Origin of the sequence: Algoriphagus lutimaris (genome assembly GCF_017051705.1) — a bacterium.
GTDB classification, from domain to species: domain Bacteria; phylum Bacteroidota; class Bacteroidia; order Cytophagales; family Cyclobacteriaceae; genus Algoriphagus; species Algoriphagus lutimaris.
Map to the genome: position 1 here is coordinate 1,380,800 of NZ_JAFIDJ010000001.1, position 57,671 is coordinate 1,438,470.

General features: G+C 37.5%; 51 protein-coding genes (2 of these 51 running past the window's edge). 36 read left to right on the forward strand and 15 right to left on the reverse strand.

Going from position 1 to position 57,671, the window contains the following annotated elements:
* The 8 genes from nudK to JYB62_RS05625 all read left to right on the forward strand — a co-directional run.
* Positions 1 to 17, forward strand: the end of a protein-coding gene (nudK, locus tag JYB62_RS05590; RefSeq protein WP_205644429.1) for a GDP-mannose pyrophosphatase NudK. It extends 565 nt beyond the left edge of the window; 17 of the gene's 582 nt are visible here — the last part of the coding sequence; its start codon lies off the left edge, out of view; the stop codon is at positions 15 to 17.
* A 69-nt stretch (positions 18 to 86) separates the two neighbouring features.
* Positions 87 to 581, forward strand: coding sequence for an SRPBCC family protein (locus JYB62_RS05595; protein ID WP_205644430.1), 495 nt, complete (start codon positions 87 to 89; stop codon positions 579 to 581).
* A gap of 21 nt (positions 582 to 602) precedes the next feature.
* On the forward strand, positions 603 to 1,184 hold the full coding sequence (locus JYB62_RS05600) for an alpha-ketoglutarate-dependent dioxygenase AlkB (RefSeq protein WP_205644431.1): 582 nt from the start codon (positions 603 to 605) through the stop codon (positions 1,182 to 1,184).
* Between the two features lie 74 nt (positions 1,185 to 1,258).
* Positions 1,259 to 1,879, forward strand: coding sequence for a DUF2306 domain-containing protein (locus tag JYB62_RS05605; RefSeq protein ID WP_205644432.1), 621 nt, complete (start codon positions 1,259 to 1,261; stop codon positions 1,877 to 1,879).
* Between the two features lie 224 nt (positions 1,880 to 2,103).
* Positions 2,104 to 2,532, forward strand: coding sequence for a DUF6197 family protein (locus JYB62_RS05610; protein WP_205644433.1), 429 nt, complete (start codon positions 2,104 to 2,106; stop codon positions 2,530 to 2,532).
* A 764-nt stretch (positions 2,533 to 3,296) separates the two neighbouring features.
* A complete protein-coding gene (locus JYB62_RS05615; protein WP_205644434.1) occupies positions 3,297 to 4,454 on the forward strand; it encodes an esterase in 1,158 nt (385 codons plus the stop codon).
* Positions 4,455 to 4,639: 185 nt separating this feature from the next.
* Positions 4,640 to 5,521: an MBL fold metallo-hydrolase gene (locus tag JYB62_RS05620; RefSeq protein ID WP_205644435.1), complete on the forward strand. Its 882-nt coding sequence runs from the start codon at positions 4,640 to 4,642 to the stop codon at positions 5,519 to 5,521.
* A gap of 659 nt (positions 5,522 to 6,180) precedes the next feature.
* Positions 6,181 to 6,654, forward strand: a complete 474-nt coding sequence (locus JYB62_RS05625) for a DinB family protein (RefSeq protein WP_205644436.1) — start codon at positions 6,181 to 6,183, stop codon at positions 6,652 to 6,654.
* 358 nt (positions 6,655 to 7,012) lie between these two features.
* Here JYB62_RS05625 and JYB62_RS05630 read toward each other — a convergent pair whose 3' ends face one another.
* Positions 7,013 to 9,091 carry a S9 family peptidase gene (locus tag JYB62_RS05630; protein ID WP_205644437.1) on the reverse strand — a complete coding sequence of 693 codons (2,079 nt, stop codon included), beginning with the start codon at positions 9,089 to 9,091 and terminating at the stop codon, positions 7,013 to 7,015.
* Between the two features lie 305 nt (positions 9,092 to 9,396).
* Here JYB62_RS05630 and JYB62_RS05635 point away from each other — a divergent pair, with 305 nt between their 5' ends.
* The 6 genes from JYB62_RS05635 (at position 9,397) to JYB62_RS05660 (ending at position 16,043) form a co-directional block, all read left to right on the forward strand.
* On the forward strand, positions 9,397 to 10,590 hold the full coding sequence (locus tag JYB62_RS05635; RefSeq protein ID WP_205644438.1) for a DUF418 domain-containing protein: 1,194 nt from the start codon (positions 9,397 to 9,399) through the stop codon (positions 10,588 to 10,590).
* A gap of 250 nt (positions 10,591 to 10,840) precedes the next feature.
* Positions 10,841 to 11,053, forward strand: coding sequence for a hypothetical protein (locus JYB62_RS05640; RefSeq protein ID WP_205644439.1), 213 nt, complete (start codon positions 10,841 to 10,843; stop codon positions 11,051 to 11,053).
* Complete coding sequence (locus JYB62_RS05645; protein ID WP_205644440.1) at positions 11,050 to 12,450, forward strand: sodium:solute symporter family protein; 1,401 nt, start codon at positions 11,050 to 11,052, stop codon at positions 12,448 to 12,450. Before JYB62_RS05640 ends, JYB62_RS05645 begins: the two co-directional genes overlap by 4 nt.
* A gap of 1 nt (position 12,451) precedes the next feature.
* Positions 12,452 to 13,834 carry a glycoside hydrolase family 88 protein gene (locus JYB62_RS05650; protein ID WP_205644441.1) on the forward strand — a complete coding sequence of 461 codons (1,383 nt, stop codon included), beginning with the start codon at positions 12,452 to 12,454 and terminating at the stop codon, positions 13,832 to 13,834.
* Entirely contained in the window at positions 13,831 to 15,276 is a 1,446-nt protein-coding gene (locus JYB62_RS05655; protein ID WP_205644442.1) for an oxidoreductase, read from the forward strand. Before JYB62_RS05650 ends, JYB62_RS05655 begins: the two co-directional genes overlap by 4 nt.
* Positions 15,273 to 16,043: a 3-ketoacyl-ACP reductase gene (locus JYB62_RS05660; protein WP_205644443.1), complete on the forward strand. Its 771-nt coding sequence runs from the start codon at positions 15,273 to 15,275 to the stop codon at positions 16,041 to 16,043. The genes JYB62_RS05655 and JYB62_RS05660 overlap by 4 nt, the downstream gene beginning before the upstream one ends.
* Here the strand turns inward: JYB62_RS05660 and JYB62_RS05665 are convergent, their stop codons facing one another.
* From JYB62_RS05665 to JYB62_RS05680, 4 genes are all read right to left on the reverse strand, one after another.
* Complete coding sequence (locus tag JYB62_RS05665; protein WP_205644444.1) at positions 16,044 to 18,818, reverse strand: carboxypeptidase-like regulatory domain-containing protein; 2,775 nt, start codon at positions 18,816 to 18,818, stop codon at positions 16,044 to 16,046. It lies immediately after the preceding gene.
* 90 nt (positions 18,819 to 18,908) lie between these two features.
* Positions 18,909 to 20,297 carry an arginine decarboxylase gene (locus JYB62_RS05670; protein ID WP_205644445.1) on the reverse strand — a complete coding sequence of 463 codons (1,389 nt, stop codon included), beginning with the start codon at positions 20,295 to 20,297 and terminating at the stop codon, positions 18,909 to 18,911.
* Positions 20,298 to 20,424: 127 nt separating this feature from the next.
* Positions 20,425 to 20,859: a hypothetical protein gene (locus JYB62_RS05675; RefSeq protein WP_205644446.1), complete on the reverse strand. Its 435-nt coding sequence runs from the start codon at positions 20,857 to 20,859 to the stop codon at positions 20,425 to 20,427.
* A gap of 130 nt (positions 20,860 to 20,989) precedes the next feature.
* On the reverse strand, positions 20,990 to 22,141 hold the full coding sequence (locus tag JYB62_RS05680) for a methionine aminotransferase (RefSeq protein ID WP_205644447.1): 1,152 nt from the start codon (positions 22,139 to 22,141) through the stop codon (positions 20,990 to 20,992).
* Positions 22,142 to 22,341: 200 nt separating this feature from the next.
* Here JYB62_RS05680 and JYB62_RS05685 point away from each other — a divergent pair, with 200 nt between their 5' ends.
* The 11 genes from JYB62_RS05685 (at position 22,342) to JYB62_RS05735 (ending at position 33,880) form a co-directional block, all read left to right on the forward strand.
* Positions 22,342 to 23,292: an arginase gene (locus tag JYB62_RS05685; RefSeq protein ID WP_205644448.1), complete on the forward strand. Its 951-nt coding sequence runs from the start codon at positions 22,342 to 22,344 to the stop codon at positions 23,290 to 23,292.
* Between the two features lie 125 nt (positions 23,293 to 23,417).
* A complete protein-coding gene (gene argS / locus JYB62_RS05690) occupies positions 23,418 to 25,208 on the forward strand; it encodes an arginine--tRNA ligase (RefSeq protein ID WP_205644449.1) in 1,791 nt (596 codons plus the stop codon).
* 1 nt (position 25,209) lies between these two features.
* Positions 25,210 to 25,800 carry a glutathione peroxidase gene (locus JYB62_RS05695; RefSeq protein ID WP_205644450.1) on the forward strand — a complete coding sequence of 197 codons (591 nt, stop codon included), beginning with the start codon at positions 25,210 to 25,212 and terminating at the stop codon, positions 25,798 to 25,800.
* Between the two features lie 15 nt (positions 25,801 to 25,815).
* Complete coding sequence (locus JYB62_RS05700) at positions 25,816 to 26,727, forward strand: 1,4-dihydroxy-2-naphthoate polyprenyltransferase (protein WP_205644451.1); 912 nt, start codon at positions 25,816 to 25,818, stop codon at positions 26,725 to 26,727.
* A gap of 70 nt (positions 26,728 to 26,797) precedes the next feature.
* The gene (locus tag JYB62_RS05705) at positions 26,798 to 27,649 is read left to right on the forward strand and encodes a universal stress protein (RefSeq protein ID WP_205644452.1); all 852 of its coding nucleotides are present in this window, start codon (positions 26,798 to 26,800) and stop codon (positions 27,647 to 27,649) included.
* Between the two features lie 55 nt (positions 27,650 to 27,704).
* Positions 27,705 to 28,058, forward strand: a complete 354-nt coding sequence (locus tag JYB62_RS05710) for a translation initiation factor (protein ID WP_205644453.1) — start codon at positions 27,705 to 27,707, stop codon at positions 28,056 to 28,058.
* A gap of 563 nt (positions 28,059 to 28,621) precedes the next feature.
* The gene (hisG, locus tag JYB62_RS05715) at positions 28,622 to 29,482 is read left to right on the forward strand and encodes an ATP phosphoribosyltransferase (protein WP_205644454.1); all 861 of its coding nucleotides are present in this window, start codon (positions 28,622 to 28,624) and stop codon (positions 29,480 to 29,482) included.
* A 37-nt stretch (positions 29,483 to 29,519) separates the two neighbouring features.
* On the forward strand, positions 29,520 to 30,815 hold the full coding sequence (gene hisD / locus JYB62_RS05720; protein WP_205644455.1) for a histidinol dehydrogenase: 1,296 nt from the start codon (positions 29,520 to 29,522) through the stop codon (positions 30,813 to 30,815).
* A complete protein-coding gene (gene hisC, locus JYB62_RS05725; RefSeq protein ID WP_205644456.1) occupies positions 30,812 to 31,873 on the forward strand; it encodes a histidinol-phosphate transaminase in 1,062 nt (353 codons plus the stop codon). Before hisD ends, hisC begins: the two co-directional genes overlap by 4 nt.
* 17 nt (positions 31,874 to 31,890) lie before the next feature.
* On the forward strand, positions 31,891 to 32,988 hold the full coding sequence (gene hisB, locus JYB62_RS05730; protein ID WP_205644457.1) for a bifunctional histidinol-phosphatase/imidazoleglycerol-phosphate dehydratase HisB: 1,098 nt from the start codon (positions 31,891 to 31,893) through the stop codon (positions 32,986 to 32,988).
* Between the two features lie 94 nt (positions 32,989 to 33,082).
* Entirely contained in the window at positions 33,083 to 33,880 is a 798-nt protein-coding gene (locus JYB62_RS05735; protein WP_205644458.1) for a tetratricopeptide repeat protein, read from the forward strand.
* Here the strand turns inward: JYB62_RS05735 and JYB62_RS05740 are convergent.
* Positions 33,877 to 34,746, reverse strand: coding sequence for an ATP-grasp domain-containing protein (locus JYB62_RS05740; protein ID WP_205644459.1), 870 nt, complete (start codon positions 34,744 to 34,746; stop codon positions 33,877 to 33,879). The two genes, JYB62_RS05735 and JYB62_RS05740, sit on opposite strands and share 4 nt — an antisense overlap.
* A gap of 105 nt (positions 34,747 to 34,851) precedes the next feature.
* Between JYB62_RS05740 and JYB62_RS05745 the strand changes: the two genes are divergently transcribed.
* Positions 34,852 to 35,622, forward strand: coding sequence for a polyprenol monophosphomannose synthase (locus JYB62_RS05745; protein WP_205644460.1), 771 nt, complete (start codon positions 34,852 to 34,854; stop codon positions 35,620 to 35,622).
* Here JYB62_RS05745 and JYB62_RS05750 read toward each other — a convergent pair.
* On the reverse strand, positions 35,579 to 36,796 hold the full coding sequence (locus JYB62_RS05750) for an ABC transporter permease (protein ID WP_205644461.1): 1,218 nt from the start codon (positions 36,794 to 36,796) through the stop codon (positions 35,579 to 35,581). The two genes, JYB62_RS05745 and JYB62_RS05750, sit on opposite strands and share 44 nt — an antisense overlap.
* A gap of 39 nt (positions 36,797 to 36,835) precedes the next feature.
* On the opposite strand from JYB62_RS05750, the gene JYB62_RS05755 reads away from it, so the two are divergent.
* From JYB62_RS05755 to JYB62_RS05785, 7 genes are all read left to right on the forward strand, one after another.
* Complete coding sequence (locus JYB62_RS05755; RefSeq protein ID WP_205644462.1) at positions 36,836 to 38,026, forward strand: exo-beta-N-acetylmuramidase NamZ family protein; 1,191 nt, start codon at positions 36,836 to 36,838, stop codon at positions 38,024 to 38,026.
* A 65-nt stretch (positions 38,027 to 38,091) separates the two neighbouring features.
* Complete coding sequence (fmt, locus tag JYB62_RS05760) at positions 38,092 to 39,018, forward strand: methionyl-tRNA formyltransferase (protein ID WP_205644463.1); 927 nt, start codon at positions 38,092 to 38,094, stop codon at positions 39,016 to 39,018.
* An 88-nt stretch (positions 39,019 to 39,106) separates the two neighbouring features.
* Positions 39,107 to 40,042, forward strand: a complete 936-nt coding sequence (locus JYB62_RS05765) for a DUF4412 domain-containing protein (protein WP_205644464.1) — start codon at positions 39,107 to 39,109, stop codon at positions 40,040 to 40,042.
* Between the two features lie 71 nt (positions 40,043 to 40,113).
* Positions 40,114 to 40,620: a dihydrofolate reductase gene (locus JYB62_RS05770; protein WP_205644465.1), complete on the forward strand. Its 507-nt coding sequence runs from the start codon at positions 40,114 to 40,116 to the stop codon at positions 40,618 to 40,620.
* On the forward strand, positions 40,617 to 41,402 hold the full coding sequence (locus tag JYB62_RS05775; protein WP_205644466.1) for an SDR family oxidoreductase: 786 nt from the start codon (positions 40,617 to 40,619) through the stop codon (positions 41,400 to 41,402). Before JYB62_RS05770 ends, JYB62_RS05775 begins: the two co-directional genes overlap by 4 nt.
* Positions 41,403 to 41,421: 19 nt before the next feature.
* On the forward strand, positions 41,422 to 42,672 hold the full coding sequence (locus JYB62_RS05780) for a competence/damage-inducible protein A (protein WP_205644467.1): 1,251 nt from the start codon (positions 41,422 to 41,424) through the stop codon (positions 42,670 to 42,672).
* Positions 42,673 to 42,766: 94 nt separating this feature from the next.
* Positions 42,767 to 44,068 (forward strand): dihydrolipoamide acetyltransferase family protein, encoded by a 1,302-nt coding sequence (locus JYB62_RS05785; RefSeq protein WP_205644468.1) that lies wholly within the window; start codon positions 42,767 to 42,769, stop codon positions 44,066 to 44,068.
* A 32-nt stretch (positions 44,069 to 44,100) separates the two neighbouring features.
* On the opposite strand, the gene JYB62_RS05790 is transcribed toward JYB62_RS05785, so the two are convergent.
* The 5 genes from JYB62_RS05790 to JYB62_RS05810 all read right to left on the reverse strand — a co-directional run bounded on the left by JYB62_RS05790 (position 44,101) and on the right by JYB62_RS05810 (position 52,069).
* Complete coding sequence (locus JYB62_RS05790) at positions 44,101 to 46,953, reverse strand: PAS domain-containing hybrid sensor histidine kinase/response regulator (RefSeq protein ID WP_205644469.1); 2,853 nt, start codon at positions 46,951 to 46,953, stop codon at positions 44,101 to 44,103.
* Positions 46,954 to 47,874 carry a cache domain-containing protein gene (locus JYB62_RS05795; RefSeq protein WP_205644470.1) on the reverse strand — a complete coding sequence of 307 codons (921 nt, stop codon included), beginning with the start codon at positions 47,872 to 47,874 and terminating at the stop codon, positions 46,954 to 46,956.
* Between the two features lie 107 nt (positions 47,875 to 47,981).
* Positions 47,982 to 48,221 (reverse strand): hypothetical protein, encoded by a 240-nt coding sequence (locus tag JYB62_RS05800; RefSeq protein WP_205644471.1) that lies wholly within the window; start codon positions 48,219 to 48,221, stop codon positions 47,982 to 47,984.
* The gene (locus tag JYB62_RS05805; protein ID WP_205644472.1) at positions 48,218 to 48,634 is read right to left on the reverse strand and encodes an OsmC family protein; all 417 of its coding nucleotides are present in this window, start codon (positions 48,632 to 48,634) and stop codon (positions 48,218 to 48,220) included. The genes JYB62_RS05800 and JYB62_RS05805 overlap by 4 nt, the downstream gene beginning before the upstream one ends.
* 57 nt (positions 48,635 to 48,691) lie before the next feature.
* The gene (locus JYB62_RS05810; protein ID WP_205644473.1) at positions 48,692 to 52,069 is read right to left on the reverse strand and encodes a methylmalonyl-CoA mutase family protein; all 3,378 of its coding nucleotides are present in this window, start codon (positions 52,067 to 52,069) and stop codon (positions 48,692 to 48,694) included.
* Between the two features lie 234 nt (positions 52,070 to 52,303).
* Here JYB62_RS05810 and JYB62_RS05815 point away from each other — a divergent pair, with 234 nt between their 5' ends.
* The 3 genes from JYB62_RS05815 to JYB62_RS05825 all read left to right on the forward strand — a co-directional run bounded on the left by JYB62_RS05815 (position 52,304) and on the right by JYB62_RS05825 (position 55,878).
* Positions 52,304 to 53,599 (forward strand): acetyl-CoA hydrolase/transferase family protein, encoded by a 1,296-nt coding sequence (locus tag JYB62_RS05815; RefSeq protein ID WP_205644474.1) that lies wholly within the window; start codon positions 52,304 to 52,306, stop codon positions 53,597 to 53,599.
* Between the two features lie 71 nt (positions 53,600 to 53,670).
* The gene (locus JYB62_RS05820; RefSeq protein ID WP_205644475.1) at positions 53,671 to 55,002 is read left to right on the forward strand and encodes a sugar porter family MFS transporter; all 1,332 of its coding nucleotides are present in this window, start codon (positions 53,671 to 53,673) and stop codon (positions 55,000 to 55,002) included.
* A gap of 3 nt (positions 55,003 to 55,005) precedes the next feature.
* Positions 55,006 to 55,878, forward strand: a complete 873-nt coding sequence (locus JYB62_RS05825) for a carbohydrate kinase family protein (protein WP_205644476.1) — start codon at positions 55,006 to 55,008, stop codon at positions 55,876 to 55,878.
* Between the two features lie 68 nt (positions 55,879 to 55,946).
* Here the strand turns inward: JYB62_RS05825 and JYB62_RS05830 are convergent, their stop codons facing one another.
* The 3 genes from JYB62_RS05830 to JYB62_RS05840 form a co-directional block, all read right to left on the reverse strand.
* Positions 55,947 to 56,339 carry an HIT family protein gene (locus JYB62_RS05830; RefSeq protein ID WP_205644477.1) on the reverse strand — a complete coding sequence of 131 codons (393 nt, stop codon included), beginning with the start codon at positions 56,337 to 56,339 and terminating at the stop codon, positions 55,947 to 55,949.
* Between the two features lie 40 nt (positions 56,340 to 56,379).
* Entirely contained in the window at positions 56,380 to 56,853 is a 474-nt protein-coding gene (gene greA, locus JYB62_RS05835; protein ID WP_205644478.1) for a transcription elongation factor GreA, read from the reverse strand.
* A gap of 162 nt (positions 56,854 to 57,015) precedes the next feature.
* On the reverse strand, positions 57,016 to 57,671 hold the 3' portion of the coding sequence (locus JYB62_RS05840; RefSeq protein WP_205644479.1) for a 2-hydroxyacid dehydrogenase. It continues 274 nt past the right edge of the window; the window shows 656 of its 930 coding nt (coding positions 275–930); its start codon lies beyond the right edge, outside the window; it ends in the stop codon at positions 57,016 to 57,018.

Genomic DNA, 57,671 nt, shown 5'->3' on the forward strand with positions numbered 1-57,671 from the left:
ATCAGATCCTAAAATGAGAAAAAATCAAAAAAGTCGTGTTTGATTTTTTCATCCTATAACACAAAGAAAACTATGACCAAATAACTATGTACAAGCAACTGACCCTATCTAGGATGTTTCCTCATTCTATCGAAAAAGTATATGAAACCTTTACTTCTTCTGACAATTTAATGAAATGGTGGGGTCCATCCGGTTTTGAAATGGAAGTGAAAAAATTCGAATTTCATCCAGAAGGTATATTTCATTTTGCACTGAAAAGTGATGCCTTTGATATGTGGGCAAAATGGATCTTTTTAAACATTAAGGAACCTTATAAACTTCAGGTAATCAATTGTTTTTCAAATGAAGCAGGAGAAACTGTGAAGGCTCCCGAAATACCATTTGGACCGGACTGGCCTTTGGAAATGATTATGGATTTAGAATTCTATGAACAGGAAGGGAAAACCCGAATTGATTTAGTTTCCTTTCCACATAATGCTACTGATGCAGGAAATAAGATTTTTTCTGAAAGTATTTCCCAAATGGAAGAGGGCTTCAATGGCACCTTTGATCAGCTTGAAGATTATTTAAAAACTAGTTAAGCTTTAGAAATTAACCTACAAATGGATTTAGGCTTATCCTGTGAGGCAGCATATTACCCGAACTTTTTAAGTAAAGAAGAATCTGCTTCAATTTTCAAACATCTTACCCAAAACTTTGACCTAACAAACAGAATTGTAAAACTGGCAAATGGGGAATCTCACCCTGTGAATTTTGGGAAAGTAATGTTTATAGATCAGAACCTTTTTGACGAGAATAAACTTCCCTCTCATATTTGGGGAACTATTGCAGTATGGCCTAAAGAAATTCATGCAATAAAAGAGAAGGTAGAATTGTTTACAGGCCATCAGTTTCAGGTATGTGTTTGCATCTATTATCCTGATGGAAACTCAGGCGTGGATTTCCATTCAGATTATGTGGCATTTGGAGATACGAATTATATCCCTTCCTTGAGCCTAGGAGAAGAGCGTGAATTTATACTTCGAAATAAAATGAATGGCCAGAAAACAAGTATAGAATTAGGTGATGGAAGTTTGGTTATTATGGGGAATAACTGCCAAGAATTATATGAGCATGCCCTTCCTGAAAACCCTAAGTATAAAAATGCTCGAATCAATTTGACTTTTAGGAAATTTGGGACTTAAAAGCCTTACCATAGTCCATCTTTAATGACTACTATTTATTAATTTACATTCCTTACCTTATTCCTTTGTAAAGGATGAAATTATTCCTAAATAAATTTACCTGGTGGTTATTTGCCTTTCTTAGTATCGTAATTGGGCTTTACCCTATCCTTTATTTTATATTCGGCCATCAATTTGGAATATTAAACTCCAAAGCTCCTGAACAATTAAACAGCTTATTCTGGAATGGAAATTTCTATTCACATATTGTTTTTGGAGGGATAGCCCTTGCTATTGGATGGATTCAATTCAATCAAAAATTCAGAGATAAAAACCGAAAACTCCATAAAAGGATCGGAATGGTCTATGTCACCGCAGCTTTTATATCAAGTCTCAGCGGTATTTATGTAGCAACCTATACAGCTGGTGGAATGATAGCGAGTTGGGGCTTTATGGCTTTAGGAATAACTTGGTTAACAACCAGTCTGATGGGATGGAAAACTGCCAAAACCAAAAATTTTGACGCACATGAAGACTGGATGATTTTTAGCTATGCCGCCTGTTTCGCAGCTGTAACTTTACGTATTTATTTACCGATTTTAGAAAATATCTATGGAGAGTTTATCACAGCCTATAGAATTGTCGCGTGGCTTTGCTGGGTTCCTAATATGTTGATTGCTTTTTGGTTGGTAAGAAAAAGAAAGAACGTAGTTTAGCTTAATGCATATGCAAACCTCAATTCATTGCCATTCAAAAACTTATTTATTCTAATCTTAAGTGGCAATCTAAGGATAAGAAAAGAGCAAAAAGCAAGCAATTTCTAATCTGGTTCCTTTCGTAGAGATATTGAATGACACTTCATCTTCTCCTTAAATGCAGGAAGTCTCAGTTGATGCAAAGAACATTTCTTCGACGAAAGTACCAACCAAATTGATCTAAAATGAAAAAGGTCCTGTTCATCCTCCTACTCTTTACACCATCCATTTCTTTTTCACAAACTGAAAATAGAAACCTAACATTTGACTCCTTGGATTTAAAAATTATCCAACAAGCGAACTTGATTCTTCAGGATTCTTCCGTTTGGAATAAAAATGATGACCGGGAATGTGAGGATGATATTGAAAACAAAAGTTACAGTCTCTTTTGTGCCCTTTTCAAAGCATCAATGGACGTTACAGGAGAATATGTGCACCGAAGAGCAGCGATGCAGCAAGTCCGATTTACCTTAGAAAAGTACGAGGATGGAAGAGTAACTGCTCATCGATTAATGGATTGGAACAACCACCCAAATACTACATTTGAGGAAGTAAAAGTTGTTTTGGAAGAAGCATTGGATGTAGTAAAAACCCAATTGAAACAAAGTCAATAAAGCTTCCATCCATCCAAATTCATAGTTTATCTTTTTTAATAGTTCAATCCAAGCCTTTTCCTCTCATTACAACTATATACAAAGCCTATTTAAATAGTTTAAAAGGCTGTTTAAGAGAAATTTATGTTTCCTTCTTAGTATTTGTCATTGTGAAACAATAGATTTAACTCTTGATAATTAATTTGATTCAAACCCTTTTTATAACCTGAAACAATCTATTCACATGAAAAAAATTTGCATTGCGATTTTGATTACACTCAGAATTTGAATCCAGTCCTATGCACAGGAAATCTTATTTGGAGCTCAGAAGATTACTTCTCCAGAAATCCATGATGACGGATCCCTTACATTTAGATTCTTTGCCTCAGAAGCAGAGAAAATAAAGGTCGCTGAGGACTTTCTTCCTTAAGTCAAAGTCAAAATGCCGAAAGGCATGATGAATGCTCCCGGTAAAGCGGAATTGATAAAAGATGAAAAAGGCGTTTGGTATTTTACCTCACAATACCTTTCACCGGAGCCTTACAATTACTCTTTCTTCATAAAGAGATGGAGGACATACTAGGAAATACTGGCATTCTGCTCTGTATCTAACCTTGCCGTTCATAACCGACATTTTTATAGAAGCCAATAGTATAATCCAAAATGAATAGAAAAGACCGACTATCCAGTATCAGCGAAAAGCTTAACTAACATATTTAGCCCTTCTTGGAAACCAATTTATTCAACATTACAATACAACTCTTTCAACAATAAAAACTCAAACTATGAAACATCACTATTTTAAACCTATCCTAGCTTTTCTCCTCTTTCTGGGTAGTCTTTACAATACTAGAGCACAAGAAATCAGTGCAATGCAAGCCCCAAAGGTCATTTCTCCTGAAGTGGCTAAAGATAATTCGGTTAGTTTTCGTGTATATTCTCCCGAAGCCAATTCCGTTACAGTCTATGGAAGTTGGATGGGATTTGGAGAAAGATTACCCTTGACTAAAGAAGAAAATGGTGTGTGGTCAGTCACTATTGACCCTCTGGAGTCCACCATGTATCACTATAATTTCTTCGTTGATGGAGTTTCTGCTATAGACCCGACCAACCCTCATGCTTTAAGAGATGGAACCCGATATGCAAGTCTACTAATGGTGCCAGGTTCAGGAGCAGATGTTTTTGAATTAAATGATGTTCCGCATGGATCTTTATCAAAGGTATGGTACTCCTCTCCCACCTTGGAAAGCAATAGAAGAATGTACGTTTATACTCCTCCGGGATACGAATCTAGCAATGAAAGTTATCCAGTTCTTTATTTACTTCATGGTGCTGGTGGTGATGAAGATGCATGGTCAGCACTGGGAAGAGCTAATGAAATATTGGATAATTTAATTGCCGAAGGGAAAGCTAAACCCATGCTAATCGTCATGACAAATGGAAATGCTTGGCAAACAAGTACCCTAAGGAACAAGCCAGGAATTGAAACTGTAACTAGAGAAAACTACGCGCAGTTTCAAGGTAAATTTGAAAAAAGCTTGGTTGAAGATGTTGTTCCTTACGTTGAAAAGCACTTCAGAGTAATTAAAAATAAGGAAGGAAGAGCTTTGGCAGGATTATCCATGGGTGGTGGTCACACCATTACCGCTTCTATTGAATATCCAGGGACCTTTGGATACATTGGAGTATTTAGCAGTGGAATCTTTGATGCAAATGCCGATATGGAGGCGCTGGAGAAAAAATTCTTAGCCTTAAAGGAAAGCGGAGTATCGAAATATTGGGTTGGATGTGGAAAGACAGATTTTGTAATGGATTCCAACAAGAGATTGCTTTCCATCTTAGATAAAACTGGCTTTGAACATGAATATCATGAAAGTGAAGGTGGTCACACCTGGGCAAACTGGAGAGACTATCTAAGTATTTTTGCCCCCATGTTATTTTAATTGAAAGCTTAAGGTTTTTAGATGATATGAACTTTCAAATCATAACATCTTTCAAACATTCAAGTTGCTTTATCCTGAATGTCAATATCCTTATTTGTTATATTTAGTAATGGATTTGAATTATGTCATTTCAAGTATGAGTTTAAAACTCAACTCAACTTTTACAATTAAATAGAAACCGTCCTATGAAAAAATTAACCTTCATTATGCTGATATGCTCCTCCTTGTCCGGCATATTAAAAGCCCAATCAGGAATGGAGAATGTCAAAATCACCTCGGAACAATTGGCTCCTAATATTTATGTACTATTTGGTTCTGGTGGAAATATTGGACTGGCAGTAGGTGAAGATTTTGCCTATATGATCGATGATCAATTTGGGCAACTTTCAGAAAAAATTCTGACTGCCGTTAGAGGGATCACCGATAAACCGCTCAAATATGTGGTCAATACACATTGGCATGGAGATCATACCGGGGGCAATGAAAACATGGCCAATCAAGGAGCAATTGTAGTCGCAAATGATGCAGTTAGAAGGAGAATGAGTCAACCTAAAGCGGGAGAGACTGTTTCAACAACACCTTACAAGGCACTGCCTGAAATCACCTTTACGGATGAAATGACCATCCATCTTGATCAAAATAATACCATGATGGTATTTCACATGGAAAATGCGCACACTGATGGAGATTCCTTTATTTATTTTCCAGAAAGCAATGTTATCCACTTAGGAGATAATTTTCCAAATGGAGGATATCCTTTTATAGATATCAATTCTAATGGAGACATTGAAGGATTGATCACCAATCTAAATAGGGCTCTTTTCCTGGTAAACGATCGTACTAAAATCATTCCAGGTCATGGCAAAGTTTCGGATCGAGTTACCTTAAAAGCATTTAGAGATATGATTGATACGGTCAGAGAAAGAGTAAAAACTCAGAAAGATTCTGGTAAAAGTCTTGAGGAAATCCAACAAATGGGGCTTTCCAAGGAATGGGATGAGGATTTTGGGAAAGGATTTATTAACCCTGAACGGTTTATTGAATCCATATTTAAAACTGTAGATTAATAAAATAAAAACAGGTGGAAAATTTAATGCATTGTCAGTAGGCAATGCTTTTTTTGTAAAATCGTTTTTAATTTTTTTTAAACTTGAGTTGCTAAAAACTAATTTTAACTTTTACCTTTTTTTATGAGCTCTAACATAAACTCATTAAGCTCTTTTACTTAACGGGATTTTTATTGCTATATCACTTTTTCAAGATTCTGCTCAAGATTTAGGCAAAGAGTGGAAATATGGATGTCCATGATATGGTTTTAAAGGAAAACCCAATAATCCATTTGAAAACCAAACTCCCGATTGAGATCTCTTGAGCAATAAATTGGAAGAATTATTCCATTAACTAGAGAACTGAATCTAATTCAAGGAACTGCCCTACCGAATAGAAGCATGCCAAGGCCAGAGATGGAATCCAATGACCTTATGCCTATGAAGTATTAAGATTCAAATATCAATTATACATTATTGATCAATCCATTAAAAAAATCCTGGAAATGACTTCAACATTTAGGTTTAGACTGCTACATTAATCCCTACCTCTAGTTTGATTCTACCCCCCCCTTTCTACTAAGTGGGAAACCATTTTTTAAAATCTGGGTTAATTCCGTACCTAGAACATGGCTATTTCATGTTCATTTTGTATTTTAATGTCAAACCCATCGTGACCTATGAAAGAAACTTTGAGAATAAGGAGTCTTTTCGAAAAACAGTACGATGGAGATCCTTGGTTGGGAGTAAATTTCACAAAAAAACTTCAACAAGTAACTCCTGAAATGGCTGCCCATAAATTTTCTCCTGAATCCAATTCAATTTGGGAAATCCTGAATCATATCATAGGTTGGAGAGAAGTGGTACTTCAAGGTATTCCTCAAAATGGATATAAAAGTCCAGACCATAATTACCTTAACCCTATTCAAAATCCAACTGAATTGGAATGGGAACATACCTTGGTACGTTTGAAAGACTCGCAGGAAGATTGGTCGGAATTTTTAAAGAATCTTGAAAAAACAATTTTTGAAAAACCATTTGGAGATAAACAATATAACCACTATGAACTCATTATGGGAATTCTTCACCATGACATCTACCACTTAGGTCAAATTTCATTATTGATCCGCTTGGTAAATGAAACCAATAAATAATTTCCGATTAATTTTTTGTCAAGTTAAAATGAAACAATAAGCTTCACTCAAACTATTCAACAATCTGATTATATGAAACTTATAGTTCATTGATTATTCCAAAAATCAGGAATTTCAAAAACTTTAAAGGGCATTTATTTTGAATTCCTTATATACTCATTGGTCATCAAAATTGTATTGGTGGAGTCACTCTAAGATATCAGGCTGCTGAAAACACTTTGGCGTTGGACCAGGGAGTTTCTAAAATAAAAAACCAGGAAAAATAGTCTTTAACCTAGCTCAAAAATAAAAATTATTGCTCAAAAAAAGCCCTAACCAGAAAATCTTGATTAGGGCTTTTCAAAATTAGAAGAAACGATTACCTCACTACTTTTTGATAATCTGTCACTAGGTGCTTGATGAAAAACTCCATCATTCTATCCCGGTTTAGGGCAGTATGGCCACCATCTGGAGCAATCTGCACTTCAATACTTTTTCCGGCATTTTGGAATGCTTTAATTAGTTGGAGTGTATTAGACGGATGCACATTGTTGTCTGCTGTACCATAGAATAATAGCAACTCACCTTGTAGCTGATCTGCCATATCCATCAGACTAAATCTATTGTAACCTTCCAAGTTGGTCTCTAATGTACCCATGAAACGTTCTGTGTAGATGTTGTCATAATTTCTCCAATCCGTTACGGAAGAGTTTGCAACTGCAGCATGAATCAATTCAGGAAATCTGAGTAGCATGGTAGCTGAAGTTGTCCCTCCATAGGAAGTTCCATAAACCCCTACTCTATCTTTATCAAAATAAGGTCTATCATGGAGTGCTTTGATACCTTCCGCAAAATCATCCATTTCTACCAGACCCAAGTTGCCATATAATTGATCTAACAATTTCTTTCCTCTACCTCTAACGTTTCTTCCATCGATATTCAATACCAAGAAACCATATTCAGTCAATGGATCAGGGTAGACAAAAGTCTCTTTGAATGCATTGGTCGCAGGACCACCATAATTACTTAAAATGACCGGATACTTTTTGGAAGGATCAAAGTTTGAAGGGAAATGAATCATTCCGTGAAGCTCAGTTACTCCATCTGCGGAAGTAAAGGTATAAACCTCCACTTTTTTCAATCCCAATTCCTCAAACTTACTCATGTCACTTTTTGCCAATTCTGCTACCACTTTTCCTTTGGCATCTACCAAATTGGTAAATGGGGCAATATCATGTGCCTGAGCTACATCTACAAAATATTTTCCTCCAGGAGCAATGGATACAGAATGGTTAAGAGTTGGGTCTGTTAAGCGAACGTCTTTCGTCCCATCCAGCTTTACTCGATGCAATTGCATCAACATATGGTTCTCACCGGAGCGTGCCATGTAGTAAAGAAGTCCTTTTTCCTCATCTACCTTCACGATATTTGCTACCTCAAATGGATGTGAAGTGATCTCATTTACCAAGGTTCCGTCAAAATTGTACAGATAATAGTTTTTAAAACCTGATCTTTCGGAAGCCCAAATGAAATGTTTTCCATCTTCCAATACTTCCATTTCTGGTGTATTGACTACAAAACTTGGAAGCCACTCTTCTCGGATCACAGTTCTGCTTTTACCTGTTTCAGGATCCGCCGCACGGAGCTCCATGATATTTTGAAGCCTGTTGGTAGAATGGTAAAGCAACTCTTTCCCATCAGGAGTCCAAGACATTCCATAGATATAAGTTCCAAGATCACCATCATTGAAAGGCTTCCCATCCCTAATATCCAGTTCTGTGATTTCTTTTGTCTCCAAATCATAAACCATTAAATCCACTGGAAGATTTGGCTCACCCACTTTAGGATAGGCCTCTATTTCCAAAGAATCATAAAGACTTAATTGATCCAAGAGCACATAATACTTTTTCACATCCTTTTCTACAAATCTGTAGAAAGCGATTTTTTTGCTATCTGGAGACCACCACATGGCAGTATTCTGACCTAACTCTTCTCCATAAACCCAGGTAGCAATCCCATATTTTACCTGATTTTCTTCATTTCCATCAGTAGTTATTGCCATCACATTACTGCCATCAGGATTGCTGATGTACATGTTTCTGTCTTTGGTAAATGCTTTCAATTGACCATCAGGTGAGTCAGCTGAATCATATTGTCGACCTCTAGCAGGACCACTATTTCGTCTTCTTGGCGTAGGTGTCGCTTCTCCTAGTTCAGTTGAAGATTTAGATTTGATGGAATAAGAGTAGCGCTTGCCATCCAATGTATATTCAAATGCATTTCCTTCCTCATTCCAATCTGCATTTAAGGCTCCTGATTTTACAGAACTATAAATTTGGGGAGCAATTTTTTGGTATTGCTCATAGCCAGGCATGCTTTTCAATTTATCCTGTGCCTGTGTCATCGAAATAGTAGAAGCAATTGCTACTGCCATTCCCAGGAAGAACTTATTCTTCATAAACTAATTTGGGTTAAATATTTCAACCCCAATGTTACTATTTTTTATCCTAAAATAAGATTCAATAATGATTAGCGGAATCAGTTCCTGATCAAATAGACCTTTTCTAAAATAAAGTTTTGGGAGCAATTCTAACTTGGAATCATCATTCATTTAGTGGCAAAAATATTCTTTGATCATGAACCCTAAGAGATAATACTTCCTATCTAAGCGAATAAAAATCGAATTAGACAGTATTAAAATACATCATAAAAATTGGTTTAAAATAAAATCCCCATTTTTAGCTCTTGACACAAAGCCGAAAGATGGATCTTAAAAACCCAATAAATCAAAGAATTGAAATATTAGATATTTTTCGGGGTTTTGCTGTTTTTGGGATCTTTGTAGTCAATATTGAAATCATGAATTGTGCATTTCCGAATCAGGAAACATTCAGCGATCAATGGACCTCTCCTCTGGACGAATGGACAGTTAGATTACTTCAACTATTTTTTTATAGTAAATTCTTTCCAATTTTCTCTTTCCTTTTTGGCTTAGGCATCTCCATGCAAGCCATCAAACTTCAGAAAAACGACAACTTGAAATTCCTCTTTTTTGGAAAAAGGATGTTCTTTCTATTTCTGCTCGGAATTGCACATATTCTTTTCCTTTGGGACGGAGATGTAATTCATCTTTACGCCTTGCTAGGATTATTAATAGTGGGAGTCATTCCCTTGAAAAACTCTTGGATTTTGGCTTTGAGTATTCTGGTTTTGGTATTCCCCTATTATGATCCGATCTCCGTATGGCTCATGGATTTGACTCATTTTGAACCAAGAAGTTTTTTACAAGTATATACATCTGAAAAAATCACTTCAATCTTAAGAAATGGTCCTTATTCAGAAAGCATTTTATTCCGTATCCATAATTACCTAGCGAACCTACCCTTGCTATTTTCTTATTTGGGACCATTGGCATTTTCCATGTTTTTACTGGGAACTTATTTTGGGAAAAATAACCTTCAGAATTGGCTGGAGAACTTCATCAATCAATCTCATAAACCTGTTTTATGGGTTGTTGTGTTAAGTAACATCTATCGATTAACCTTCCTTTTCATCCTGCCTAATACAGAAATTTATAGGAATGAATTCGCTAGGCCTTTCTTTTTCAAAACCATGTACCTGTCCGATTTGGCCTTCGGACTATTTTACCTTTGGCTACTTGCCTATATCTGGTACAAAACACCTTGGAAAAAACTAATTAGCCCTTTAAAATACCCTGGGAAAATGGCTCTAACAAATTACCTGATGCAGAGTATTTATGGTTTAATGCTCTTTTCAAATATTGGATTAGGCTGGTATGAAAAATTGAGTCCATCACAAACTTTTTTGTTAGCTACCAGCCTATTCGTCACCCAACTTATTTACAGCAAAATATGGTTAACGTATTACCATTTTGGACCCTTGGAATGGCTTTGGAGGTGCTTTACTTATGGAAAAACCTTTCGTTTAAAAAAGTAATCCAATAGCAGCATATTGACTACTTTTTATAGATGTTATAAACATGTTCACGGGATAAGCACCAATGCTCTTTGTATCTTTTTGTGCTTTCATTTTTTACAGAAATCGATTCCGTGAATTCTTATTCCCAAGCAGACGATTGTCTGCCAGTTCAGGTTAGCTATTAAAACTATAATTGCTATTTTAAGCCTTCTTTGCACGAATAGTTTGTATAAGATCAATTAAACCAAATTACCATAAACCCAACAAGATGAAATCCAATTATTGGAACCTGCTAGTTATTGGGATTGTAGCTGTGACAGTTGCTTCCTATCTTCTTATATTTTCAGAACATCAAACCGAACCTAGTTTGGGATCAGTCCCTTATATTTTTTGGACTGGCTTGCTGGTAACTATTCTGATCGTTTTTGCCACCTTTTTAGGTTCGAAATTATTTCCATACGAAGACCCTAAGAAACCATGATAGGATGGTTAGTTTTCTTTTTTGGGATTTTCCTCGCCATGTTGGGATATGCTTCTTACAGATCATACAGGAAAAATAGAACCTCAGATGATTTCATATTTGCGGGATCTAATATTGGCACCATCTTAGGCTTTTTGACGTTTTCGGCAGCCTTATTTTCTGCATTTACTTTTATGGGAATGCCTGACTTCTTCCGAACCCACGGAGTGGGCGCTTGGATTTTTCTAGCCCTTTCGGATGCTTTAATGGTATTTTTCTTGATTTGGTTTGGCTATGCTTTGAGAAAAAGAGCTACCATTAGAGGGTACAAAGGAGTGGCGGGATTGATAAAATCCTGCTATGGAAATTCATTTGCTGGATATCTTGTTTTTGCTAGCGCATTCCTATTTCTGATCCCCTATGTATCTATCCAAATCAGAGGAATCTCAATATTTCTAGACGCTGCATTTCCAGATATGCTTCCCTATTGGTCTTGGTCCGCTGTCTTAGTTTTTATCATGTTGATATATTCAGAAATAGGAGGACTCAAAGCCATTGTTTACAGTGATGCAATCCAGGGTGTTATCATGTTGGCCGTAATCTGGATCATTGGCTTGACCTGTTTAAGTTTAGCTGGAGGTTTAGAAGATGGAATAGCAAAAGTGAGTGCAAGTAACAAAGACCTGTTATCCTTACCGGGACCCAAAGGCCTATTTTCAAGTCCATTTTTAATAGCCTCCGCTATAGCCATTGTTTTAATTCCAGTATCGCAACCTCAATTTACCACGAGATTGGTGGTAATGAAAAGTTTGAAATCTGTTCATAGAATGGCCTATGCCGTTGGAATTTTTGCCATTTTGGTGATCTTACCTACCGCATTTATCGGCCTCTACGGAGCCATTAAATATCCAGATGCAAGTACTGCTGATTTCCTAAGCCAGGCGTTGCTATTCGATCAGGAAGTACCCGTAGCAGCACTTGCTGTGGTAGGGCTATTCGCAGCTTGTCTTTCTACAACGAATGCGCAAATTTTTGCATTAGGTACGGAGTTGCGAAGCCTTTTAAAGGGAACCGATCAGGCCAACATGCGAATAACAAAATTGTCCATATTGGCTTTTTCCTTGATTGTGCTGGTATTTTCTACCTATATGAGTGACGAATTGGTTCTCTTGGCAAGAGTGAGTTTTGCTGGGACTTCCATGATCGCTCCGGTAGTATTGGGAGCCGTTATTTTCAGCAAACCTCCGAAAGCACTGATTGGACTTTCTACTATAGCTCTGATCTTTTTCATCATGTCCATTGTAGGAATTGTGCCGGATAAGTATTTCGGGTATCCGTTAGATTTTCTAATGTATATTATTCTGTTTGTGTTTACCACAATCTTGATGGTAAGTCACCAAAAAACCCAAAAACAATAAAATGAAGCTTGATTCAGAAATACAAATACGTGACTTAAAAGCTCCTTTAGAAAAATTTTGGAAGCTTTCTGGAGAAAAAATCGAATTGATTGAGCAATCCTTTGACCCCGCCAACGGAGCACCGGTCTTTACAGAAAAAGGGAAGTATGTCACAAGAGGTTGGACTGAATGGACCCAAGGATTTCAATATGGTTCTGCTATTTTACAATTCGATGCTACTGGAGATGAAAAGTTCCTAAAAATTGGAAGGGAGAATACCCTGCATAAAATGTCCCCACATTTGACTCACACCGGTGTTCATGATCATGGTTTCAATAATGTCAGTACCTATGGCAACTTATTGAGACTGATGAAAGAGGGAAAAATCCCACAAAATGATTGGGAGCAAAATTTCTATGAATTAGCGCTGAAAGCCAGTGGAGCAGTCCAAGCCATGCGCTGGACCAGTATTCCAAGCGGAGGTTTTATCTATTCATTTAATGGTCCTCATTCTTTATTTGTAGATACCATCCGTTCTTGTAGAGCATTGGTGGTTTCCCATGCTTTGGGACATGTATTGCAAGGAGAAAATGACCGGAGGATCTCACTGATTCAGCGTGCCATTCAACACATCCTGAGCACTGTCAAATTCTCTATCTTTTATGGAAAAGGAAGAGATTCATATGATTTTCCTGGCAGAACGGCCCATGAAATCATATTCAATACCAACGATGGAAATTACCGATGTCCCAACTCCCAGCAAGGATACACAGGGTTCAGTACATGGACCAGAGGGTTGGCCTGGGCTATTTGCGGACTTGGTGAAACACTAGAAATTCTGGATCAAATTGACGAAGGTGATTATGCAATTATTATTTCTAAGAAAGCGCTAATTGAAGAGTTATTAGAAGCGGCAAAAGTTACCTCGGAATTTTACATGAAGAATACCCCGACAGATGGAATTCCCTACTGGGATACTGGTGCTCCTGGTCTGGTTTACATGGGCGATTATTTAAATCAACCTTCCAATCCTTACAACGAATTTGAACCTATTGATAGCTCTGCTGCCTGCATTGCAGCTCAAGGTTTAATTCGTATTGGAAATTTCATAAAAGACTCAGAACCTGATCTATATGACAAATACACCAAAGCAGGACTTCAAGTAGCACAATCACTCTTTCAGTCTCCTTATTTGTCTGAAGACAAATCACATCAGGGATTGATATTGCATAGTATTTACCATCAACCTAACGGATGGGATTACAAGCCCGAAAAGAATAAGGCTCCCTATGGCGAATCTTGTATGTGGGGGGATTATCATGCTAGAGAACTTGCATTATTGATTCAAAGATCCATGAATAAGGAAACATATTATAGCTTTTTCAACTGTATTCAAACATTATGAGTGAAGGAAAATACAAACCAGAATATCCAAGAGTTGCTCAACTGAAAACAGCTGAAATTTTCCGGGATTACCTAAAAAAAGAAAATATAGACCTCGATTTTGTAGAGGAACTAAGTCAGGGAAGTAATTCGCCTTTTAACAATCCTCACCAAACAAAAGCAGGTAATTCCATAGGCAATTCATTCTGTATACTTCCCATGGAAGGTTGGGATGGTACAACTGATGGAAAGCCCTCTGAATTGACCAAGAGAAGATGGAAAAACTTTGCGATCAGTGGGGCTAAATTACTTTGGGGATTTGAAGCGGTAGCTGTGAGGCATGAAGGCAGGGCTAACCCTAACCAGTTACTTCTCAATGATCAAAACCTAAGCGAGTTTGAAGGTCTGTATCAGATGGTTGAAAAAGAGCATCAAGAGGCCTTTGGAAACACCAAGGATCTATTGACCGGTCTTCAATTAACTCACAGTGGAAGGTTTTGCAAACCGAACAGCAAAACCAAAATGGAACCAAAAATACTCTATCCACACCCTATTTTAAACAAGAAATTTGGGTTGCCGGATGATTATCCGGTGATGACAGACGATGATATCTCATCCTTAATCGACGATTATATTAGTGCCTCCGTAAGAGCACAAAAAGCTGGATTCAAGTTCGTGGATATCAAGCATTGCCATGGATATTTGGGACATGAGTTTTTGAGTGCCTATGACAGGGAAGGAAAGTATGGAAAATCTCTCGAAAACCGAAGTCGGTTTTTAAAGGAAATTGTTGCCGGAATAAGGGCTGAGGCCCCAGGGTTAGAGATTGGAGTTAGAATGAGCATTTTTGACTGGGTACCTTTTCAGGAAGGACCAGATGGAAAAGGTATTCCTTCCAGTCAAGGGAATTATACTTATGCCTTTGGAGGTGATTCTTCTGGGATACATGAAAATTTAAATGAGACATTTGAGTTTCTGGATGAATTAAAAAAATTGAGCATAGAGTTATTATGTACCACAGCCGGAAGCCCCTATTACAATCCCCATATTCAAAGGCCCGCGATTTTCCCTCCATCAGATGGGTACAATCCTCCAGAGGACCCATTACATGGAGTAGCAAGACAGATTAAAGCCACAGCTGCAATCAAAGAGGCCTACCCTGAATTTTATGTAGTTGGATCTGCTTATTCCTACCTTCAGGAATGGCTTCCTCATGTGGGAGAGTTTGTATTGAATGCGAAAATGGCTGATTCCATAGGATTAGGAAGAATGGTATTGAGTTACCCAGATTTACCGGCCGATATTTTGGCTGGAAATAACATGAAACGTCCTAAGATTTGTCGAACCTTCTCAGATTGTACGACAGCCCCCAGAAATGGAATCATTTCAGGCTGCTACCCACTAGATCCGTTTTACAAAAAGATGGAAGAACACGATCAACTTAAAGCTGCAAAAAACAAATGAAACCAGTTGCGTTAATTACAGGAGGTTCTCGAGGAATTGGATTAGGCATCGCCAAAAAACTGGCTGAAGCTGGATATGACTTGGGAATCAATGGTGTAAGACCTGAGTCTGACGCCAAAGAAAACTTAGATGCTTTAAAATCTCTGGGTTCAAATGTGGTCTATCTCCAAGGAAATATTGCAGGGAAATCTGACCGTGAGACCATTGTCCAAGGAATGAAAAATAATTTCGGTAAAATTGATGTGCTGGTCAACAATGCTGGAGTAGCCCCTAGAAACAGATGTGATGTCTTGGAGGTCACCGAGGAGGATTACGATCATTTAATGAACATCAATGAGAAAGGCACCTTTTTCTTGACACAGGAAATTGCTAAATGGATGTTGGAATTAAAAGGCTCTCATCCAGATTGGGAAGGTTATATCATCAATATCACCTCGGTCTCAGCTGAATTGGCATCCCCTACAAGAGCAGCATATTGCATGTCCAAAGCTAGTTTATCCATGTTTTCCAAAACTATGGCAGTTCGAATGGCTCCCCACGGGATTTCAGTTTATGAAATCCGACCTGGATTCGTGGATACAGACATGATTGAAAAAGTCCGTGCCACTTATTTGGAGTTGGTTAAGACCGGTGCGACCCTTGAACCTAGAATTGGCAAACCAGAAGATATAGGGAAGGTGGTAGCATCTTTGGTGAAAGGAGGACTCCCCTATTCAACAGGACAAATCATCAATGTTGATGGAGGCTTAACAATCGAAAGAATGTAATTAATTTAAATGGAGAGGGAAGGTTTTCCAAAATGGAATTCCTTCTTCAGTTACCCCTTCAATTCTTATATTGATTTTACTCACACCATTTGGAACATAGATTTTGAAACTTGAACTAGTACCTTCTAGTTTGAAATTAGGATTCCAATACAAAGATGGTTTGGGTACTACAGACCTATTTAATGAGGGCTCATTCAAAAATGAATTAACCTCAGCAAAACCACGTATTGGAAATTTCTGAAAACCTGTATCATTAAATTTCTTATCACTTGTCGCTGAAAACCTTTCTCCTCTTTTTGTTTCAATCATAATGACCCCCGCAAATCCAGCTAAACCAAAAGAATTGGCATTGAGCGTATAAACTGCCATGGATATTACTTCATCGGTGAGGATATTTTGAAGCACATCTTTAGCAGTTTCATCTTCATTGTAAGCATATCTTGCACCATCTAAAATTATAAGTGGCTCACCTTCCTCCAGTCCATAATTATAATTCCCCATAGCACCATTTCCGAACCGCATGCCAATTATTTGATCAAGAGAATTGCCAGGCCAATTGTCTAAATCCTCTCGAGAATAAACCTGGTCTGGCTCTCCATATCCATAGAATCGATCTGCAAGCGATTCGATTTTCTCATCCTCGGCAACAAACTCTTCAAGGAGAATATAGTCTTCGTAAGAATCATAATACATTTGACGATCATTGACCTGATAGATGCTATATCTCAATTTTGGGAAAGACCCTCGTACTAAAGGGCTAGTTTTTTCTTTCAGATTAATGCTTCCATACGCCTTACCCCTATTATCAAGAGCTGCGAATGAAAGAGTATCCATTTCAAAAAAATACAATCCAGTTGCTCTGAAAAAACCGGTAGAATCTGTTTTAACTACGCCATAATCTGCCAAATCACCTCTTACGATTGTAATGGGATTGATATCCGGCTGACGTTTTTTATCTTTTTCAAAATTCCCGGAAATTGAAACTCCATATTCTATATCGAATTTTGGAATCACTGAAAGCGGGTTCTTTTCCTCTTGATTCAGCCATTCATAGGCTTCAATGAAATTCGATTGTCCTTTCATATCTGAAACGAGTTCTGGGTTGGTTGCAGAAATCATCATTTCAGCATTCACTAGTTCATCAAGGGCATCTTTAATCGAAAGCTCCATCTCCAAAACTTGTTGATTCGACTCAAAATAGATGGAATCCTTCATTTGAAATTCCAAATCACCCAAAAAATCAAACTGCTCGACGTCTTGACTTTCAATGTTTAGACCTTTGCCTAAAACAGGAAAAGCCCTCAAATAAAAATCTCTCTCAGGGTAATTTCTCATCCATTCAGTATATGCCCTAATGAAATAATCTCCTTGTGGCAAGGAATCTGGTAAAGAAATTGAGCCTGAAAACCCACCATTTTCTATTGGATATTGATTTGATAAAACCACCTCAGATCCTTCGCTGATAAGATCTACATGTAAAACTCTGCTAAGGGTATCCTGATAAAACTGATTTTTATAAAGCATCTTGCCTCCAAACCAAACGGTTTCTCCCGGATAATAATAGGGTTTGTTGGTCATCAAATAAGGAGACTCTCTTAGATTTTCCCATTTGTTAATCAAGCCTTTAAGCAAATCCACTTCTGCGGCAAGGTTTTCAAAAGTTTCGGATGGGAAATAATCATGTGGCAGAGACCGGCCCATTCTAGGACGACCAATATAGCCCGACAGTACAACCTGAGTAGGATGAATTGGAACTCCATTCCTGTCAATATCAAAATACCCCAACGGGGCTTCTACCCAACCAACTGGATGATAGATGTCCAGATAATAATCGTTTCTATAATTCTTTTTCAAAAAATGAACCTCCACTCTTTGTGGCCAAATTATTCTGAAATTCCCATTACGAAGCGGAATTCTTCTTATGGAATCTTGGGAAATAGGCACAATGGATTCACCTAATTCTATGGTGTAAGTATTGGTACGTCGACGATTCATTTGCTCAGGAAAGGTTTCGTAAAGACTAAACCCTTGTTCGGGTACTTGCTGAAGCAAAATAGATCTCATCAAATGCTTAATCGATCCCAGATAACTGGTTTGTTTATTTAGAAGATATTCAGCTGATTGGGCACTATCTTTTGACATTTTGTTTTCAAAAAATGCTAGACCATAAAAACTGGACTTGAAATTGTAAAACTTATAATCCTGTAAATAGTAAGTCACCTTATAGCCCAACGCATCATTTTCCAAAATAAGAGGTTCCTGAGCGCTTGCCTGTATGTAATTTGGACCTTTGTCAGTTTTAACTTTTTCAAATTCTAAAACCCAAGGATTGGTTATCTCTAATTCCCCTGCAATAGGATCATCTGATACGGCTAAAAAGACATCTTGGAATCGCTTTAAATGTCTTTCCCAAGGTTTATCTCTTCGACTTTTAAGCTCAATTTCAGATAAAACTGACTCTAATGGAATCAATAAAAAATCCACACTTTTTGTTTCTCCTTCACCTATAGAAACCTCTATACTACTTGTGGAGTACCCGACAAATGAAGCAACCAATTGAAAAGTACCTGGCAAATCAGGTCTGCTTAGTGTATAACTCCCTTCCTCATTAGTCGTGGTACCAATGGTAGTATTATTGATAAAAACATTGGTGAACTGAAGTGGTTCTTTGGTCTTTGAATCAATTACTTTACCCCTTATTGTTTGAGCATTTACCTGCAGAATAAACTGGACTTGAAAAAACAGAAATATAACCTGTAAAGGCCTGAAAAACATGGGTATTTTGGGTTATAACTAAATCCAATATAGCATTTCAAATCTATTTTTAAGCATAAAAAAACCGCCTTAAAAAGGCGGTTTTGGTTTTTAGTATCCCAATGTTTTCAACATACTCTCCTCTGTTTGGTCCTCTCTAAAGAGTCGGTGGGTAACATTTCCTTCTTCATCTCGATCGATCAACACGTGTTTTGGAGCAGGAATCAAGCAATGTTGAATTCCCCCATAACCTCCTAAAGATTCCTGATAAGCACCAGTATGGAAAAAGCCTAGGAATTGTTTCTTACCATTCTCCGGTTTTGGAAGATAAATATTGAACTGATGTGCTTCAGAATTATAATAATCCATGCTATCACAAGTCAATCCTCCCAAGTTGATATTATGATAGGTCTCGTCCCAGTTATTGATCGCTAGCATGATATATTTTTGATTCAACCCCCAGCTGTCTGGCAATTGAGTAATAAAAGACCCATCGATCATGTACCAAAGTTCCTTATCATTTTGGAGTTTTTCATCCAAGACAGAATAGAGCACAGCTCCACTCTCTCCTACTGTATATGAACCAAATTCAGTAAAAATATTGGGCTCAGTGGTATTGTTTTTGGCACACATCCATTTGATGTTTTTGACAATTTGATCAGCCATATACTGGTAGTCATAATCGAAAAACACATTGGTCTTGATAGGCCATCCGCCTCCGATATCCATGGTATCCAAAGTTGGTGCTACTTTTTTCAAGTCCACATATTTTTGGATAAATCGAGTCAATTCAGACCAATAATAAGCTGTATCCTTGATCCCCGAGTTGATGAAAAAATGAAGCATTTTCAAGCTCACCAAAGGATGATCCTTGATCTTTTCTTCATATAAACGGATAATATCATTATACCTCACCCCCAATCTAGAAGTATAGAATCCGAACTTGGGTTCCTCGTCTGCGGCTATTCTAATCCCCACTTGGAACGGGACTTTGACATGCTCTAAGTAATAATCTATCTCACTTAAATTATCCAGGATTGGTACGCAATTCACAAAACCATCATTGAGTAATTCAGAAATATATTGTTTATACAACTCTCTCTTAAAGCCATTGCAAATGATATAGGTGTCTTTGGTAATTTTACCTTTTGCATATAGGCTTCTTACCAATGGGATATCAAAGGTCGAAGAAGTTTCAATGTGGATATCATTTTTTAATGCCTCATCCAGTACAAAACTAAAATGAGAGGACTTGGTACAATAGCAATAGGTATATTTCCCTTGGTAATCATGCGCCTTAATCGCATTGTTAAAATAGGTCTTCGCTTTCTGAATATTCTCAGAGATCTTCGGAAGATAAGTGAGCTTTAGAGGGGTACCATATTCATTGATGATATCCATCATATTTACCCCGTTAAAAAATAATTCATTGTTTTCAACATGGAACTCTTTGGTAGGAAAATCAAAAGTCTGTTGAATTAAATCAATGTATCTATTCATTCTTGACGTATTTAAACCGTGTTAGTCGAGTACAAAAATTGTTCTTTCTTGGAGATATTCAAATGATAAAGGGACAAATCCAGATGGAATTGTCCCTTAATTTTTTAAAAACTTGTTTTTAATGTATTTAATCTGCCAAAAGTGACGAATGAAGTAAGCTTTGCTCTGCTCTAAACCTTTGTCTATTTTCAATTATTTCTTTCAACACCTTTTTAAATCTTACTTCTTTTCTGAGCAAGGATAGTACTTTGGAAATAAACTTTTCTACCTCAACTTCTTTTCTTGAATCGAATGAGAAGAAAATAGACTTTTCTTCATTGGAATAAGAAATATCCAAACCATTTGGTTTTCCTAAACTGACCATTCCTTTGAAAAGTGGAAACAAAGAATCAAAACCCTCCTCCAGTTTGCATATACCCTGAATCATATTTCCAGATCTTTGATTAAAGATCTTGACCATTTCCTGATGTCCAACGGAAATTTCTGAAAATTTAGATCTGCTTCCCAAAGTAAGCGACACGGGGCTAGAGGGAGCTAACGTTTGATAGGATACTGCACTCATATGTTTGTCAGTTTTAATTTCTAATGCTTCAAATGTAAAAGCTTTTTTATTATATTCCTATAATCCCTATTATTTTTATAGGGTTTATATAGTTAAATATTATAAACCATTAAATAACAGGTATTTAATTTTAAAATAATTTTGAATTCTTTATGATTTTTATTGCCTTTTCTAATTCATCATCGGATTTAGCAAAGCAAAACCGAAGGATTTTATGGTCATTCTTTTCCTTAAAAAAGACAGAAATCGGAATACTGGCAACTCCTATTTCTTTGGTCCACCGTACCGCTAAGTCAAAATCTCCTTCCTTACTTAAATGACCATAGGAAACCTGTTGAAAGAAACTGCCTTGAGCAGGTGTAAACAATAGTTCAGTTTCCTTCAAGCCTTCACAAAACAAGTCCCGCTTCTTTTGATAAAATGCTGGTAGACCTAAGTAGTGATTTTCGTCCTCTAAATATTCCGCAAGGGCATATTGTAAAGGAGTGGCTGTACTAAAAGTAACAAACTGGTGTACCTTTCGAAATTCCTTGGTCATTTCTTCAGGAGCCAAACAATAGCCGATTTTCCAACCCGTCACATGAAAGGTTTTACCAAATGATCCGCATACAAAAGTTCGCTCTTTAAGAACAGGATGGGTCATGAGGGACAAATGCTTCCTCCCGTCAAAAGTAATATGTTCATACACCTCATCACTAATCACATAAATATCCTTATCTAGGATAAGCTGTGCTAAACTTTCTAAATCCTCCTTGGTCCACATGTATCCGGAAGGATTATGGGGAGTATTGACCATAATTAATCTTGTCTTTTCAGAGAAGGCTTCCTTCACTGAATTCCAATGGATCGAAAAATCAGGAAGATTTAAAGGAACATAAACTGGAATTCCTCCACATAATTCAATGGCTGGCGCATAACAATCATAAGCAGGTTCCAAAAGAATTACTTCATCTCCAGGTTTTACTATCGCTGTGACTGCAGAATATATGGCGTCAGTAGCCCCAGATACAATAGTTACCTCCGATTCTGAATCATAGTCAACATCATACACTCTTTTCGTTTTCTCCACCAGTTTTTCTCTTAAAAACGGCACCCCACTCATAGGAGCATACTGGTTTTTCCCTTCCTTCATGTATTTATAAACCAATTCAATAAGATTTGGATCACAATTGAACCCTGGATAACCCTGGGATAAATTTATGGCTTGATAGTCCGATGCCATTTTGGACATAATGGTAAAAATCGTAGTACCAACTTCCGGGAGTTTGGATTGTATAGGCATGAGATGGTTTGTTATTTCAGGTTTTCTTAATATCGTGATATTGTACGAGATGAAAAGTCAATCTATTTAATAAAGCTTGTTTTCTAAAATTTGACAATCCTTGTTTTAAAAGTTGAATTCAAGAAGGACAAAAAATTTTATCCCAAATTTCACTAGTTTTACGGGCTTTAAATCCCCAAATAACTTGAAATTAAAAGTAAATGAGAGATATTAAATTAGTAGAAGTTAGGTCAGAACTTGCTGCAGGAACCCGAGGTGCAAGTATGGGAATCGATGCCTTAAAAGTGGCTAGCCTGGACTTAAAATCAGACTTTTTCACTCAATTTGATCCCATTAACGTACCTGATGCCAATAATTACCTTTGGAAAGGAAATAAATTTCCTCATGCCAAATATGCTGATGGAGTATATCAAGTTTTAAAAAATGTCTTTAGCACCATTGAATCTCTTAGAATGGAGAAGAAATTCCCGATCGTTCTTGCCGGTGATCATAGTACGGCTGCGGGCACCATCATGGGAATTAAAGCTGCAGACCCTAGCAAAAGACTTGGTGTTATTTGGATAGACGCGCATGCAGACCTTCACACTCCATTCACTACTCCATCAGGAAACATGCATGGAATGCCTTTGGCTATGTGCGCGAGGATTGACAACATAGAATGTCAGGTCAATGAACCCTCTGAGGAGACCTTAATTTATTGGAATAAAATAAAAAACATTGGAGGTGAATTTCCAAAAATCGATCTCCAGGATATTGTTTTTATTTCGGTAAGGGACACAGAAAAACCTGAAGATCACTTGATCAAAGAACACGGAATCAGAAACTTTAAAACAAAAGAAGTCAGAGAGCAAGGGGTAGCTTCCATTGCTAAGCAAGCTTTGGATGTTTTAAAAGATTGTGATCAGATTTATATCTCCTTCGATGTGGATAGCTTAGATAGTTCTATTTCTGTGGGAACAGGGACTCCGGTTGCGGATGGTCTCACTGTAGAAGAAGCTATTCAATTGAATGCCGAATTAATAAAAGACAAGAGAGTTTGTTGTTGGGAAATCGTGGAAGTAAACCCTACCCTAGACTCTGAAAATCGAATGGCCGAAAATGCCTTTGAAGTCCTAGAAACTACCACCAAGTCTTTGGTGGATAATTTCTAGATTTGCAATTGAAAGTAGAATATTTAAAAACTCAAAGTAGGTTGTTGGAATTGCTTTAAAGAGAACAATCCTCCTCCTATGCTAACCTTTGTGTAACGGAGTAATCCTAGCGGTTATTATTAAAAATGAATATACAAGAATCAATAATTACCGGCATTCAGCTGGCTTTTCAAAATATATACAATCACGATGTATCTATGGACCAATTGAGTTTGGCCCCAACAAGGAGAGAGTTTGAAGGAACCTACACCTTTGTAGTATTTCCCTATCTAAAAGTCACTCAATCTACTCCTGAGGCAACCGCAAATCAGATTGGAGAATATTTGAAAGCCAATGTAGCTGTTATTTCTGGCTTCAATGTGGTCAAAGGATTCTTAAATCTTGAATTGAACCAGTTAATCTGGTTAGAGGTATTCAAGGAATTATACACCAATAAAGCACTTGGACAGTTACCTGCTAATGGACAAAAAGTGATGGTCGAATATTCTTCGCCCAACACCAATAAACCCTTACACCTGGGACATTTAAGGAATAATTTTTTAGGGTTTTCAGTTGCTGAAATATTAAAGGCAAATGGCTATGAAGTCACCAAAGCCAACTTGGTCAATGATCGTGGAATACATATCTGTAAATCCATGGTCGCTTATCAGCACTGGGGGAATGGAGAGACTCCTGATTCTTCTGGATTAAAGGGTGACCACTTAGCAGGAAAGTACTATGTGATTTTCGATAAAGAATACAAAAAGGAAATTGAAGGTCTAGTTGCTTTAGGTCAATCTCAGGAGGATGCAAAAAAGAATGCCCCGTTACTTTTGGAAGCACAGGAAATGCTTAGAAAATGGGAAGCTAATGACGAGGAGGTAGTCACTCTTTGGAAACAAATGAACTCCTGGGTTTATGAAGGATTTGCCAAAACCTATGAAAAAATGGGAGTGGATTTTGATAAATTTTATTACGAATCCGATACCTACCTTTTAGGAAAAGATATTGTAGAAGAAGGTCTGGAAAAAGGAATCTTTTTCAAAAAAGAGAATGGTTCTGTTTGGGTAGACCTTACTGAAGAAGGTTTAGATGAAAAATTAGTACTAAGAGGAGACGGAACCTCCGTGTACATCACCCAAGACATGGGAACTGCTGATTTAAAATACAATGATTTCAAATTGGATAAATCAGTCTATGTGGTAGGGAATGAACAAGATTACCATTTTGATGTGCTCTTCAAAATCATGAAAAAACTAGGGCGCCCTTATGGGAAAGGTTTATATCACCTGTCCTATGGAATGGTAGATTTACCTTCTGGAAAAATGAAATCCAGAGAAGGGACTGTTGTAGACGCCGATGATTTAATGCAGGAAATGGTGGACACTGCAGCACATCATACCAAAGAACTTGGAAAGATTGATGGATTTAATGAGGAGCAGGCAGATGAACTTTATGAGACGTTGGGTTTAGGTGCACTGAAATACTTCCTCTTGAAGGTAGATCCTAAGAAAAGAATGCTATTCAACCCAGAGGAGTCCATTGAATTTCAAGGAAATACTGGACCATTCATTCAATATTCCCATGCAAGGATCAAATCCATAATGAGAAAAGCAGAACAAATTGGTGTGGATTACGAAAACCCTGATTTTTCTGACATCACTTCCTTAGAAGAGTCAGAATCAAGTTTGATTTTCTTATTGGGAGAATTCCATAAAAAAATTAAAATGGCAGGAGAAGAATACTCTCCAGCTGTGATTGCTCAGTATTTATTTGATTTAGCGAAGGAATACAATCGTTTTTATGCAGACCTTCCTATATTTCATGAAGACAATCATTCCATTCTCGCCTTCCGTGTTGCTTTATCAGCATTAACTGCTGCAACAATCAAGAAAGGAATGAGTTTATTAGGTATTAATGTACCAGAAAGAATGTAATATGAAAAAACTTGTATTTTTATTCGCACTTGTCACTCTTTTCTCTTGTCAAAAGACCCTTGAAAGACCTGAAGTCTTACAGGCTGGTTTTTTTACTTCTACCTCTAAGACTATGGAAAGCACATTTTACGATTTTAAAATGAAAGATCTTGACGGCAAGGAAATAGACTTTAGCCAATACAAAGGTGAGAAGCTATTGATTGTCAATGTAGCCTCTAAATGCGGCTATACCCCTCAATATGCTGCACTTCAGGAACTGAATGAGAAATATGGGGACAAAGTTCAAGTTTTAGGCTTTCCTGCAAACAACTTTGGTGGCCAAGAACCTGGCTCTAATGAAGAAATAAGGAGTTTCTGCTCTGAAAATTATGGCGTTACCTTTCCTGTATTTGAAAAAATTTCAGTGAAAGGATTTGATAAGCATCCTTTGTACCGTTGGTTGAGTGATGAAAAAATGAATGGATGGAACAACCAAGAACCTACCTGGAATTTTTGTAAATATTTAATTGATGAGAAAGGCGAACTTCTTAAGTTCTTTCCTTCTGCCGTAACCCCAATGGATGAAGAAATTCTAACAGCTATTGGAGCTTAATCTGAATTTAGTTTAGTGAAAACAGCAATACAAACAAAAAAAGAAGCCTGGCTGCACGCAGTCAGGCTTCGCACTTTACCATTAGCACTTGCCAGTATTTTTGCTGGATCGATTATCGCCAAATATAAGGACGTTTTCCGATGGGAAATTTTTGTTCTGGCCTCATTTACCACCATTTTTCTTCAAATCCTTTCTAACCTGGCCAATGACTATGGAGACACCGTCAATGGGGCAGATCACCAAGAAAGACAAGGACCTGTTCGGGCTGTACAGTCTGGAATCATATCACTGACAGAGATGAAAAAGGCTATGTACCTTTTTGCTGCACTATCCTTATTGTCTGGACTATTATTATTGTTTTTTGCCGTACAAAGCTGGACTTTGTTCTTCGTATTTCTAGGTCTGGGATTGGCTTCAATTTGGGCTGCTGTTTCTTACACTTCAGGAAGTAATCCCTATGGTTATTTAGGCTTGGGAGACATATCAGTCTTTTTGTTTTTTGGTTTGATAGGAGTGATAGGCACATATTTCCTACATAGTATAAACTTTGACTCAAGCGCAATTTGGATAGGTCTATCCTTAGGCTTTTTCAGTACTACCGTGCTTAATATCAATAATATTAGGGATATTGAATCCGACAAAAAAGCTGGTAAAAAGTCTATTCCTGTCCGAATCGGTAAAAGAGCTGCTGTTTCATACAATTGGACTTTGATCATCGGGGGATATGCTTCTCTCCTTGGCTTTTGCTTTTACACTCAAAGTTGGGGCAGTAGTTTGGCTTTTGTGGTATTCCCCTTGATGTTCAAAATCGGAATGAATGTAGCGAAAGCTAAAACTTCTGAGGAAACCGACCCCAATTTGAAGAAAATGGCTTTAGGTACCTTACTTTGGGTGATCCTCTTTGGGATTGGCTTACTTTTTTTGTGAAAAGGAATGAAATTTCCTTATCCCCTACTGATTTTTTAGCTAATTTGGGTAAACATTATCACTTTCCACTATGATCAAAGTACTCGTACCTTACGATTTTTCAGAACAGGCTGAAAATGCCCTGAATTTCACTACTGGACTCGCAGATAAAATTGATGGGGTTCATGTAGAAGTCCTTCATGTTTTAGAAGTTCCATATGTATCAAGCATCGGTACCATGGGAGGAGGAGAAGTAATTCCTGAAATGGAAAATCAAATTTTCTTCATTGAGCTGATGGAGAAAAGAAAGAAACAAATCAATGATTTAAAAGAAAAGTATAGCAACAAAAATTTTGGGTTTGATGCAAAACTCAAACTAGGAAATGCATTCAAAAGTATTTCTGAATCAATTCTAGAAGAAAATCCTGATCTCGTAATAATGGGATCAAAAGGCTCTTCAGGGGTTGAAGAGGTACTTATAGGAAGCAATACCGAAAAAGTAGTACGAACAGCTACTTGTCCAGTGATTACAGTTAAATCTGCAATTAATCCCAATACGCTTAAAAAAGTAGTATTTGCAAGTGATTTCAAGGAGGATACTGATGAAATTGCTCGAAGAATGAAAAACTTAAAAACATTGTTTGATGCACAACTGTATTTTGTAATTGTAAACACTCCTGCAGATTTTGAAACTACAAGAGATTCAATCAAACGAATTAAAATGTTTGCCAATAAATATGGGTTCGAAGGTGCCAAAGCTGAAATCTACAACTCGCTTTCAGAAGAATCCGGAATCCTTGAATTTGCGGAAGATATTGATGCTGATTTAATTGCAATGGCTACCCATGGTCGCACTGGGTTCTTACATTTGATTACTGGAAGCATCGCTGAAGATGTAGTAAACCATGCTAAACGACCAGTTTGGACGTTGAAAGTAAAATAAAAAGCCAAAATTTAAATTAAAGCCTGTCCTCAAGGGCGGGCTTTTTCATGTACTTATGGCAAAGCGAAATAACGACTGGAAAAAAAGAGATGGAGTGGTATACTCCACATCGGATGAGTTTGAATACCGACAAGAAGGAAGTGAGGAAATAGGCACCCTGGCTCCTGCTCAACAAAACCTCAAAGTCATGCTGGACAAGAAAGCAAGAGCAGGCAAAAAAGTAACGTTAGTAGATGGATTTATTGGAACAGAAGATGATTTGAAAGAACTTGGAAAGATGCTGAAAAATAAGTGTGGAGTAGGCGGATCTGCAAAAGATGGAGAAATTCTGATTCAAGGTGATCACCGGGATAAAATAGTTCAGATTTTGCAATCCTCGGGTTACAAAGCCAAAAAGTCTGGTGGATGATCAATGTATTCCACTTAAATGAAAAAAGCCCTGAAATTCTGGGCTTTTCTATTATTGTTATTCTTGGGAATAATTTGGAATCTTTGGGATTCTACCTACTTCCAGGATAGGTAAATTGGCTTCAGTAAGAATATAAATCACCTTTTATCTCTCAAATTCTGTTGTTGCCTCACCCGTAAATATGGGTGTTCGTCTTTTTTCCATTTTAGTTAGCAGGTTTTACCATGCCGCCCAAGGCAATTATCTGTTGAAAGTTATCAGGAAATACAATGAAGGTTGAGGAGACTTCCTACTTTTATTTTTTATTATTCGGGAAAGTGGCGTTTCACTTTCAAAAAGTGTTTTACAATTTGTCAGTTTCAATTCCATCCCTATATTTGCCAACGGAAATGAAAAACACCACTCAAAATATTGCTTTTTCTACTACTGCGCATGCTGTGCAGCATCATTTCCATCATTCCTCCTGAGGAATATTTTTACATACCCGGTGAAGCCGATGATAGGGATTCCGCTTTTCACCAAAAATTATTTCAACCTTTTATTTCTTAGCGTAACTTGCCAACATGGAACAAATTATCCGTATTGCCGTGCAAAAAAGCGGCAGACTATCAGATGACTCTTTAGCACTCATCAAAGAGTGTGGAATCAAATTTTATAATGGAACTGGAAAACTAAAATCCACTTCCACCAACTTCCCCATAGAATTTCTTTTTCTTAGAGACGATGACATCCCAGGCTATGTCGCCGATGGGGTCGCAGACCTAGGAATTGTGGGAGAAAATGAGCTGGTCGAAAAAGACAAAGATGTACTCACTTTAAAAAAGCTAGGTTTCTCCAAATGCAGGCTATCTTTAGCAATCCCTAAAGGGCAGGATTATCCTGGCTTGGAATTTTTTCAAGGTAAAAATATAGCTACCTCCTACCCTAAGATTCTTGGCGACTATTTGACCTCCAAAGGAATCAAGGCAGACATACACGAGATCAGTGGCTCCGTTGAAATTGCACCTAGCATCGGTCTAGCTGAAGGTATTTGTGATATTGTAAGCTCAGGATCCACTTTAATGATGAATGGACTGAAAGAGGTGGAAGAAATTTTCAAATCTGAAGCAGTTCTTATTTCCAATCATGACCTAAATGAGGCAAAGAAATCAATAGTAGATAAGCTATTGTTTAGAATGAATGCTGTCCAAAAAGGCAAAATCAGTAAGTATGTGCTGATGAATGTTCCCAATGAGGCAATTGATAAAATCATTAAATTGATTCCGGGAATGAGAAGTCCTACCATATTGCCCTTGGCGCAAGAGGGCTGGTCATCAGTGCACTCTGTATTAAATGAAGACACATTTTGGGAACATATTGAAGAATTGAGAGCTGCAGGTGCAGAAGGAATTCTTGTAGTTCCAATAGAAAAAATGATCCTTTAAAACCGTTAAAGAACTTTCCTAAAAGAAATTCCAATTCATGAAAATTCTTAAAAATCCAGATCCGGAAACTTGGACGAAAGAACTGGCTCGTCCCGTTCAGAAGACGAAGCAAATAAATAAAACGGTAAAACCTATCTTTAGAAAGGTGAAGCGTAATGGGGATAAAGCGCTTATAAAATTTGCCTTAGAATATGATCATGTTCACCTAGATCAATTGCTTGCTTCTCAAGAAGAAATAAAAGCTGCTGAATTACTCCTTTCGGCAGAACTAAAAGAAGCTATTCAAGTGGCTAAAGGAAACATTGAACGATTTCACCAAGCACAGAAAAGTGAAGAATTAGTTGAGGAAGTAATGCCTGGAGTAGTGTGCAAACGAAAAAGCATGCCTATCCAAAAAGTGGGATTATATATTCCAGGAGGTACAGCTCCCCTATTTAGTACAGTTTTGATGCTTGGAGTTCCTGCCGTTATCGCTGGCTGTAAAGAAATCGTATTATGTACTCCACCGGATCGTCATGGAGAAATCCACCCTGCCATCCTCTATACGGCAGACTTAATTGGAATTACCAAAATTGTCAAAGCAGGAGGAGCACAAGCTGTAGCTGCCATGACATTTGGTACCCAAACTGTGCCTAAAGTTGATAAGATTTTCGGACCAGGCAACCAATATGTAACTGCTGCCAAACAATTGGCCACCAAGTATGGAGTAGCCATTGACATGCCTGCGGGGCCTTCTGAGGTACTGGTCTATGCAGATAAAACTGCTGTTCCCTCCTTTGTCGCTGCAGATTTGCTTTCCCAAGCGGAGCATGGAGTAGATAGCCAAGTAGTCTTGGTGACTAGTTCAGAAAAATTTGCTCACAAAGTGCTGAAAGAAATTGAGCTACAAGTAGAAGAATTACCAAGAAAAGATATTGCCTTGAAAGCACTAAAAAATTCAAGAGCAGTTATTTTAAAGGATCAATCTGTGGCATTGGAACTGATCAATGAATATGCTCCAGAGCACTTGATCATTTCTGTAGACAATGAAGAGGAAGTGGTAGATGCCATTTACAATGCAGGTTCTATATTCATTGGGAATTTCACTCCGGAATCTGCTGGTGATTATGCCTCAGGAACGAATCATACTTTGCCTACTTATGGTTTTGCAAGGAATTATAGTGGGGTTTCACTGGATAGTTTCATCAAAAAAATGACCTACCAGAAGATCACTGAAGAGGGGCTCAAAAAATTAGGACCTACCATTGAAGTGATGGCTGAAAATGAATTGTTAGACGCCCACAAAAATGCAGTCTCAATTCGTCTTAATTACCTGAAAAGCAAGAAAATATGAACTTTGACCTAACTAAACTACTTAGGCCTCATATTGCTGAATTACAACCCTATACCTCTGCTCGGGATGAGTATACAGGGAAGATTGGAGTATTTTTAGATGCAAATGAAAATCCATATGGTTCTATTACGGATCAAGACTATAACCGATACCCTGACCCTTACCAGCAGGAGTTAAAGGAGAAAATTTCAGAAATTAAGAAAGTAGATCCCTCCCAGATTTTCTTAGGTAATGGTTCTGATGAAGCGATTGACCTATTATTTAGGGCATTTTGCAATCCCGGAAAGGATAATGTAATCCTTCTCCCTCCGACTTACGGAATGTATGAGGTAAGCGCATCTATTAATGACATTGAAACCAGAAAAGTTGCACTAACCTCTGATTTTCAACTTCAACCTGAAAAGATTATTGGTGCTACGGACGAACGCAGCAAAATCATTTTTGTATGCTCTCCTAATAATCCTAGTGGGAATAAAGTGAAAAGGGAAGAAATCAGATTTCTATTAAAAAATTTTACTGGGATTGTGGTCGTGGACGAGGCCTATATCGATTTCAATGACGAGCCAAGCTTTACCACAGAATTAGAGGAATTCCCAAATCTTCTAGTTATTCAAACTTTCTCTAAAGCTTGGGGACTTGCTTCCTTACGCTTAGGGATGGCCTTTGGTTCGAAAGAGATCATCCGGATACTCAACCGCATAAAGCCTCCTTATAATATTTCAGGCCTTACTCAAGAAACAGTTCTGAAGGCAATGAGTAATTACGGAAAAGTCAAAAAAATGATACAGGAGATTCTCATCGAGCGTGAATTTTTAAAGGAGAGATTAGAACAGCTCCCATTTATCCAACACATTTTCCCTTCTCACGCCAATTTCTTATTGATAAAAATGCCGAATGCTACCGAAGTTTACAATGAGTTAATTGAGCAAAAAGTAATCGTCAGAAACCGCTCAAAAGTCCTTTTGTGTGAAGATTGCTTAAGAATATCAGTAGGAACCAGAAATGAAAATGAAGCCTTTTTAAAGGCTTTGAAAAAGGTGGTTTCAAAAACAGTTTAAACCTATTTATTCCTTTCATGAAAAAGAAAGTATTATTCATAGATCGAGACGGAACGATCATTAAAGAGCCCCCTACCGACTTTCAAGTCGATAGTTTAGAAAAGCTTGAATTTTTACCCAAAGCCATTTCCAACCTTAGAAAAATCTCTGAAGAAATGGATTATGAATTGGTGATGGTAACCAATCAAGATGGCCTAGGTACAGACTCTTTCCCGGAAAACACCTTTTGGCCAGCACAATACAAGATGTTGAAAACCTTGGAACAAGAAAACATCTTCTTCACTGCAATCCATGTAGACCGGACTTTTGAACATGAAAACGCGAATACCAGAAAGCCTAGAACAGGCCTACTTCAAGACTATTTTTCGGAAGAGTATGACCTAGCAAACAGTTATGTGATAGGAGACAGAACCACAGATATTCAATTGGCGACTAATTTGGGCGCAAAAGCTATCTATATAGGAGAAAATCATGATCAAGCTGCTTTAAGTACTAAGGATTGGGATCAAATTTATGCCTTCCTCAAAATGCCTCCCAGAACTTCAGAAATTAGAAGAACCACTTCTGAAACGGATATCTATATCAAACTTAATCTAGATGGATCAGGTCAAAGTGATATTTCCACAGGATTACACTTTTTTGATCACATGTTGGAACAATTAGGCAAGCATGGGAGTACGGATTTAGAAATTAAAGTGAAAGGCGATCTTCATATCGACGAACACCATACGATAGAAGATACCGCTTTAGCACTCGGTGAAGCCTATTTAAAAGCACTAGGTGATAAAAAAGGGATTTACAGGTATGGATTTCTTCTTCCAATGGATGACGTGCTCGCACAAGTAGCAATTGACTTCGGTGGAAGACCTTGGATCGTTTGGGATGTGAAATTTAAAAGAGAAAAAGTGGGTGATATGCCAACAGAAATGGTCTATCATTTCTTTAAATCCTTTTCAGACACCTCTAAATGTAACTTAAATATAAAAGCAGAAGGAACCAACGAGCACCATAAGATTGAGGCAATTTTCAAAGCTTTGGCAAGAGCAATTAAAATGGCCGTTACTCGGGATGTTCGAAACATCAATCAATTACCTAGTACCAAGGGAGTCCTTTAACACTCAAGTATTTAGGTCATACTTTATTTCAAAGGATTAGGAAAAATTCACATAAAAAATTTTTTCTAATCCTATTTTTTTGTTTCATTTAGTTATGGAACGAATTTTACATATTTTAACTATTTTATTAGTAATAAGTTTACTCAGCTCCTGCTCCAGTGATTTTCAAAAAATTGAAAATTTATATCAAGATGAAAATTATGAAGCAGCAATAGAAGAGTTGGATAGTTATCTTTTCTTCCATGTTACCGACCTGAAAGCCTTTCATTTAAGAGCGAGAAGCTATGAGGAAATTGGAAATATTCCGATGGCAAAAAAGGATTATGAGCGAATCATTGCCCTGGATGATGAATATGCCCAAGCCTACGCAGGATTAGGTAAAATGGCATTTGAAGAAGAAAATTATGACTTAGCAGAATCTTATTTACTTCGTGCAGCTTCACTAGACACCAAAGACTTCGATATTATTTATTTGCTAGGAAGAACTCAATTAATGACTAATAAGTATTCGTCCGCAGAAAACTTCTTCAAAATGGCGATTGAACTCAATCCAGAATTCCCTAAAGTATATTTCTACGAGGGAATGGCTCGAGCAATGCGAGGAGATGTATTAGGCTGTGCAGTTTCTTTTAATAAGTATGTTCAGTACGAACCAGATCAAATTGTAGGAAGATATAATAGGGGGTTTGCTTTGATGAGAGCGGGTTATTTAGGATTTGCTCTTGAAGATTTCGAAGAAATTCTCAAGACAAACCCTAATCATGTGGAAGCATTGGCAAAAAAAGGGTACTGCTTGGCTAAAATGGGAAAACCTGAAGGTTGCCAACTTTTACAAGAGGCAGCCTTCAAAGGAAGTGAGTACGCTCAGAATCAAAAAGAAGTTTGCATTTAAGCCAGCCTTTTGATCAAGGCATTTTTATAATTTGGAATGGCTGATTCATTGGAATCCAAAAACAAATAAGGTTCAATCAATTCAAGTTCCATTAAAAAAAACTCCCCATTAATTTCTACCCCATCTACCCTGGCATAGAGACTATCTGATGCAAATTGATCTACCAAGGCCTTCGCAGCTTGCCTCATTTTGGTACTAGGCATTAAAGATTTTATCGCTCCACCAAAATAATGTTGGACCCTAAAGTCTCCTAAAGCTGGAGTCTTCAATACAGCATGTGAAAACTCACCATTGAAAAACACCAAAGAATACTCTCCTACTTCCGCTACTTCTTTAACATAGGGCTGGATCAAGAAATCCTCATCTTGGATTAATTGTTGGATTTTTACTTCAAAATTATTCCATTGAGAACTTGGGATTTTCATGGTGTTTTTTGCTCCCCCACTTACCATAGGTTTAACTACCCAATCTCCTGATCCTAACGATTGATGAATTTCATCAAATGAAATCTTATCTCCTTTTTTTAAAGTAAACCCTGAAATGACCGGAAATCCTTTCTCTTTTATCTCTTCTAAATAGCCTTTGGTAGAATTCCATAAAATAGTATCTAAATTATTTAATACTTTGATATTGAGTTTTTTGACATGATTTATCCAATTCAAAAACTCAGGATAATAATCAAAATAATCCCAGGTAGACTTGATTAAAAGCGTATCATATTTACTCCAATTCACCTGTTTATCTGACCAGGGGACAATCTCATGTTGAATTTTCAACTCACTTAAAATAGAGGACAGGATTTTATCCTCATCCACTGTATTGGCATCATAAGAACCAATGGAGATGTAACTAACAATAGCGATCATGGAATATTAATATTTCTCGCGAAAATACACTTTAACCAAAATTATTTAGTCCATTTCTTCTTAAATCAACCCTAAACCTTACTTTTGAGCTTTATTACCCCGAAGATGCACCGTAAGCTAGTAATTATTCCTACCTATAATGAGATTGAAAATATCCAAGAAATGATCCATTCCATCATGGGTCTGGAGGGGGATTTTGAGTTATTGATTATTGATGATGGCTCACCTGATGGCACCGCCAAAGTGGTTAAAGTCAACCAAATCAATTACCCAACAAGATTACATCTGATCGAGAGAAAGGGGAAATTAGGATTAGGAACAGCCTATTTAAAAGGTTTTGAATGGGCACTATCCAATGATTTCGATTATATTTTTGAGATGGATTGTGATTTTTCACATAATCCATATGATTTAATTCGCTTGTATTTAGCATGCCAAAACAGAGAGTTTGACATGGCCATCGGATCACGATATATTACAGGGGTGAATGTAGTCAATTGGCCTATTGGAAGGGTTTTGATGTCCTATTTTGCCAGTGTTTATGTCAAATTTATTACAGGTTTGCCTATCAAAGATGCCACTGCGGGTTTTAAATGTTACCACAGATCCGTCTTGGAAGGTATTAATTTAAAAGAGGTGAAATTCATTGGATATGCTTTCCAGATTGAAATGAAATTTACTGCTTGGAAACTAGGCTTCAAACTTATAGAAGTCCCGATCATATTCACGGATCGTACCAAAGGCACTTCCAAAATGAGCTCAGGAATATTTAAAGAAGCTGTATTTGGCGTGATTTGGATGAAGATTAAAAGTATTTTTTCTCCTTACCGGCTTAATCAAAGCGAATCGATTTTATCGGGTCAACCCTCGAAATAACCATCACTGGAATAAAAAGTACGATGGCGGTGAGCACCGTAATACCCAAATTGATTAATAAAAACAAAGGCCAGTTCCATTCAATTGGGACATAGGACATGTAATAACTGGCAGGGTCAAGAGGAATTAATTTGAATTTATCCTGTAACAGCCCAAAACCTAAGCCTATAGCATTCCCAATGAGTAATCCCCTTAAGAGAATGTTAATACCATTCCAGAAAAAGATTCTTTGAATCTGCTTATTTGCAGCTCCAATTGCTTTCAATAATCCAATCATCTGAGTTCGCTCCATGATCAATATAAAAAGGATTGCCCCCATATTGAATATTGCAACAAATGCAATCAGCCCAACAAACACATAGACATTGGTATCCAATAGGGTCAACCAATCAAAAATCTCCAGGAATTTATTTTTGCTGGCAATCAGTTTCAAATCAAAATCCATGATTTGCTCCAACTGGGGAGTATATTGATCAATCTTTTTAGAATCATCTACAAAAACTTCAAGCCCACCCACCTGATCTTCCGCCCAGCCATTCAAATTTCTAATGGTTTGCAGTTCTCCGATGATTATTTTGTCGTCGAAATTCTCTAAATACGTTTCAAAAATACCCACTACCTCTACCCTCCTAAACCTTGGAGGATCCTGAACGAAATACAAGGTCACCTTATCTCCTACTTTGAGCAGCAATTTATTTGCAATTACCTGGCTCAAAATCACTTCATTACTGGTCCCTTTCTCAGGGATATGCAGCATTCGACCTTCTTTTAAATATTTTTGAAAGGATAGAGAATCAAAATCCTGCCCCACTCCTTTTACTAGAATCCCTTCTACTTCATTTTCTCCTTTGATCAGCGCAGCTTTATGGGCGAAAGATTCAATTCTCTGAACAAAAGGTAACTGGCCGTATTCTTGCGCAAACTCACTATTCAGGGAAAAAGGTGCTTCTTCAAAAGCATTGCTCATAGTAAAACGTTGCACCTGGTAATGCCCCGTAAACCCATAAACTTTATCTGATACAGTTTGTTGAAAACCTCCCAGAACCATAAATGAAAGCAAAGAGACAGCTAAGCCAATACCTAAACTGCCTACTGCAATTTTATGGATAGTCGCTGAGAATCCACCAGCTCTTTTAAAGCTGATTCTTTTAGCGATGAAATAGGAAAGGTTCAATGGACTGCTTTAATTTGTTGTAATTGACCGCAAAATAGCATGAACCAAACGAATCTCTTATCCTTTAGTCATATTTTGAGCATGATGCTCATTTTTTTCTTAACCTCCTTCAAACTAAGTGCCCAGTCCTCTTCAATCCTGCCTGGTGCAGAACGTCCTGAATTGTATGTAGACCTTTTGAAAGGAAAATCTGTGGGAATTGTGGCAAATCAAACGAGTATCATGCCACGAGAAGGGAATAAGCATGTAGTTGACTACTTATTGGAACAGGGAGTAGCTGTAAAAAAAGTATTTGTACCAGAACATGGATTTCGTGGCGATGTGGATGCAGGTGCCAAAGTGAATAGTTCTGTGGATTCCAAAACAGGATTACCTATTATATCATTATATGGAAACAATAAAAAACCCACCGCCGCACAAGTTTCCGATTTAGACATAATCATTTTTGATTTACAAGATGTGGGTATTCGGTTTTACACCTACATCAGTACCATGCATTATGTGATGGAAGCTGCAGCAGAAAATGGAAAACAGGTGATAATTTTTGACCGCCCCAATCCGAATGGGGATTACATTGATGGACCTGTCTTAAAAAAAGGTTTTGAAAGCTTCGTGGGAATGCATCCTATCCCTGTGGTGCACGGCCTGACTGTGGGTGAATTAGCCAAAATGATCAATGGTGAAAAATGGCTGAAAGGCGGTTTGACATGCGATCTAGAAGTGATACCAGTTGCGAACTGGAACCACAAAATGCCCTATAAGTTACCGGTAAAACCCTCTCCAAATTTGCCCAATGACCTCTCTATTCGCCTCTATCCAAGCACCTGTTTCTTTGAAGGCTCTATTTTCTCTCTGGGAAGAGGAACAGAATTCCCTTTTCAAGTGTATGGATACCCTGATGAAAATATAGGAACATTCACTTTTACCCCGGTTAGCATTCCAGGTATGTCCACCAATCCTCCATATAAAGATCAGGTTTGTTATGGGGTAGACCTGAGAAATGAATCTCTTTCCCACCAGTTTACCATTAAGTACATTATCGATGCATTGGCCAAATCCGGTAAAGGTGAATCCTTCTTTAAAGGGTATTTCAACACTCTTGCAGGAACGGATGAATTGAAGAAACAATTACTTGCTGGAAAAAGCGAAGATGAAATCAAAAAAAGCTGGCAAGAAGACTTAAAGAGTTATCAAATAATAAGATCCAATTATTTGATTTATGAAGATTAAACCTCTTAAAAATCGTGTTAAATACGATTTGAAATACAAAAAGTAAACTGAGTCCCTCTCTAGAAATGAAAAAGAACCTTAAAATCATATACATGGGTACCCCGGAATTTGCAGTTCCGGCATTTGAAAAATTAGTAGATAATGGCTGGAATGTAGTAGCAGTGATCACTGCTCCAGACAAACCAAAAGGCAGGGGTCAAAAGCTTATTCCTTCTCCGGTAAAGGAGTCCGCTTTGAAATATAACATTCCAGTTCTTCAACCTACCAACTTAAAAGACCCTGCTTTTCAGTTGGAATTAAGGAGCTATCGAGCAGACCTTCAAATTGTCGTTGCCTTTAGGATGCTTCCCGAATCTGTTTGGAATATGCCTCCTATAGGAACATTTAATTTACATGCCTCCTTATTGCCTAATTACAGAGGTGCAGCCCCCATTAACTGGGCTATCATCAATGGCGAAAAAGAAACAGGAGTTACTACTTTTTTCTTAAAGCATGAAATTGATACGGGTAGCATCATTTTCCAGGAAAAAGTTCCAATACTTGACGAAGATGATCTTGGGTCTGTTTATGAAAAATTAATGAACAAAGGAGCTGAATTAGTCCTTAAAACAGTAGAAGCAATTTCGAAAGATGAGGTTACCCCTATACCTCAAGATGAATCCCTTGCCAAACATCATGCTCCAAAAATTTTTAAAGAAACCGGAAAGATCGATTGGAATAAGCCTGCTATTCAGATTCATAATTTGGTAAGAGGATTATCCCCCTACCCTGCTGCTTGGACAGAATTAGACGGTAAAAATTGCAAAATTTTCAAAACGCGTGTACAACCTGGAGATTCTCAGCCCCATTCTCCTGGAATTTTTGATTCAGATGGCAAAAGCTATTTGAAATTTCAAACCGGGAATGGTGTACTGGAGGTATTAGAGTTACAAATGGAGGGTAAAAAAAGAATGAAAGTAGAGGATTTCCTAAGAGGGTATAAACTCTCCTAAAATTAATAGCTTAATTCTTTTCATATCTCTTTGATTTTTAGGAAATTGAATTAAATTAATATTTAATACAATTTTTAAATGCTAAGCCATGAAATATTTTATAAAATCTATTTTCTTCTGCATTCTATTTTTCTTAGTATCCACTTCAAGTCAAGGACAATTCATCAATAAAATAAAAAAGGCTGCCAGCAGAGGGGCTGAAAAGGCCATTGAGAAAAAAGTCGAAGAGGAAGCCAACAAAATGGTTCAAAAACAGCTGGAAAAGCAATTTGAAGGCATCTTTGGAGCGGATGGCGAATCCAGTAGTCCTGTTTCCATCGACATAAATGAAATCATGAAAGGATTAGGAGAAGAAGTCTCTACCGAAGAACGATATGATTTCTTTGGACATGTGGTAATGGAGATGAAAGCCACGGATAAAAAAGGAAAAGAGCAAGAACCTACCCTATTAAAGTCCTATTTGGCGAAGACATCAGACTACACGGGAATGGAAATAACCGACCCTAAAAATGAAAAGTCAGTGATGACCATGGTCTATGATTTACCTAATCAAGCTTCCATATTGCTTATGGATAATGATGGATCCAAAAGCAGTTTTGCTTATAAAATTGATATCAATGAGGTGGTTAATGAAGCCACGGAAGACATAGAAGACTCCATGGAGGATTCTGAGTTGATGATTGAAAAGACCGGAAAAACTAAAGATATTCTTGGATATCAATGCGATGAATACCATGTAAAAAGTAAAGATGGAGAAGGTACTTATTGGGTAACAGAAGAGCCAATTGGAGGTTATACTTCATTTTGGGGCACCAATAGTCCATTTGCCTCGGGAAAAGACCAGAGCAAATACGCTGAATATTTTAATGACTTTCCACAAGGAAATTTTATGGAAATGACATTTATTTCTGAAGATGACGGAACCAAAGTGGAATTAAAAGTAATAGAGATAAATGACTCAGAATCAAAATCATTCCTCATGAGTGATTATCCAAATGTCATGACCCAAGCTTCTCAAAATTAAGTTTGGCCTTATTTTTTGTTTTTTCTCATGCCAAAGCCTAGTATCTTCAAGGAATTGAAGAATTAAAATCTATGAGGATACTATTAATAGCTGCTGTTGCTAAAAATGGAGTAATCGGCAAAGAAAATGACTTGGTTTGGAGGATACCTACAGATTTCAAAAGATTTAAAGCACTTACCTCTGAAAATTATATTCTGATGGGTAGGAAAACCTTTGAATCTTTAGGAAAACCACTTCCAAACAGAACTCATTTAGTGATTACCAGAAACCCTCAATATACAGTTCCAGAAGGACACCATGTATTTAAAAGTGTAGAAGATGCCTTTATTTATTGTAACAAAATCGGGGTAAATAAATTATACATCATTGGTGGTGGTGAAATTTATAAACAAACCATTTCACTAGCTGATGAATTAGTAATCACAGAGGTAGATGCAAGTCCTGAAGGAGATACTTATTTTCCAGAAATTGACCCTGAAATATGGAAAATAGTCAGTAAGGAAGACCATCCTGCAGATGAAAAGAATGAATATCCTTTTTCATTTATTGATTACGAAAGAAAAAAACCACTGCTATGACAAAGCCTGTCATTTGGATTACCGGAGCATCTGCTGGAATTGGAGCTGCTACTGCCAAAAAATTTTCTAAAGAAGGGTATTTTGTAATTCTATCTTCTAGAAAAGAAGAGGATTTAAAAAAAGTGAGGAGTGAATGTGAATACCCTGAAGATTGTGCCATTTTACCTTTGGACCTTGCCGATCCTGATAGTATGGTATCAAAGGTAGAAGAAGCTATTCAATTTTTCGGTTCTATTGATATATTATTCCATAATGGAGGGATCAGTCAAAGATCCCTTGCCATGGAAACCAAGCTTGAAGTGGATCGTCAAATTATGGAAGTAAACTTTTTTGGGACAATCGCATTAACTAAAGCGATCTTACCATATTTCAAAAGTAGAAAATCAGGGCATTTTGCGATCACAAGCTCACTGGTAGGAATTATAGGATCACCTTATAGATCTTCTTACGCTGCTTCAAAACATGCCCTGCATGGATATTTTGATTCTTTACGGGCAGAACACTACGAAGATCAAATTGCGGTCACGATCATTTGTCCGGGATTTATTAAAACCAATATCTCTGTCAATGCTGTTACTGCAGATGGAAATCCCTTGAACCAAATGGATGATGCCCAGGCCAATGGAATGAGCGCTGAAGCATGTGCGTCAAAAATATTTAAGGGAATCAAGAAAAAAAAAGAAGAACTTTATATCGGAGGCAAAGAGGTCATGGCTATATACCTAAAAAGATTTGTGCCCGGCATATTTTCAAAAATCCTTCTAAAAGCAAAAGTTCGATAAACCTAGCATACAACCTCGAATGAAGACTGTAAAAGCAGAAATTATAGCAATCGGAGATGAATTGCTATATGGTCAGATAATAGATACCAATAGCCACTGGATTAGTCAGGAATTAGATTTAATCGGTGTCAGAGTAGTTAGGAGAACTACTGTCGGTGATAATAGAGATGATATTTTGGAGGCATTTTCCAAGGCTGAGCAGCGGGCAGATATTGTGTTGATTACAGGAGGGCTTGGCCCCACTCAGGATGATTTAACCAAGCCTTTAATGGCTGAATATTTCAATTGCCCCATTGTGGAATTTCCTGAGGCGGTGGAAGCAGTTACCAGTTTCTTCCAACGAAGAGGTAGGGAAATCACCCCCCTAAATATCCTGCAAGGACACCTTCCCTCTTGCTGTACTTACGTTCCTAATGAAGTAGGAACTGCTCCTGGAATGTGGTTTGAAGAGAACAATACCTACTGGATGTCAATGCCCGGCGTTCCGCATGAGATGAAAAAGCTAATGACAGACTTCGTCATTCCGAAGCTTGCAGAACTTTTCAAACTTCCGGTAATTGTTCACCAAGTGATTAAAACAGTAGGAATAGGCGAAAGCTGGTTGGCGGACTTGATCAGAGATTGGGAAAATGCTTTGCCTTCACATATCAAATTAGCCTATTTACCTTCCTTGGGGCATGTGAAACTAAGATTAACAGGATTTGGTGATGATCAAGTATTACTAAAGAAGGAAATCCAAAATCAAATTGACTTGGTTTATCCACTAATCAAGGACTATATCTATGGTTACAATGATGAAAGCTTAGAATCAGCTATTGGTAAGCTTTTGAAGAAAAGCAATAAAACCCTAGCTTTGGCTGAGAGCTGTACCGGTGGATATATATCACATTTAGTAACTAGTATATCAGGAAGTAGTGCTTATTTTCAAGGTGCACTGGTTCCCTACCACAATCAGTTCAAGCACGAAATATTAGGAGTAAGTAATGCAACTCTTGAAGAATTTGGGGCTGTAAGTGAGCAAACAGTAGTTGAGATGTCCAAAGGAATTAAAAATCTATTCCAATCTGACTTTGGTCTAGCCAGTAGCGGAATAGCCGGGCCTGATGGTGGAACTGAGGCAAAGCCTGTAGGAACCATTTGGATCGCTTGCGCAGGAGATGGTTTCGTAGAAACAAAAAAATTACAACTTACACAAGATAGGTTGCTTAATATCCAATTGACTGCGGTAGCCGTATTAAATCTATTGAGAATTTGTTTTTCTAAAAAATAGCAAATAAAATTTTAATCAAAAGACTTGGGTTGATTGATAATAAAATTTAATTTTAAAAGTCGAATATACACCCAATTTAATTATTTTGAAGATTATGGCAAGTGTAGAAATGCTAATGCCCAAAATGGGCGAAAGTATCATAGAGGGAACCATCCTAAGTTGGCTTAAAAAAGAAGGCGAAAAAATAGAACAGGATGAATCTGTTTTAGAGGTAGCCACTGATAAAGTAGATACCGAGGTCCCGTCTACGCATGCAGGAGTATTGAAAAAAATCTTGGTTAAAGAAGGGGATGTAGTGGCAGTTGGGGCTCCAATCGCAGTCATTGAGACTGAAGGAGAAGTAGAAAACGCTGCAAAAGATAAAGAATCAGAAGAAATTAATTCCAAAGAAGAGTTACTTGCTGCAGCTCCTGAAAATACCGCTTCTTTAATTTCTCCTTCAGCTGCCTCTACTCCTCTGCAGGAAATTTCGGATGATCGATTCTACTCCCCTCTTGTTCAGAGTATTGCAAAGGAGGAAGCGATCTCAAAAGAGGAATTATCTAAAATTCCAGGTACTGGAAAAGATGGTCGTGTCACCAAAAATGACATGCTAAACTACCTAGAGAAAAGAAGTAAAAATGGAAAAGCTTCAAGCATTGAAGTACCATCCATATCACAACCAAAAGCCCAAGTAAGTATTTCGGCCTCAGACGAAATCATTGAAATGGACAGAATGAGGAAGATGATCGCTCAAAGAATGGTCGATTCCAAAAGAATTTCTGCTCATGTGACTTCATTTGTTGAGGCGGACATGACCAACATAGTTCTTTGGCGTGAGAAAAATAAAATGGCTTACAAAGCTAAATTTGGAGAATCAATTACCTATACACCATTCTTTATTGAGGCCATTTCAAAGGCGATTAGAGATTTTCCGATGATTAATATTTCTATTGATGGAGATAAAATAATCAAGAAGAAAGACATCAATATAGGGATGGCAGTAGCTTTACCAAGTGGTAATTTAATAGTCCCTGTAATTAAAAAAGCGGATCAGTTAAACCTGGTAGGAATCTCCAAACAAGTAAATGATTTGGCAAACAGAGCTAGAAACAACAAACTCAGTGCTGATGACCTAAGTGGAGGAACCTATACCGTTTCGAATGTAGGCTCTTTTGGAAATGTGATGGGCACTCCTATCATAATGCAACCCCAAGTGGCTATCATGGCGGTTGGAGCTATTGTCAAAAAACCTGCAGTGGTAGAAACACCAACTGGAGATGTAATTGCAATCCGACATAAAATGTTTTTATCACACTCTTATGATCATCGCGTTGTTGATGGTTCCTTAGGAGGAATGTTTGTCAAACGAGTTGCTGATTATTTGGCAGACTTTGATTTAAACACATCATTATAACACTAAAAAACCAGGTTGATCACCTGGTTTTTTTATGCCTTTAGCTTTGCTTTTTTATCATAGAAGAGCATCAATTTTTTTGCCAAGGCCATTAAACGAATCGGCTTGGTTAAATAATCATCCATTCCACTTTCAAATGCCTTCTTTTGATCCTCATCAAAAACGTTGGCAGATAATCCTATAATGAAAAGATTTTCCATATTAGGTGTCTCCCTGATTCTCTTAGTAGCCTCCAAACCATTCATTACTGGCATTTGAACATCCATCAATACCAAGTCAAATTCCTGATTCATGACCATATCTAAAGCTTCTAAACCATTTCTTGCAATTTCAAATGAGTATCCCAACTGATCCAGCATCAAATCCATTAATTGAAGATTCAAATCGTTATCCTCTGCCAGTAAGATTCTTAAAGGATACTCACCCCCCATTCCAAACCAGTTTTCCCTTTCATCAGCTGATGCATTGATCTCCTCGGTAAACTCTGCATCCACTTTTGTAAGTAATATGGAGAAAGCGAAGGTGGAACCCTCACCTATCGTACTGGAGATATTAAGTTCACCTCCCATCAATTCAATGATTTTTTTGGCAATTGCCAATCCCAAGCCTGTTCCTTGAAAACTTCTGGTACTTGAGCTTTCCACCTGGAAAAACGGATCCGTCAAGGAAGGAATCAATTCTTCCGGAATTCCTATTCCGCTATCCTTTACCTCAGTTTTTAAATAATATAAATCTCCTTCAATATGCTCTACATCCATGGAGACAGAAACTACTCCTCCTACTGGCGTAAACTTAATAGCATTTCCTACTAGATTAATAATCACTTGATTAATCCGCAGATAATCAGATTCAAACTGCTCGTATGCTTTAGAACTGATATGTTTATTTATCTTAATATTTTTCTTTTGAGCTAGTCCATAAAAAATTTGTATCTGTTTCTCAAGTTCTTCTGCTGGTTTGGTCGGAAAAGGATTGATATCAATTTTTCCTGCTTCGATTTTCGAATAATCCAGAATGTCCTTGATAATTCCCAACAATGAATTTCCGGAATTCTTGATGATCTCAAGGTACTCTTTCTGATCATTATTGAGTTTGGTCAACTCCAATAGATCAATGATTCCCAACAAACCGTTCATAGGAGTCCTGATCTCATGGCTCATGTTAGCCAGGAACTCTGATTTGGCACGACTAGCTTCATCCGCAGCACTCATTGCTTCAATCAAGCCTTTCTCCCAGATTTTTTGACTGGTGATATCTTTAGCCACCGACATCATTCTATTTTCATCTAATGGGAAATACCTCAGTTCAAAATACTTGGAACCATTCGGAAGCTCCAACTTCCTATTCACAGATTGAATGGTACCGGTATTTCTTGCGGTATTAAAAGCTTGGAGCGTTTCTTCTTTTTGATCCTCTGGAAGCAAATCGGCAAGGTTTTTACCTAATGCTGAATCATCCCATCCCGGAATTTTATCCTTGACATGAAAATCAATTACTTTCCCCTTATTGTCATAAATAAAAATGATGTCAGGAATATTTTCTAATACTGTTCTTAGTCGATTTTCACTTTGAACTAATTCCTGACTTGCCTCAAATTGGGAGGTAATATCAGTACAAATACCCAACCCCCCTTTAAATCTTCCTTTCTTATCAAAAATTAACTTTTCAAATATTTTTAGACGAATCTTTTTTTGATCAGGCCTGGTGTAATCATATTCAAAATCCAAAACTGACTTTTTGGAATCTAATGCTTCACTTACTATTTCCTGCAGTTCTGTTACCTCCTGAATGGAACTATTGGGTAAAAATGCCTTTATAAATTCATCTTTGGTACTGCCAAGGATGTTCTCTACTTCATCACTGACACTTGTCATTTCTCCTCTATGGTTATGGAAATAGACAAAGCCTTTCAGTTCTTTTAAAAGTAGATTTTGCTGATCAAAAAGCTCCGATATCTCCTTAGAGCTTTTTTCAAGTTGATTCTGAGATTTTAAGTTGTTATGTAAAGAAAGAATAAAAAATACGATCGTACCAAACAACAATAGTATCAATACAAAAAACAGCCATAAGTAAGTATTATAGACTCCCTCTGTAAGCTCTTCTGTTTCAATAAAAAATACCATAGAGGCATTTTCGAGAATCCCTCCAAAATCAAAAGGGTATTGAACTAAAACTCCACTAATAGATTCACTATTATAATTCCAAGTCACCTCATAAATCCCCTTTAAGCCTATGGCTATATCATTTTTAATAACCTGAAGATCTTTGTCTTGAAACTCAATTGTATTTGCAGGTTTACCGGCGCTAATATTAATCAATTGATCGCCTAGTAATAAAAATTTCCCCCCTCCTTCATTCAAATAATAATTAGAAACAAAACGGCGACTAAAATCCTCCAATTTTAAAAGGAACAGCATTTCCAGACCATCTGGATTACTTCTATAAAGACTGGAGTTTTCTTTAAACTTACTTCTAATGAATCCATCAAAAGGCTGTGAAATAAAATCATTCCGGTCCGTCATGGTAAAAAATGAGGAGGATTCAGGAAAGTTAACCCAAACCGTATCCACTAACCCAGGGAAATTATTCATTAATTTTCTGATGGCCATTGGAAGATCTATTTGAAAATCCTCTTCATCTAAATCTTCGTCTTCAAGGAATGAAAAAAGGCTACTTGCATCTTCCTCAAACCGAAAGATTTCAAGTTCGAGCTCTCTGGCCGCTAATTCTGTTTGTTTGGTTAGGAATACTTTTCTAGATGCTAATTGGGCATCCGAAATAGCAAGATAAAAGCTAACACCTAAGGCAATGACTAATAGGACTAGAAAAATACCTAGAGCAGTCGTAAGTAAAAAACTAAGGTTATTTATCTTTCTAGTCCACATTTAATACGGGTTTATTTCTATCAAATACCAATCGGTAAAATTAAATGGAACTGCTATTGCTTCTTTTAAGTCATTCTCATTTTCAAACAAGAATCTATTTTCCTTTTTAAACAAAAACTCTTGTCCCATTTCCCTCACTTGTCTACTCTTACTGTTAAAAAGATTAAAATCAGAAATGCGGAAATTATCGGCCTTAATTGTTTCCCTATAAACATAATTTTTTAATGGTGGAAAACTTAGTGCTTCAATGGCTGTTGATTTGCCAGAAACAATATCCCCAATTCCATTTACAATTAATAAGTTTCCGTCCTCCTGCTCCAAAAAACGATGCAATATCTCCTCCACAGTGATATCTATTCCTAAAACAGCAAATAAATCATCTCCATCATATACTGGGTAAACTAATGACATAATCCAACCTTTACCTGCTGGATCAGCATATACCTCAGGGAGCCAAATTGGTTCTTTTTGAGGATTGTGCTCCAAGTCCCCCTCATAAAAGAAATTAAATGTAACCAAATCAATATCTGGATCCATTAAATTTTTCGCATCGTAAGGTGGGTAAACCCTTGAAACCTGCATTGAGGAATTAGAATATACCTGAGCAATGATAGGATGCTTTTCATAAACGGCTTTAAAAGCGGAGTCTAGTATATTCGTAAACAATACCTCTTCCATGGATTTCTCCGGATCCGGAGATTTGGTAGACAGGATTAACTTACTAAGTTCCTCCCCCTGAACAGGTATATTATCGGAAAATGAACCCTCAAAAGTATACCTCGACTTATCTGCAGTTTCCAAAAGGGAATCCCTATTTGCTAATACATATTGGTAAAAATCCCCAAGACTAACGATCTCTTTATTCAAGGTCAGAAATTCCTCCTCCATATTTTTCACCAATTGGGCTAATCTTTGGTCCACGGGAAGTTTTTCCGAACTTCTCTGCCCTTTACATGAAAAAAATGACAGGGAAATAATAAAAAAGAATCTTAATCTAATTTTCATAGGTAAAACACTTAGTACGGAAATTATAAATTTTCCAACTGTGCACGAAAGATTTTACCCATTTCTTCAAATCTAAATTTTACTTTTTCAAAAAAATCATCCTTCCAGAATACTTCTAAAGCACTCTCCTCCAAGACATCCATTTCGCTTACTTTGAAGGTTTGCTCCAAAGGTCCCAGTTCATATTTAATGATATATTTATTGTTCCAGGAGAAAACACTGATGCGTATTTCCTCCTGAACAAATTCATTTACAACTCTCATGATGGCCTTTTAACAATATATGAGTAGGTGATTTTGGGATTTAATGAAGAAGCTACCGAACAATATTTATCCACAGAAAGTGCCACCACTTTACCGAATTCCGTTTCATTAGCATCAGGAGAAACCAAGGTAAAAGACAAATGGATATCCGTGTAATAAGCGGGGATTCCATCATTCCTTAACCCTTCTACATCCACTGTAAATGATTCGATGGTTTTTCTTTTTTTCTTCATCATGAGTACCGCATCTACTGAAGCACATCCCCCTAACGCAGAAAGAATTAAATCCATAGGAGACTGAGCTCGTTTTTCTGGAGCATCGTACATATCAATCTGTACTACATTTCCCTGAGGATTTACTGCTTCGTACTCATAGTCCGCTTTCATGCGAACAGTTACATTTCTCTTTGACATGGTAGTTATAATTAAACTTTTCTTGCTTTCCTTTTATCTTTTCCTTGAAGGATTGATTTACATGTTTCTTCTATATTGCCCCCCTACTTCATACAAAGCATGGGTTATTTGACCTAGCGAACAATATTTGACCGCTTCCATCAATTCTGCAAAAATATTCTCATTTTTCACAGCCACCTTTTTTAACGATTGAAGATGCTCTTCAACAAGTTTCGGGTGAGATTGATTCAAATTTTTCAATGTTGTAATCTGTGATTCTTTTTCCTCTTTTGTGGCTCGAATCACCTCCCCAGGAGTAACTGTTGGAGAACCTTCTGATGACAAGAAGGTATTTACACCAATGATTGGGTATTCACCTGTATGTTTCAACATTTCATAATGAAGACTTTCTTCCTGAATCTTACCCCGTTGATACATAGTTTCCATAGCTCCCAATACCCCACCACGCTCGGTAATTCTGTCAAATTCAAGATAAATCGCCTCTTCCACCAAGTCTGTTAATTCCTCAATGATAAAAGCTCCCTGCAATGGATTTTCATTTTTGGCCAACCCGAGTTCTTTATTGATAATCAACTGGATCGCCATTGCTCTTCTTACAGAGGCTTCTGTAGGAGTAGTAATTGCCTCATCATAGGCATTGGTATGCAAGGAATTACAATTATCATATATCGCGTATAAAGCTTGAAGGGTAGTACGGATATCATTAAAGTCAATTTCTTGAGCATGCAAAGACCTACCTGAGGTTTGTATATGGTATTTAAGCATTTGAGAACGCTCATTTGCCCCATATTTCAATTTCATTGCCTTTGCCCACACTCTTCGAGCCACTCTTCCTATGACTGCATATTCTGGATCAATACCATTGGAAAAGAAGAAGGATAAATTGGGCGCAAATTTATTGATATCCATCCCCCTACTTACATAATATTCTACATAAGTAAATCCATTGGATAGGGTCAGGGCTAATTGGGTGATGGGGTTAGCCCCTGCCTCGGCAATATGGTACCCTGAGATAGAAACTGAATAGAAATTTCGGATACTATTTTCAATAAAATACTGCTGCACATCACCCATCAACCTAAGTGAGAACTCTGTAGAGAATATACAGGTGTTTTGAGCTTGATCTTCTTTCAGAATATCTGCCTGTACAGTACCTCTAACTCTAGCTACAGTATCGGCTTTGATCTTATTATACACCTCTTGTGGAAGTACCTGATCACCAGTTACTCCCAAAAGCATCAAACCTAGGCCATCGTTTCCTTCGGGAATTGTACCGTTGTAGGAAGGTCTCACTAAACCTTTTTTCTGGTAGATTTCCTCAATCTTTTGATTTACATCCTTCTCTAGACCATTTTCTTTGATATATACCTCACATTGTTGATCGATCGCGGCATTCATGAAAAAGGCAGTCATGGTAGCTGCAGGTCCATTAATGGTCATAGAAACCGATGTCATCGGGTCTACCAAATTGAATCCAGAGTAGAGTTTCTTAGCATCGTCCAGACAACATACATTTACTCCGGAATTACCAATTTTTCCATAGATATCCGGTCTATAATCAGGATCTTCTCCATATAAGGTTACCGAATCAAAAGCAGTTGAAAGCCTCTTGGCAGGCATATCCTTTGACACATAGTGAAACCTTTTATTGGTTCTTTCAGGGCTTCCCTCTCCAGCAAACATTCTGGTGGGGTCCTCTCCTTCTCGTTTGAATGGAAATACTCCGGCAGTGTAAGGGAATTTACCCGGTACATTTTCACGTAATCCCCACTTCAATAAATCTCCCCAAGCCTCATACTTTGGAAGTGAAATTTTAGGAATCTTAGATTCTGAAAGTGAAGTATAAAAAGTCTTCACTTTAATTTCTTTATCTCTGACTTTAAATACATAAAAGTCTTCTCCATACCTCGCTGCTTCCTGAGGCCATTCTTCTATCCACTTTTTGTTTTTGGGATCAAGGTTCAATTCAACCTGAGCATACACTTCTTCAAGTTCCTTCAACAAACGATCCTGATCAGCTACCTGAAGGGATTCAATTGCCTCCATGGATTTTTTGATACTAAAAAGTTGTTGAGCAATCTCTTTTTGCTCTTCTACCCATGAATCATAGTTTCTATTTGTTTCTGATATTTCTGATAAGTAGCGAGTTCTTGCCGGTGGAATGATATAGATTTTTTCGGAGGTTCCTGCTGATAATTCAAAATTGCTGTCCCAACCGGGATGATCTTCATTAATCTTGGAGATCAATGCTTTGTACAACTGATTCATACCTGGATCATTAAATTGGGATGCAATTGTTCCAAAAACAGGGATCTCTTCATCCTGGATATCCCAGAGATTATGATTTCTTTTGAATTGTTTTTTTACATCCCGGATTGCATCCAAAGCACCTCTCTTATCAAATTTGTTCAATGCAATCACATCCGCAAAATCCAGCATATCAATTTTTTCCAATTGGGATGCTGCTCCATATTCAGGAGTCATCACATACAGAGATAAGTCCGAATGCTCAATAATCTCGGTATCCGATTGTCCAATTCCTGAAGTTTCCAGAATCACCAAATCAAACCCTGCTGCCTTAACGGTGTCGACCGCATCCTGAACATATTTAGATAGGGCAAGATTTGATTGTCTAGTAGCCAGTGAGCGCATATACACTCTTGGGTGATGAATGGCATTCATACGAATCCTGTCTCCCAATAAGGCTCCACCCGTTTTTCTTTTGGAAGGATCTACCGAAATTATAGCCAAAGTTTTACCTTCAAAATCGATCAAAAACCTTCTCACTAATTCATCTACTAGAGAAGACTTACCTGCTCCACCAGTTCCTGTAATTCCCAAAACAGGAGTCTTGGAATTTTTACTTTCAAGTCTAACCTGATTCAATAAAGACTGAGACTTTGCAGGAAAATTTTCAAAAGCAGAAATAGCCCTTCCTACGAAAGCTTTATTCGTTTTGTTCAACTCAAAACCTTCTTGGAATGTATCCCCAATTGGAAAATCTGACTTTTCTACTAGATCATTAATCATTCCTTGTAAACCCATGGCTCGGCCGTCGTCTGGCGCATAAATTCGGGCAATCCCATAGCCATGAAGTTCTTGAATTTCTTCTTGAAGGATTGTTCCCCCTCCTCCTCCAAATATCTTAATATGACCAGCACCTTTTTCCTGAAGTAAATCATACATGTATTTAAAAAATTCCACATGCCCTCCTTGATAAGAAGTGATAGCAATTGCCTGCACATCTTCCTGAATGGCACAATCCACAATCTCCTGAACCGACCTATTATGTCCTAAATGAATCACTTCACATCCAGTAGATTGAATGATTCTCCTCATAATGTTTATTGCAGCATCATGACCATCAAACAAAGATGCGGCAGTAACTATTCGAATATGATTTTTGGGTTTATAAATCTCGGTGGATCCAGTCATAAAATCGGGTTTAATTCTTATTTTACAAGAGAAAAACGCTATTCATTCAATAAAATAGGGTTTCTTTTTATGCTTGCGAATATACGCAAAAGCCCCAAGATGACCTTCAATTATTGGATCATAAACAAAATATTATTTGGTCACCTATGATGAATAATCTCTTGTAGACTGACCTATATCATCTTTTTTGAAAACGTTGAAATCTACTTTTGCCTGAACCTAAATCAAGAATTTATGTCTCTTTCCTATATAAGCCCTGAACAGGCGGTAAGCTTAATTGAAAGTCATCAAAGAGTCTTTGTACATGGAAGTGCTGCTACTCCTACTCGACTATTAAAAGCTTTGGCAGAACGAAAAAATGACTTAAGAAATGTAGAAATCGTTGCCATTACTACACTTGGGGAAATGCCATTGGTTAAACCTGAATGCCAGAATGCCTTTTACATGAATTCCCTTTTTGTTTCCGAAAATGTAAGGAAGGCTGTCAATTCCGATTATGGAGGATACGTACCAATTTTTTTAAGCGAAATTGGACACCTCTTCAGAAATAAAATACTAGGCATTGATGTAGCATTAATTCAAGTATCTGAACCTGATGCCCATGGATTTTGCACCCTAGGCACTTCAGTGGATATTGCAAAACCAGCCGTCGAAACTGCAAGAATCATTATTGCCCAAGTCAATAAAAAAATGCCAAGAACTCATGGAGATGGGCATATTCATATCTCAAAATTCTCAGCAGCCATTCATGTAGACGATGATTTGCCAGAAATCAATTATGCAAAAAAAATCACGGAACGGGAAATTCAGATTGGGCAACACATTTCTTCTCTAATTGAAGATCGATCCACCCTTCAAATGGGGATAGGTGCGATTCCTGATGCCGTGTTGAATTCGTTACATCACCATAAGGATTTAGGAGTTCATACGGAAATGTTTTCTAATGGAATCTTGGAATTGATGAAGTCTGGAGCTGTCACCAATTCATTTAAGAAAAAACATCCTGGAAAAGTAGTTTCCTCCTTTGCCGCAGGAACCAGAGAGCTATATGATACTGTAAATGACAATCCTGAATTCTCTTTCCATGAAGCAGCCTATGTAAATGATACTGCTGTCATTCGAAAAAACCCAAAGGTCATATCCATCAATAGTTGTGTTGAATTGGATTTAACTGGACAGGTTTGTGCAGATTCAATAGGAAGTTATCATTATTCAGGAGTCGGTGGTCAAATGGACTTTATGAGAGGAGCGGCTCTTTCTGTGGGTGGAAAACCTATTATGGCTTTACCTTCAACCACAAAAAAAGGGAATTCCAAAATTGTTCCGTTTTTAAAGGAAGGTGCAGGAGTAGTCACTACACGTGCTCACATGCAATACGTGGTCACAGAATTTGGAATTGCCAACCTTTATGGTAAAAACCTAAGACAAAGAGCTTATGAGTTAATGCGAATTGCCCACCCTGACCATCAGGAATCATTGGAAAAAGCGATCGTTGAAAGGTTTGGAAGCTATATTTACCCTTTCAGGTAACAAGCGGAAAAATTTCATTTTTATTTATTAGTCTTATCGTTAGTTTAGCTTTGCGATAACCCAAAATATTCATGTCTTCAAAAAACTATGCATTCTTTGTCTCGATTACTGCCGCTTTAGGTGGATTTCTGTTTGGATTTGACACGGCTGTAATTTCCGGTGCCGAGCGAGCGATTCAAGAAACTTGGAGGTTAAGTGATTGGATGCATGGATTAGCGATTGCTTCCGCCTTATACGGTACAGTAATTGGAGCCTTATTTGGAGGAATTCCGGCAGATAAATTTGGACGACAAAAAAGTCTACTTTGGATCGGACTGTTTTACCTGATTTCGGCACTGGGTTCAGGTTTAGCATGGGATGTTACTTCTTTCACCTTTTTCCGGTTTTTGGGCGGATTGGGAGTTGGAGCTTCATCCGTAGTTGCCCCTATGTATATCTCTGAAATTGCGCCAGCTAAAAATCGTGGACTGTTGGTGGCTCTGTATCAGTTTAACATTGTCTTTGGAATCGTCATGGCCTATGTCTCCAATTACCTAATCGGTACAGCAGAGCTAGCACAAGATTGGCGATGGATGTTGGGTGCCGAGGCCATTCCTGCACTACTTTACTCTATTTTGATTTTCAGAATCCCAGAAAGCCCAAGATGGTTAATAGGAAAAAGAAATGATGAAGTTCAAGCCAGAGCTATATTGACAAGAACAGACCCTGAAGGAGTGGATGAAGCAATCCGTCTGGCTTTAGAAGAGGAAAAGAAAATCAAACAAAAAGGAAGTTTTTCAGCCATCTTCAAAAAGCGGTTTTTGCCTACTACACTCATGGCAATTATGATTGCCTTTTTCAACCAGGTGTCTGGTATCAATGCAATCATTTATTTTGCTCCTAGAATATTTGAAATGGCTGGGATTTCTACCGAATCTGCCTTAATATCTACTATTGGAATAGGAGTAGTAAATCTATTTGCAACCTTCCTCGGACTATATTTGATAGATAGAATAGGAAGAAAAAAATTGATGTACATTGGTTCTATGGGGTATATAGTGTCACTTTCTTTAATGGCATACAATTTCCTAGGTCCCGGGATCCCTACATTCTGGCTACCTATATTCGTATTTGCCTTTATCGCTTCACATGCTGTCGGGCAAGGATCCGTCATTTGGGTATTTATTTCAGAAATGTTCCCCAATGATCTTAGAGCTTACGGCCAATCAACTGGCTCATTTACTCATTGGATCTTGGCAGCCATAATTGCCAATGTATTTCCATTTTTTGCAAATCAATTTGGACCTGGATATATCTTTTCATTCTTTGCTGTGATGATGGTATGGCAACTATTATGGGTAAGATTTAAGATGCCAGAAACAAAAGGAAGGTCATTAGAAGAGATTCATCAAAATATTCACTGAGGAATGATCAATAAAGTAGTTGTATTTGGAGAAATGCTATGGGATTGCCTTCCCAATGGAGCTGTTCCAGGAGGTGCTCCCATGAACGTTGCACTTAACCTTCACCAGTTAGGGCTTGATTCAAAGCTGATATCTGCCGTAGGAAAAGATAATGACGGGAAAAAACTACTAGATTTTCTAAATTCTTTTCAATTCCAGACGAACCTTATTCAACAGCTAGAAGAGTATGGAACGTCCAAAGTCCTTGTGGATGACAGTGATCCTGAAAACATAAAATACGATATCATATCGCCTGTTGCCTGGGATTTTATTAAGTGGAATAAAAACATGGACCAATTAGTGGCGGAGTCAGATGCTTTTGTCTTTGGCACCTTAGGGGTAAGAAATCCTGAAAGTCTCACCACCCTCTTGAAGCTTCTTCATCACGAAACCTTGCGTTTTTTTGACGCCAATTTACGTTCGCCTTATTATGATTTTGAAATAATTGAAACGCTACTGGGTTTTGCCGACGTATTAAAAATCAATGAAGATGAGTTGGTGATTTTCGCAGACTTTTTTAATGTTAAACCAACTATTAAGTCGGTCTGTTACCATTTAGATCAACATTTCCCAATGGATTTAATCTGTGTGACCAAGGGATCAGCAGGTGCTTTAATTTATAAAAAGGGAGAAATTATCGAACATCCTGGTTACAAAGTAAAGGTCGCTGATAGTATTGGGGCAGGTGATGCATTTCTAAGTGGGTTTATCAAAGGCTACCTTGAGAATAAACCGCTAAGTGAAACACTTGATTTTGCCTGTAAACTGGGGGCTTTTGTGGCTTCCAAAAAGGGAGGAACTCCCAACTACTCCATCTCTGATCTAGAAGCTATGTGATCGAAGTTCTTCACTGCACAAAAAAAGCTGACTCTTCCTAGTCAGCTTATATATTTTGGAGGTTTAACTTAAAAACCACTTTTGATCACTTCTGCAATTTCTGCCAATTCTTCTGGAGTCAATTTCAACTTTGGTCTACCAAAATTAATGTCATCCATACTTCTTAAAGGAACCAAGTGAACATGTACATGAGGCACTTCCAAACCTATTACTGCTACCCCTACTCTGGTGCACTTGATGGTTCTATCTATTGCCTTTGCTACTTTTTGCGCAAATACATGCAAGCCTGCCAAAACTTCCGGTTCCAAATCAAAAATGTAATCCACTTCTTGTTTTGGGACCACTAGGATATGTCCTTTTACCAAAGGCATGATATCCAGAAAAGCAATGTAATTTTCATCCTCAGCTACTATATGAGCGGGAATTTCTCTGTTAATAATCTTGGTGAAAATTGAAGCCATAGTGTTGAGAAAAAAAATCCCGGAATACCGGGATCTATAATTAATAAGAAATATCTAAAATTTCGAATTGGAGTACACCAGCAGGTGCATTGATCTCTGCTACCTCGCCCTTCTTCTTTCCTACCAATCCTTTTCCGAATGGAGAACCCAAAGAAATTTTTCCAGCTTTCAAATCAGCCTCTTCTTCAGACACCAACGTGTAAGAAACGGTCATCCCATTTTTTACATTTTTAATTTTTACAGTACTTAGTATTCCCACTTTGGAAGTATCCATCTGAGAATTATCAAATACGCGTGCATTTCCGACTACTGCTTCCAGTTTAGCGATCTTCAATTCCAAATGACCTTGAGCATCTTTGGCAGCATCATACTCTGCATTTTCACTCAAATCACCTTTATCCCTTGCTTCAGCAATTTGCTTAGCAATATCGGTACGACCTCTCGTCTTAAGATCTTGAAGTTCGTCCTTCAATTTCTTCAATCCTTCTTCTGTGTAGTATTGTACTTTTCCCATAATTTAACTCAATTAGAAAGGCACCAAAAACAAAGTAACGGTCGCGTTTGGGTGACCGTTACTTTGTCAGATGTCTTTATTTGATGCTCAAAGATAATAAACCAAATGCTACAAAACAATTACATGCAATGGTCAAAAATATCTATTAAAGTCTTAAAACGGCTATTTAAAAGCTTTTGTTATTTTCTTCACTAAGACTTTATTTATTTTTTTGTACGACTCAAATGTCCAGCCAGCTACATGCGGACTAAAGAGCACATTTTCCCTTGAAGAGAGCTTTTCAAACTCTTCTTTTTGCTCCACAGTAAACTTTTGGAACTTTTCATTTTCCAAAACATCCAATACTGCTCCTAATAATATACCGCGATCCAATGCTTCATTCAAGGTTTTGAAACTAATCACTTCACCCCTTGCAGTATTGATCAACCAAAAAGGATGAGCAAAACTTTCCAACTCTTGAATGGTTAGGAAATTTCTGGTTTCTGGAGTCAAAGGGACATGAATACTTAAGATATCCGCTTCAGCTTTCAGCTTTTCCCAAATTACTTCTTTCACTTCTCTGGTCCCGAAGTTCAATTTATACTTATCGTAAGCATAGATGTCCACTCCAAAACCTCTGAGTCGTTTAGCGAAAGATTTTCCCATATTGCCATAACCCATGATCCCCACAGTTTTGCCCATCAACTCATGTCCACGGTTACCTTCACGATCCCAAATACCTTTTCTGACCTCAGCATCTGACTTTTTAATATGATTAAAAAGCGCCAATAACATGGCCATCGCATGTTCAGCCACTGCATCTCGATTCCCTTTGGCTG

Excerpts from the sequence above, each read along its gene's own strand:
- JYB62_RS05595 (WP_205644430.1), top strand. The coding sequence starts at position 87 with ATGTACAAGCAACTGACCCTATCTAGGATGTTTCCTCATTCTATCGAA.
- JYB62_RS05600 (WP_205644431.1), top strand. The coding sequence starts at position 603 with ATGGATTTAGGCTTATCCTGTGAGGCAGCATATTACCCGAACTTTTTA.
- JYB62_RS05605 (WP_205644432.1), top strand. The coding sequence starts at position 1,259 with ATGAAATTATTCCTAAATAAATTTACCTGGTGGTTATTTGCCTTTCTT.
- JYB62_RS05610 (WP_205644433.1), top strand. The coding sequence starts at position 2,104 with ATGAAAAAGGTCCTGTTCATCCTCCTACTCTTTACACCATCCATTTCT.
- JYB62_RS05615 (WP_205644434.1), top strand. The coding sequence starts at position 3,297 with ATGAAACATCACTATTTTAAACCTATCCTAGCTTTTCTCCTCTTTCTG.
- JYB62_RS05620 (WP_205644435.1), top strand. The coding sequence starts at position 4,640 with ATGAAAAAATTAACCTTCATTATGCTGATATGCTCCTCCTTGTCCGGC.
- JYB62_RS05625 (WP_205644436.1), top strand. The coding sequence starts at position 6,181 with ATGAAAGAAACTTTGAGAATAAGGAGTCTTTTCGAAAAACAGTACGAT.
- JYB62_RS05630 (WP_205644437.1), bottom strand. The coding sequence starts at position 9,091 with ATGAAGAATAAGTTCTTCCTGGGAATGGCAGTAGCAATTGCTTCTACT.
- JYB62_RS05635 (WP_205644438.1), top strand. The coding sequence starts at position 9,397 with ATGGATCTTAAAAACCCAATAAATCAAAGAATTGAAATATTAGATATT.
- JYB62_RS05640 (WP_205644439.1), top strand. The coding sequence starts at position 10,841 with ATGAAATCCAATTATTGGAACCTGCTAGTTATTGGGATTGTAGCTGTG.
- JYB62_RS05645 (WP_205644440.1), top strand. The coding sequence starts at position 11,050 with ATGATAGGATGGTTAGTTTTCTTTTTTGGGATTTTCCTCGCCATGTTG.
- JYB62_RS05650 (WP_205644441.1), top strand. The coding sequence starts at position 12,452 with ATGAAGCTTGATTCAGAAATACAAATACGTGACTTAAAAGCTCCTTTA.
- JYB62_RS05655 (WP_205644442.1), top strand. The coding sequence starts at position 13,831 with ATGAGTGAAGGAAAATACAAACCAGAATATCCAAGAGTTGCTCAACTG.
- JYB62_RS05660 (WP_205644443.1), top strand. The coding sequence starts at position 15,273 with ATGAAACCAGTTGCGTTAATTACAGGAGGTTCTCGAGGAATTGGATTA.
- JYB62_RS05665 (WP_205644444.1), bottom strand. The coding sequence starts at position 18,818 with ATGTTTTTCAGGCCTTTACAGGTTATATTTCTGTTTTTTCAAGTCCAG.
- JYB62_RS05670 (WP_205644445.1), bottom strand. The coding sequence starts at position 20,297 with ATGAATAGATACATTGATTTAATTCAACAGACTTTTGATTTTCCTACC.
- JYB62_RS05675 (WP_205644446.1), bottom strand. The coding sequence starts at position 20,859 with ATGAGTGCAGTATCCTATCAAACGTTAGCTCCCTCTAGCCCCGTGTCG.
- JYB62_RS05680 (WP_205644447.1), bottom strand. The coding sequence starts at position 22,141 with ATGCCTATACAATCCAAACTCCCGGAAGTTGGTACTACGATTTTTACC.
- JYB62_RS05685 (WP_205644448.1), top strand. The coding sequence starts at position 22,342 with ATGAGAGATATTAAATTAGTAGAAGTTAGGTCAGAACTTGCTGCAGGA.
- argS (WP_205644449.1), top strand. The coding sequence starts at position 23,418 with ATGAATATACAAGAATCAATAATTACCGGCATTCAGCTGGCTTTTCAA.
- JYB62_RS05695 (WP_205644450.1), top strand. The coding sequence starts at position 25,210 with ATGAAAAAACTTGTATTTTTATTCGCACTTGTCACTCTTTTCTCTTGT.
- JYB62_RS05705 (WP_205644452.1), top strand. The coding sequence starts at position 26,798 with ATGATCAAAGTACTCGTACCTTACGATTTTTCAGAACAGGCTGAAAAT.
- JYB62_RS05710 (WP_205644453.1), top strand. The coding sequence starts at position 27,705 with ATGGCAAAGCGAAATAACGACTGGAAAAAAAGAGATGGAGTGGTATAC.
- hisG (WP_205644454.1), top strand. The coding sequence starts at position 28,622 with ATGGAACAAATTATCCGTATTGCCGTGCAAAAAAGCGGCAGACTATCA.
- hisD (WP_205644455.1), top strand. The coding sequence starts at position 29,520 with ATGAAAATTCTTAAAAATCCAGATCCGGAAACTTGGACGAAAGAACTG.
- hisC (WP_205644456.1), top strand. The coding sequence starts at position 30,812 with ATGAACTTTGACCTAACTAAACTACTTAGGCCTCATATTGCTGAATTA.
- hisB (WP_205644457.1), top strand. The coding sequence starts at position 31,891 with ATGAAAAAGAAAGTATTATTCATAGATCGAGACGGAACGATCATTAAA.
- JYB62_RS05735 (WP_205644458.1), top strand. The coding sequence starts at position 33,083 with ATGGAACGAATTTTACATATTTTAACTATTTTATTAGTAATAAGTTTA.
- JYB62_RS05740 (WP_205644459.1), bottom strand. The coding sequence starts at position 34,746 with ATGATCGCTATTGTTAGTTACATCTCCATTGGTTCTTATGATGCCAAT.
- JYB62_RS05745 (WP_205644460.1), top strand. The coding sequence starts at position 34,852 with ATGCACCGTAAGCTAGTAATTATTCCTACCTATAATGAGATTGAAAAT.
- JYB62_RS05755 (WP_205644462.1), top strand. The coding sequence starts at position 36,836 with ATGAACCAAACGAATCTCTTATCCTTTAGTCATATTTTGAGCATGATG.
- fmt (WP_205644463.1), top strand. The coding sequence starts at position 38,092 with ATGAAAAAGAACCTTAAAATCATATACATGGGTACCCCGGAATTTGCA.
- JYB62_RS05765 (WP_205644464.1), top strand. The coding sequence starts at position 39,107 with ATGAAATATTTTATAAAATCTATTTTCTTCTGCATTCTATTTTTCTTA.
- JYB62_RS05770 (WP_205644465.1), top strand. The coding sequence starts at position 40,114 with ATGAGGATACTATTAATAGCTGCTGTTGCTAAAAATGGAGTAATCGGC.
- JYB62_RS05775 (WP_205644466.1), top strand. The coding sequence starts at position 40,617 with ATGACAAAGCCTGTCATTTGGATTACCGGAGCATCTGCTGGAATTGGA.
- JYB62_RS05780 (WP_205644467.1), top strand. The coding sequence starts at position 41,422 with ATGAAGACTGTAAAAGCAGAAATTATAGCAATCGGAGATGAATTGCTA.
- JYB62_RS05785 (WP_205644468.1), top strand. The coding sequence starts at position 42,767 with ATGGCAAGTGTAGAAATGCTAATGCCCAAAATGGGCGAAAGTATCATA.
- JYB62_RS05790 (WP_205644469.1), bottom strand. The coding sequence starts at position 46,953 with ATGTGGACTAGAAAGATAAATAACCTTAGTTTTTTACTTACGACTGCT.
- JYB62_RS05800 (WP_205644471.1), bottom strand. The coding sequence starts at position 48,221 with ATGAGAGTTGTAAATGAATTTGTTCAGGAGGAAATACGCATCAGTGTT.
- JYB62_RS05805 (WP_205644472.1), bottom strand. The coding sequence starts at position 48,634 with ATGTCAAAGAGAAATGTAACTGTTCGCATGAAAGCGGACTATGAGTAC.
- JYB62_RS05810 (WP_205644473.1), bottom strand. The coding sequence starts at position 52,069 with ATGACTGGATCCACCGAGATTTATAAACCCAAAAATCATATTCGAATA.
- JYB62_RS05815 (WP_205644474.1), top strand. The coding sequence starts at position 52,304 with ATGTCTCTTTCCTATATAAGCCCTGAACAGGCGGTAAGCTTAATTGAA.
- JYB62_RS05820 (WP_205644475.1), top strand. The coding sequence starts at position 53,671 with ATGTCTTCAAAAAACTATGCATTCTTTGTCTCGATTACTGCCGCTTTA.
- JYB62_RS05825 (WP_205644476.1), top strand. The coding sequence starts at position 55,006 with ATGATCAATAAAGTAGTTGTATTTGGAGAAATGCTATGGGATTGCCTT.
- JYB62_RS05830 (WP_205644477.1), bottom strand. The coding sequence starts at position 56,339 with ATGGCTTCAATTTTCACCAAGATTATTAACAGAGAAATTCCCGCTCAT.
- greA (WP_205644478.1), bottom strand. The coding sequence starts at position 56,853 with ATGGGAAAAGTACAATACTACACAGAAGAAGGATTGAAGAAATTGAAG.